Below are 52,300 nucleotides of genomic sequence, written 5' to 3'. Positions count from 1 at the left end.
CAGGGTGATCAGCGATTGATCGGCTTCGACGGTATCGCCTGCCTTGACCAGCACTTCGATGATCTTGGCCTTGCCCGACGAGCCAATGTCCGGCACGTGGATGTCCTGCACGCTGGCAGCAGCCGGGGCGGCAGCAGGCGCTGGCGCTGCTTGGGCAGCAGGCGCCGGTGCGGCCGCTTCAGCCTGTGCGGGCTTCTGCTCGGCGGCAGGTGCCTCAGGGGCCGCATCAGCAGCACCCTCGGCTTCCAGAACCAGGAGCTCGTCGCCTTCTTTCAGGCGATCGCCCAGCTTGNNCTTGACCTTCAGTTCCTTGACGATACCGGCCTTGGGCGCCGGAATCTCCATGGAGGCCTTGTCGGACTCCAGGGTCAGCAGGCTTTGATCAGCCTCGATACGATCACCGACCTTGACGAACAGCTCGATGATTTCACCTTCACCGCTGCCGATGTCAGGTACGCGAATGAGTTCGCTCACTTAAAAATACTCCTCAGCAGTCCAATGGGTTGCGCTTGTCCGGGTCGATGCCGAACTTGACGATGGCGTCAGCCACAACCTTGGGTTCGATCTCGCCACGGTCAGCCAGCGCTTCCAGGGCAGCCAGTACCACGAAGTGACGGTCTACTTCGAAGAAGTGACGCAGCTTCTTGCGGCTGTCGCTGCGACCGTAACCGTCGGTACCCAGGACCTTGAACTCTTTGCTCGGCACCCACTGGCGGATCTGCTCGGCGAACAGCTTCATGTAGTCGGTGGACGCGATGACCGGCCCCTTGCGGCCGCTCAGGCACTGCTCGACGTAGGTCTGCTGTGGCTTCTGGCCAGGCTTGAGACGGTTGGCACGTTCCACGGCCAGGCCGTCGCGACGCAGTTCGTTGAAGCTGGTGACGCTCCACACGTCGGCCCCGACGTTGAACTCTTCACGCAGAATCTTCGCCGCTTCGCGCACTTCGCGCAGGATGGTGCCCGAACCCATCAGCTGCACGTGGTGTGCGGCTTCGCGGGTGTCTTCTTCAAGCAGGTACATGCCCTTGATGATGCCTTCCTCGGCACCGGCCGGAATGGCAGGCTGCTGGTAGGACTCGTTCATCACGGTGATGTAGTAGAAGATGTCCTGTTGCTCTTCGGTCATCTTCTTCATGCCGTCCTGGATGATCACCGCCAGCTCGTAGCCGTAGGTTGGATCATAGGTGCGGCAGTTCGGGATGGTACCGGCCATCATGTGGCTGTGACCGTCCTCGTGCTGCAGGCCTTCGCCGTTGAGTGTGGTACGGCCGGCGGTGCCGCCGATCAGGAAGCCACGGGTGCGGCTGTCGCCAGCGGCCCAGGCCAGGTCGCCGATACGCTGGAAGCCGAACATCGAGTAGAAGATGTAGAACGGCAGCATCGGTTGGTTGTGGCAGCTGTAGGAAGTACCGGCAGCGATGAACGACGACATGGCGCCGGCTTCGTTGATGCCTTCCTCGAGGATCTGGCCTTTCTTGTCCTCGCGGTAGAACATCACCTGGTCCTTGTCGACCGGCTCGTAGAGCTGACCCACCGACGAGTAGATGCCCAACTGGCGGAACATGCCTTCCATGCCGAAGGTGCGGGCTTCGTCAGGGATGATGGGCACGATGCGCTGACCGATTTCCTTGTCCTTGACCAACTGCGCCAGGATGCGCACGAAGGCCATGGTGGTGGAAATTTCACGGTCGCCCGAGCCGTCCAGGATCGCCTTGAGGGTTTCCAGAGGCGGGGTCGGCACGCTGAAGCTCTTGGCGCGGCGCTGAGGCACGAAGCCGCCCAGGGCCGCACGACGCTCGGCCAGGTAACGGGCCTCGGCAGAACCTTCTTCGGGCTTGTAGAACGGCAGGTTCTCCAAGTCCGCATCCTTGACAGGGATATCGAAGCGGTCACGGAAGTGACGCAGGCTGTCGACATCGACCTTCTTGGTGTTGTGCGCGGTGTTCTTGGCTTCGCCGGCACCGGTACCGTAACCCTTGATGGTCTTGGCCAGGATGACGGTAGGCTGGTCCTTGTGGTTGACCGCCTGGTGGTAGGCTGCATAGACCTTGTACGGGTCGTGGCCGCCGCGGTTGAGCTTCCAGATCTCGTCGTCGGACAGGTCTTCGACCATGGCCTTGAGCTCTGGGGTGTTGAAGAAGTGCTCACGCACGTAGGCGCCGTCTTTGGCCTTGTAGTTCTGGTACTCGCCGTCGATGACTTCGTCCATGCGGCGTTGCAGGGCACCGTTGGTGTCCTTGGCCAGCAGCGGATCCCAGAAGCGACCCCAGACCACTTTGTTGACGTTCCAGCCACCGCCGCGGAACACGCCTTCGAGTTCCTGGATGATCTTGCCGTTGCCGCGAACCGGGCCGTCGAGGCGCTGCAGGTTGCAGTTGATGACGAAGATCAGGTTGTCCAGCTTCTCGCGGCCGGCCAGGGCGATCGCGCCCAGGGATTCTGGCTCGTCGCACTCGCCGTCGCCCATGAAGCACCAGACTTTCTGCTTGCCTGCCGGGATGAAGCCGCGCGCTTCCAGGTACTTCATGAAGCGTGCCTGGTAGATGGCCTGGATCGGGCCCAGGCCCATCGAAACGGTCGGGAACTGCCAGAAGTCAGGCATCAGCCAAGGGTGTGGGTACGAGGACAGACCGTTGCCATCGACTTCCTGGCGGAAGTTGTTCATCTGCTCTTCGCTGATGCGGCCTTCCATGAAGGCGCGGGCGTAGACGCCCGGCGAGGCGTGGCCCTGGTAGAAGACCAGGTCGCCACCGTGTTCTTCGGTCGGTGCCTGGAAGAAGTAGTTGAAACCGATATCGTACAGGGTGGCGCTGGAAGCGAAGCTGGAGATGTGTCCGCCCAAGTCCGAGTCTTTCAGGTTGGTGCGCACGACCATGGCCAGGGCGTTCCAACGCACCATCGAGCGAATGCGGCGTTCCATGAACAGGTCGCCAGGCATGCGTGCTTCGTGGGTGACAGGGATGGTGTTGCGGTATGGCGTGGTGATCGCATACGGCAGCTGGGAGCCACTGCGGGTGGCCAGCTCGCCCATACGGGTCATCAGGTAATGAGCGCGGTCTTCGCCTTCTTTGTCGAGGACCGACTCCAGGGCATCCAGCCATTCCTGGGTTTCGATTGGATCGAGGTCTTGCATGGCTTGCTCCAGGGCGGAAAGGCAACCAGAATCGATTGCCTGAGATTGCGACTGGCCTTATGGGCAGACGTCGTGAATTCTTGGATTACCGGGATCTTCGTCCGGCGCCGTGTAGTTTTACTACATTTGCTTTCGCATTTCATGCTTTTGCACGACAGGCACAGTAGTAAAACTACATTTGTGCGACGTTTGGTCGCATCCTGGCTTGTGAGGAAAAACGTTCATGTTGGTTGGCAATGTTCCACGAACGGGTAACTGTTGATGTTCCATGCCACGAATTCGAAGTTTTCAGCTATTTCCAACTTTTGTATGACAGTCCAACCGTGGTCCGGCTTTCCCTTGGCCGCCTTTCCTCATCCATTTCACGCCGATCAAGGATAGCCCATGCGCCTACCTTTGCCTCGCCAGTTGCCTGCCGTTCTTCAACCACTGACCCTGCGCAACCAACAGTTTCTGCACGAGGCGGTGGCCGCACACCCGGAACTGGACCTGGGCAGCTGGAGCGAGCAGCATGCTCGGCAGTTCGATCAGGTGGCGGCGGTCAGTGACTTCGTGCTCGCCCAGGTGCAACGTGACCCGGGGCTGCTGTTCGGCCTGATGGGCAGCGGCGAGCTGGAACGGGCCTACGGGCAGGGCGAGCTGCGCGGCCATGTGGCCAAGGTTGCCCAGGCGGCGCAAAGCGAGGACGAGCTTGCCCGTAACCTGCGTCGCGAACGCAACCGCCAGCAGGTACGCATCATCTGGCGTGACATCACCCGCCAGGCCGATCTCGGTGAGACCTGCCGCGACCTCTCCGACTTGGCCGACGCCGCCATCGATGAGGCCTACCAGTGGCTGTATCCACGCCACTGCCAGCAATTCGGCACGCCGATCGGCAACCGCAGCGGCCAGCCACAACACATGGTGGTGCTGGGCATGGGCAAGCTGGGTGCGGGGGAGCTGAACCTTTCCTCGGACATCGACTTGATCTTCGCATTCCCCGAAGGCGGCGAAACCGAAGGCGTGAAACGCTCGCTGGATAACCAGGAGTTCTTCACCCGCCTGGGGCAGCGCCTGATCAAGGCCCTGGACCCGGTCACGGTCGATGGCTTCGTGTTTCGCGTCGACATGCGCCTGCGCCCGTACGGGTCGTCCGGTGCGCTGGTGCTCAGCTTCAACGCGCTGGAGCAGTATTACCAGGACCAAGGCCGCGACTGGGAACGCTACGCCATGATCAAGGCCCGGGTAGTGGCAGGCGATCAGTCTGCCGGCGCCCAGCTGCAGGAAATGTTGCGCCCGTTCGTCTACCGACGGTACCTGGACTTCTCGGCCATCGAGGCCCTGCGCACCATGAAGCAGCTGATCCAGCAGGAAGTGCGGCGCAAGGGCATGGCGGACAACATCAAGCTGGGCGCAGGCGGCATTCGCGAAGTGGAGTTCATCGCCCAGGCCTTCCAGCTGATTCACGGCGGCCGCGACCTCAGCTTGCAGCAGCGGCCCTTGCTCAAGGTGCTGGCTACCCTGGAAGGCCAAGGCTACCTGCCCCCTGCCGTGGTCACCGAGCTGCGAGAGGGTTATGCATTCCTGCGCTACACCGAGCACGCCATCCAGGCTATCGCCGACCGCCAGACGCAAATGTTGCCGGAAAACGAAACCGATCAGGCCCGAGTCGCCTACATGCTGGGCTACGCCGACTGGCAAGCCTTCGAGGCTCAACTTGGTCAGTGGCGTGAGCGCATCGACTGGCACTTCCGGCAGGTCATCGCCGATCCCGATGAGGAGGAAAGCGAAGGCGAGTTGGTGGTCGGCGGTGAATGGTCGCCGTTGTGGGAGCAGGCCCAGGATGAAGAGGCTGCTGGCCGTCAGCTGGAGGAGGCCGGCTTCACGCTGCCAGGCGAGGCCTTGCGGCGCCTGGCGGCCCTGCGCGCCAGCCCGCAGTTACGTTCGATGCAGCGCCTTGGGCGCGAGCGGCTGGACGCCTTCATCCCGCGATTGCTGGCCCAGGCGGTCGAGCACGAGAACCCCGACCTGGTGCTCGAGCGGGTACTGCCGCTGGTCGAAGCCGTGGCCCGGCGCTCTGCCTACCTGGTCCTGCTCACCGAGAACCCCGGTGCCCTGCGCCGTCTGCTGACCCTGTGCGCCGCCAGCCCATGGATTGCCGAGCAGATCGCACGCTACCCCTTGTTGCTCGATGAGTTGCTCAATGAAGGCCGCCTGTTCAGCCCGCCACTGGCGCCGGAGTTGGCCAGCGAATTGCGCGAGCGCCTCACGCGCATTCCAGAGGATGATCTGGAGCAGCAAATGGAGGCGTTGCGTCACTTCAAGCTGGCGCACAGCTTGCGCGTGGCGGCCTCGGAAATCAGTGGCAACCTGCCGTTGATGAAAGTCAGCGACTACCTGACGTGGCTGGCCGAGGCCATCCTCGACCAAGTGCTTGCCTTGGCCTGGCGCCAGACCGTTGCCCGCCACGGTCAACCCATGGGCAGTGACGGCATCCCCTGCGACCCGGGATTCGTCATCATCGGCTATGGCAAGGTCGGTGGCCTTGAAACGGGCCATGGGTCGGACCTGGACCTGGTGTTCATCCACGATGGCGACCCTCAGGCCGAAACCGACGGTGCCAAGCCCATCGACAGTGCGCAGTTCTTCACGCGGCTAGGGCAACGCATCATTCACCTGCTGACCACCCAGACCAACTCGGGCCAGTTGTATGACGTGGACATGCGTCTGCGGCCCTCGGGTGCCGCGGGCTTGTTGGTCAGCTCGCTGGGCGCATTCGAGCGCTACCAGCAAAGCGAGGCCTGGACCTGGGAGCACCAGGCACTGGTCCGCGCGCGCGTGCTGGTGGGTTGCCCGCGGGTTGGCCAGGCGTTCGAGAAGGTGCGGGCGCAGGTGCTGGGGCAACCGCGCGACCTTGAGAAGCTGCGTATCGAAGTGAGTGAAATGCGCGCCAAGATGCGCGCCAGCCTGGGCACGAAGGCCACTGTGGCCGGCACCGCACCCAACGCCTTCGACCCGGGTATGCCCTTTGACATCAAGCAGGATGCGGGCGGTATCGTCGATATCGAATTTATGGTGCAATACGCCGCTTTGGCCTGGTCCCATGACCATACGGCCCTGGTTCGATGGACCGATAACATCCGCATTCTGGAAGAGCTGGAGCAAGTGGGGTTGATGCCTGCTGCCGACGCGGTGCTGCTGCGCGAGGTATACAAGGCGTTTCGCGCTGCCTCTCACCGCCAGGCGCTGCAGAAGCAGGCCGGGGTGATCGATGCAGCGCAGTTTGTCGATGAGCGCCGCCAGGTGCGGCGTATCTGGAGCGAGCTCGGCCTGAGCTGAACCCTGTGGCGGCGGCTCGTCAGGGTGACGATCCGCCGCGATTGGGGCGTGAAGCAGCCCCGGTGTTACACTGTCGGCCACATAGCCTGAATATAAAGAGGGGAGGCCAGGCTGAATCGCAGCCTGTCGCCTCCCCGAGCGTTTCTGGACCTAGCATGAGAATACTGATCATTGGCCCCAGCTGGGTCGGCGACATGGTGATGGCGCAGACCTTGTTCCAGTGCCTGAAACAGCAGCACCCCGACTGCGTGATCGATGTGCTGGCCCCCGAATGGAGCCGGCCAATCCTCGAGCGCATGCCCGAGGTGCGCCAGGCCTTGAGCTTCCCGCTCGGCCACGGTGCGCTGGAGCTGGCCACGCGGCGGCGCCTCGGCAAGTCGCTCAGTGGTCAGTACGACCAGGCCATCTTGTTGCCCAATTCGCTGAAATCGGCGCTGGTGCCGTTCTTTGCCGGTATCCCCAAACGCACCGGCTGGCGTGGCGAAATGCGTTTCGGTTTGCTCAACGATGTCCGCAAGCTGGACAAAGCGCGTTACCCGCTGATGATCGAGCGCTTCATGGCCCTGGCCTATGCCCCGGGCGCCGAGCTGCCAAAGCCCTACCCCCAGCCCAGCCTGCAGATCGAGCCACACAGCCGTGAGGCGGCCCTGGCCAAGTTCGGCCTGGAGCTGGACCGTCCGGTGCTGGCGCTGTGCCCAGGCGCTGAATTCGGCGAAGCCAAGCGCTGGCCGGCCGAGCACTACGCCGCCGTGGCCGATGCCATGATCCGCCAGGGGTGGCAGGTCTGGCTGTTCGGCTCGAAAAGTGATCACCCAGTGGGTGAGCAGATCCGCGAACGGCTGATCCCTGGCCTGCGCGAAGAGTCCGTGAACCTGGCCGGTGAAACCTCCCTGGCCGAGGCGATCGACCTGATGTCCTGCGCAGACGCCGTGGTCTCCAACGATTCCGGGTTGATGCATGTGGCGGCGGCGCTCAATCGCCCGCTGGTCGCCGTATACGGCTCGACATCGCCTGGCTTCACGCCGCCGCTGGCCAGCCAGGTCGAGGTGGTGCGCCTGGGCATCGAATGCAGCCCTTGTTTCGATCGCACCTGCCGCTTCGGTCACTACAACTGCCTGCGTCTGCTCGAACCCGGTCAGGTCATCGCCGCGCTGACCCGTCTGGGCGGTGCGAACATCATCGACGTGCTGACCGAGGTCGACTAAGTGCGGGTACTGATCATCAAGACGTCCTCGCTGGGCGATGTGATCCACACGCTGCCAGCGCTCACCGATGCAGCCCATGCCATACCCGGCATCCGGTTCGACTGGGTCGTCGAGGAAGGCTTTGCCGAGATACCCAGCTGGCATCCGGCGGTCGATCAGGTCATTCCGGTGGCCATCCGTCGCTGGCGCAAACACCTCTGGCAGACCGTTCGCAGCGGCGAGTGGAAGGCCTTCAAGCAGCGCCTGCGCGAACGCCAGTACGACTTGGTGATCGATGCCCAGGGCCTGGTCAAGTCGGCGTGGCTGACCCGCTACGTGAAGGCGCCGGTCGCAGGCCTGGACCGGTATTCGGCCCGTGAGGGCTGGGCCAGCCGCTTCTACGACCGACGCCTGTCGGTTGCGGTCGGCCAGCATGCCGTCGAGCGCGTGCGCCAGCTGTTCGCCATGGCGCTGGCCTATGACCTGCCCGAGGGCATCGGCCGTTACGGCCTGGACCTTGAGCGCTTGCAGTTGCCGCCGGCAGCGCCCTATGTGGTTTTCCTGCACGGGACCACCTGGACCACCAAGCACTGGCCCGAGGCCTACTGGCGCGAGCTGGCCGAGCGCATGGGCCGGCGCAGGCTGGAAGTGCGCCTGCCCTGGGGCAACCCGGCCGAGAAGGCCCGGGCCGAGCGCATCGCCCAAGGCTTGAACCATTGCCAGGTACTGCCCAAGTTGAACCTGGCCGGCGTCGCACGTGTGCTGGCCGCTGCAAAGGCCTGCGTCGCCGTCGATACCGGCCTGGGCCATTTGGCGGCAGCCCTCGATGTACCGACGCTTTCGCTGTTCGGCCCTACCAATCCGGGCCTGACCGGCGCCTATGGACGGACCCAGATCCACCAGGCCAGTGACTGGCCGTGCGCACCCTGCTTGCAGAAGAAGTGCACCTACAAACCGAGCGCCGAAGACCTGCGCCGGTACGATCTGAACCGCGAGTGGCCATTGTGTTTCACTCGCCTCAATCCCGAGCATGTAGCGAGCCGCCTGAGCGCGCTGCTGCTGGCTGAGGATGTCCGTTGATGCAACTGGCTTTCGTACTTTACAAATACTTCCCCTTTGGCGGTCTGCAGCGCGACTTCATGCGCATAGCCCTGGAGTGCCAGCAGCGCGGCCACCAGATCCGGGTCTACACACTGATCTGGGAGGGCGACATTCCGCCGGGTTTCGAAGTGCTGGTGGCGCCGGTCAAGGCGATCTTCAATCACCGGCGCAACGAGAAACTCACCGCCTGGATGCAGGCCGACCTGGCCAAGCGCCCGGTAGACCGGCTCATCGGTTTCAACAAGATGCCAGGGCTGGATGTGTACTACGCCGCCGACGGCTGCTTTGAGGACAAGGCGCAGAACCTGCGCAGCGACCTGTACCGCCGCTGGGGCCGCTATCGGCATTTCGCCGAATACGAGCGGGCGGTGTTCGCCAAGGATGCCGGCACCCAGATCCTGATGATTTCCGAGGTGCAGCAGCCGCTGTTCATCAAGCACTACGGCACCCCGGTCGAGCGTTTTCACCTGCTGCCACCGGGCATTTCCCAGGATCGTCGGGCGCCGCCCAACGCTGCTGAAATTCGCGCCGACCTGCGCAAGGAGTTCGACCTGGCCGAGGATGCGTTGCTGATCGTGCAGATCGGTTCCGGTTTCAAGACCAAGGGCGTGGACCGCAGCCTCAAGGCGTTGGCGGCATTGCCCGCGCCCTTGCGCAAGCGCACCCGGTTGCTGGTGATCGGCCAGGACGACCCTAAGGTCTTCCAGTTGCAGAGCGCGACGCTGGGCCTGGGCGACCAGGTGCAGTTTCTCAAGGGGCGCAGCGATATCCCACGCTTCCTGCTGGGCGCCGACCTGCTGATCCACCCGGCTTACAACGAGAACACAGGCACCGTGCTGCTTGAAGCCCTGGTCGCCGGGCTGCCGGTGCTGGTTTCGCACGTGTGCGGCTATGCCCACTACATCGCCGAGGCCGACTGCGGTTTGGTGCTGGACGAGCCGTTCGAGCAGGAGCAGCTTAACCGCTACCTGCAGCGTATGCTCGATGACCCCGCGGCGCGGGCCGATTGGTCGCGCAACGGCCTGGCATTTGCCGACACGGCCGACCTTTACAGCATGCCGCAGCATGCCGCCGATGTAATCCTAGGGCAGGAGGGGGCATGAAATTGATCGTGGCAGAGCCCTTCAAGCGGCTTTGGGCTGGGCGCGATGCCTTCGAGGCGGTAGAAGCGCTGCAGGGCGAAGTCTATCGGGAGCTCGAGGGGCGCCGCACCCTGCGTACGGAGGTCGCCGGCGAAGGCTTTTTCGTGAAGATCCACCGCGGCATTGGCTGGGGCGAGATCTTCAAGAACCTGCTCACGGCCAAGTTGCCGGTGTTGGGCGCCGGCCAGGAGTGGCAGGCCATCGAGCGCCTGCACCAGGTTGGCGTGCCAACCATGACGGCCGTGGCGTTCGGTGAGCGGGGCGGCAACCCGGCCACTCAGCATTCGTTCATCATCACCGAGGAACTGGCGCCGACCGTCAGCCTGGAAGACTTCAGCATCGACTGGATCAGGCAGCCGCCTGCGCCACGCCTCAAACGTGCCCTGATCACGCGCGTGGCCGAGATGACCGGTGGCATGCACCGTGCCGGCGTCAACCACCGGGACTGCTACATCTGTCACTTCCTGCTGCACACCGACCGGCCCGTGACGGCCGATGATTTCAAGTTGTCGGTGATCGACCTGCACCGCGCCCAGACCCGCCCTGCCATCAGCCGCCGCTGGCGCAACAAGGACCTGGCTGCCCTGTATTTCTCAGCCCTGGACATTGGCCTGACCCAACGCGACAAACTGCGTTTTCTGCGCAGCTACTTCCAGCGCCCGCTGCGTCAGGTCATGAAGGACGAAGCTGCACTGCTCGCCTGGCTTGAGCGCAAGGCGCAGAAACTCTACGACCGTAAACAACGCTATGGGGATGCACTCTGATGGCCAGTTGGACACTGGCGCCAGGTTACGCGCACCTGGCGAATGATTTCGGCAGCCTCGAGGCGGTATTCGCCCTTCAGGGCGAACGCCTGACCCGGGATCCGCTCAGCGAAGTGGTGCGTGTCGAGCGTGAAGGCGTCAACTATTACGTCAAGCGCTACACCGGTGCTGGCAAGCACATGCGCCGCTACCTGGGTCGCCCACGTATCAAGGCTGAATGGCAGAACCTCAAGCAGTTCGCCAAGTGGGGCATCCCCACGGCCGACGTGGTCGCCTGGGGGCTCGAACGCAATGGCCTGGCGTTCGGCCGTGGCGCAATGATCACCCGCGAGCTGCCCAACACCGAGGACCTCTCGGCACTGGCCGACCGCAACGATGCCCGCCTGGCCGATCGCGCCTGGGTGGACCACATCAGCCGCCAGCTGGCACGCCACACCCGGGTCATGCACGAGCATCGCTTCGCCCATAACGATTTGAAGTGGCGCAACCTGCTGGTCGATGACCAAGGGACGCTGTTCTTCATCGATTGCCCCACGGGTGACTTCTGGCGTGGGTTCATGTGGCGCCATCGCCTGATCAAGGACCTGGCCTGCCTGGACAAGGTCGCCAAGTACCACCTTTCGGCAACCCAGCGCCTGCGCTTTTACTTGCAGTACCGAGGCCGCGACCGGCTCAATGCCCGTGACAAGAAGCGCATTCGTCAGGTACTGGGCTTTTTCGAGGGAAGGGAATGACCGACTATATGGCCAGCGCAGACCGTGCGTTGCTCCAGCGCCATGGCCTGGACGACTTCGAGGCGCTGTGGGCGCTCGAACTCGACGCGGTGGACGAGCCCAATACCGGCCGCGGCGGATGGAGCAGCGTGTACCGCCTGGAACTCGAGGGCAAAGGGTATTACCTCAAGCGCCAGAGCGACTACCTTACCCGTAGCCTGCACAAGCCCTTTGGCGAGCCGACCTTCGCTCGCGAATTTCGCAATATCGTTCGCTATCAGAAGCTGCACATTCCTGCATTGGAGGCAGTGTTCTACGGTGAGCGCAAGCAAGGTGGCAAGCACCGGGCCCTGTTGATGACCCGCGCGCTGGACGACTGGCGCGACCTCGACAGCCAGTTGCTGCAATGGTCCGAACTCGATGCATCGGTACGCGATGGCATGCTCCAGGCCTGCGGCCAGTTGGCGCGCACGCTGCACGGTGCTGGGCAGGTACATGGTTGCTTCTACCCCAAGCACATCTTCCTGCGTAAGCGCAAAGAAGGCTGGGAGGCGCAGTTGATCGACCTGGAGAAGACCCGGCCCTTGCTCTTCGGCATGCGCGACCGCCTCAAGGACCTCGAGCCCTTGCTGCGCCGGGCACCGGTATGGAGCGACGGCGAGATACGCACATTGCTGGCAGCCTACCTCGCACAACCCATCGACAGCACGCTGGTCCAAACCTGGGTCAACCGCCTGGTACAACGCCGTCATCACAAGGAGGCTCGCTGATGCAGCTTTCCGAGCTGAAGGACACAGGGCGCAGCCCATCGCTGCCGCTTGCCATCAACCTCGCCGATGCCGCCGGTAGCGCCGAGCTGCAGTTGCTCAGTCTACTGCGCGTGCTGCCGGGCCAGCGTTATGTGGGGGCCGGGGTATGGCGTGGCAGGCCGGTACTGGCCAAATTGCTGGTGGGCAGCAATGCCGCGCGCCAGTTCCAGCGTGAGCTGCAAGGCGTGAAGCTGCTCGCCGCGCAGGGGCTGACTACGCCGGTGCTGCTCGCCGATGGCCTGGTGGAGGGTGAGGGCGGCTGGCTGTTGTTCGAGTACCTCGATGGCGCGCAAAGCCTGGCCGATGCCTGGGCGGCGGTCGAGCACCTGCCTGTGCTCGCCGACGAGCAGCAGCAGGTGCTGGGCGAGGCCCTGGCGGCTGTGGCGCAGATGCACAAGCAGGGGCTGTGGCAGGAGGACCTGCACTTGGACAACCTGCTGCGTCATGCAGGCAAGCTGTACCTGATCGATGGGGCCGGTATCAAGGCTGAAACGCCAGGCCAGCAGCTTTCTCGCCCTCGCGTGCTGGAAAACCTTGGTGTTTTCTTCGCGCAGCTACCCAAGCGCCTGGAACCGTACACCGAGGAGCTGCTGGTGCATTACCTGTTGGCCAATGCCGAGCATGCATTGCCGATGGAGGCGTTGCAGAAGCACATAGACAAGATCCGCGTCTGGCGCCAACGCGACTTCCTGAACAAGGCCGGCCGCGATTGCAGCCTGTTCAGTGTGGAGCGCAGCCTGACGAGCCTGCGGGCTGTGGTCCGTAGCGAGGCCCAGGCACTGTTGCCGGTGCTTGAGCAGGCGGATGAGCTGATCGACCGTGGGCACCTGTACAAGACTGGCGGCGCAGCCAGCGTGGCACGGGTCGAGGTGGATGGCCGCAAGCGGGTCATCAAACGCTACAACATCAAGAACACCCTCCACTGGCTCAAGCGCTTCTGGCGACCGAGCAGGGCCTGGCACTCGTGGATCGAAGGGCATCGCCTGTCGTTTCTCGACATCGCTACCCCGCGCCCGCTGGCGGTGCTGGAGCAGCGAGTACTGGGTTTGCGCACGCGCGCCTACCTGGTGACCGACTACATCGACGGCCCCGACCTCATCGAATGCTTTGCCCCCTTCGTCGAGCAGGGCGATGCGCCGGCCGAACAGGTGGAGGCCTTGGTGCAGCTCATGCAACAGCTGATCCGCGAGCGCATCAGCCACGGTGACTTCAAGGGGCACAACCTGTTCTGGGATCGGGGCCGGTGGTCGCTGATCGACCTGGACGCCATGTGCCAGCACGGTAGCCAGGGCAGCTTCGCGCCGGCTTTCGCTCGGGACCGGGCGAGGCTACTTCGCAACTGGCCGGCTGAGAGTGCCTTGTACCAACGGCTGGATCAGGTGCTGCCTACAGTGACGGCATAAGCGGCAGGCAGTGCCAGCCAGTCGCTGCTTCGCCCCGGTTGGCGCACGCGTATACGCCATTGACCGTCGTGCCAGCGCAGGATTGCCCATGCGGTGGTGGTCGCAGCGGGCTGTCCGGGTATCAGCAGATGGTAGTGATCCGCCAGCAGGTGGGCACGCACGGGCAAGGCATGGCCACCGGCGAGCAAGTAAGGTTGGCCGTCGCTTTCGTACAGTTCCTTCGCCCCTTCCAGTGGGATCCCGTCTGGGGGCGCGGGAAGCTGACAGAGCTCCAGCAATGCGTTGAGGTCTGGCAGGCCGTCGTGCCACAGCACGGGTGAGTCGACGATCCATTCACCTTCAGCGTTCCGTCTGACAGCCACCTTGCTGTAGGCATCGGTTTTCCTGGGGTCTATGGCACGCCAGCGATAACCGTCGAACGCCACCTGATAGTACCGGCCTTGCTTGTCCTGGATGTAGTAGAGGGCCAGTCCCGCACGTTCGGATGGCTTTTCATACACGCCTTCGCTATGGATGCCGTCGATTCGGTAACGCAACTTGGCGGTGTCCGGACGTACCTGGAAGGTAGGCGGTAGCATCAAGGGTGGGTTGGGAGGCATGGCGCGAATGGCGCGCCTGATCACTGTCGTGCCGCCGATGCTGTTGACCCCGTCGCTCATGTGGGTAAAAGCCTCCACCATATGCTTGAGCACGCCTACCCGATCTTTCTTTTCCAGCGCTTCAAGGCTGTCCAGCACGCTCAGCACCGCGCGGGCGAATGCCAACGGCGCCAGGCCACGTACCGGAATCACGAAGCTGAGCAAGTCGAGTATTATCCACAACGCATGCAGGCTGGCCTCGCCCAGCAGCTCCAGTTTGGTGTTAGTGCTGGCATCGACCGTCGACATGAGCGCGCGGACCTCTGCCAGATAACAGGCGTGCAAAAAATTGCCGGAGATGACCGGGCGACTCAGACGCTGAGCGAGCCCGCCCTTGGTCAGCAAGCGCTCGATGGTTTTGCGCCGGGCCAAGGGTATGCGGTCCATCACGTAGGTGCGTAGATCCGGGTTGGCGCGGAGCGATCGGATCAGCGCACGCGCATTGGCGTATTCGCGCCAAGGCCTGCGATCCGGTGCATCTGGCGCATACACCAGAAAGCGCTGCATTTGCGGTGTTTCAGGCGTGATCAGCAGTACCCCCTGTACGGTGTGCCCGGCAATCAGCAACTGCCGTACACTCAGGCGGTTCTCTTGCACCAGGGGGCGCCAGTCGCTGTCGGGGTAGTTGAGCACGGTCCTGCTCCAGCGATAGCCCTGCTCAAGCGGGTCGGGCATGAAGTGGCCGGCATAGCGGGCTTTGGCGGCTTCAGCCCGCATGCGAGCACAGTTGATTCGCGCATGTGCATCCCGTCGCCACTGGCCTTGCTCCAGATCGATCAGGTGGCTGCGTAGAAAGCGTGAATAGCTGTCGCCGACATTGAGCTCACGGACCATCTGCCGAGCCTGCGCAGGGGACAAGCCTTGAATGTTTGTCTCGTCCTTATGGTGGACTCGAGCGGTCAGCCAGTAGTCCAGGTCCAGCAAGCCCACATTCACCAACGCCAACTGATCCAGACTGTAGGTTTGCCTGACCAACTCCACGGTGTCCCCTGTCTGCGGCCGGCTAGCGATGGGTATATAGCTGCTGGGCTGAGCTGGAGGCATCACCGGGCCGGTCTGACGGGCAATGGTGACGCTGATGAATATCTGTTCGGGTGCCAGATCGAGTTGGTGGTCCAGTCTCAATCGCTCGCTGAGGCGGGCGCGGGTCCACTGCAGCAGGCTGTTGCGTTCGGTGAACTGTTCAAGCGTAGGAATGCCCGACGCTGCGGCCTGATCGATGGCCACGATCAGCTCCTGCATCGTCTGCATGATATGCGTGAGCCCTTGGGTAGAGGTCTTCTTGAGCCAGGCAGGAGCGTGCTTTTCAAGCAGCAGGCCATAACGCGTCGGCAGCGCTGCCTTGCTGGTCACCCAAGGCAGCAGGTCTGCGGCCGTTGCCAGGCGTTCGGCGAACCCAGTTTGATCCCCGGGTTGGCTGCCCCATACCGCGTTCAATCGCGCCCGCTGGGCATCGATCAAGGCCTGAATCTGGACTTCCACTAGATCGTCGGGCAGCCAGTCGTAACGCAGTCGTTGTGCGTTATGGGCGCGGTCGGCATCACCAGGCGCCAGTAGCTTGAGCATCGGCTGACTTTGCAGGGGATCATCCAGCCGCTCGCACAGCTCAAGGTGCAGGCTCTGGACATCGGCGAACGCTTCGATGCCGTGGGAGAGGCTGCATAACAAGGCTGGGCCGCCGGCCGCATCGCCCGTCATCATCTGTCCCTCGATACTGCCTTGTACAAGCAGTATGGCGCCGGGCAAGTAGGCCCGCCAGTTGGGTCTTGAGCAATCGAGCAGCAGCCGATAGAGCTGTGGGCGCTTGGACGCTTCGATGCCCTGGCGAGTCCAGGACATGGGTTGGTCAAGGCACATCTGTAATAGCGATGCTGCCAGAGGCTCCAGTGTTGCGTCAGCGATGCGCAGGTCCATTTCGGCCTGAAGCTGTTGTCGCCGAAGCGCAATGAGCCGAGCACGGCGGTTGCTGCCTGCTTCGTCCGGCAGGTTCCAGTAGTCTGCCAGCGCGCCGAAGAATTGTTGCCGGCCCGCCAGCGGTGAAAGCTGCAGGTCTGGTAAGGGCAGGGGAGCCAGTAGGGCAGTGATTTCAGCGTCGAATGACTCGAAATGTTGCAAGGGTGAGACGGATGACATGGTGCGAACTCCTTTAGAGAGATCGCGAGCCTGGGCGATATGGCAGGGGCATGCGTGCTAGCCCGCTACCGCCATCACGTAGTAAGGGCCGGCTGCCTGACCCGTTGCCTATAGGCCGTGGCGCTGGGCCATCCGACGTCGCCAGTTCTGCAGGCATTGCTCAAGTTGCGCCGGGCTCTGGATGTGCTGGCGGCGCGCCTGGCTCAAGAGAATCAACGCCAGCTCTGCGGTCACCTGTGCGTCGGCGCTGGCGTGATGACGCGCTTGTACCTGCAGCTCGAAACGCGCTACCCAGTCATCGAGACCGGCTTCTCGCAACACCGTGTCGGGATTGAGCATGGGTGCCAGCTCGGCCACATCGAGGAAGGGTATTTGCAGACGATGACCCAGGCTCTGCCGGAGGGCCCGTGCCAGCATGCGCTCATCGAACGGCGCATGGAAAGCCAGCACCGGGCTGGTGCCAATGAACTCGAGCAGGTCAAGCAGTGCGTGCCCTGGGTCGCAGCCCGCTGCCAGGGCGCTTGGGCCCAGGCCGTGTATCAGGACGCTGGGGTTGGTCTTCTGCTCAGGTCGGTACAGGGTCCGCTCGAACTGCTGCGAGAAGTCCACTGCCCCGTCCTCGATGGCCACTGCGCCTATGGACAGGACTTGATCGCGGTTGGTGTTCAGGCCACTGGTTTCCAGGTCAAGTACCACCCAGCGCTGCTCGCGCAGGGTGCAGGTGCCAAGCGCGGTGGGTAGGGGCAAGGCCGCCAGGCGTTCGCGCTGCGAAAGCGCCAGTTGCGGAGCTTGGGGGCGCAGCCATGCGAAGAAGCTCACAGCTGGTACCTCATGGCCAGGCTGCTTTGCAACCGCTGAGCCTGGCGCAACGACTCGCGCAGGATGCGCCGGTCCAAGTGGTTGAGGCTGTCTGGGTCCAGGCGGTTGGAGTAGGCCAGGTTGTCGCGTGCCTGGCGTTGATGTTGCTGCATGCGGGTCTGCTGGATGAAATGGTACGCCTCTTCGTAGGCGGCGCCGTCCAGGGGATCGATCACACCCTTGACCACCAGTTGGCGGATGCGCTCCAGGGTATTGCAAGCACCGATCCCATGGGCCAGCGCCAGCACACGTGCGCCATCGACGAAGGGCGTCAGGCCCTGAACCTTGAGGTCCAGGGTGCCAGCCTTGTCAGTGCCCTGGCGTGTCAGCACGAAGTCGCGCAGACGCCCCACAGGCGGGCGTTGGCGCAGGGCGTTGTCAGCCAGCATGCGTTGGAAGATACGGTTGTCGGCTATCTGCGTCAGCAATGTGCTGCGCAACGCCTCGCACGTGTGTTCGTCGCCCCAGACTACTCGCAGGTCGAAGTAGATGCTCGAGCCGAGTAGGTTCTCCGGGCTTGCGTCACGCACGAAGCCGGCAAAGCGCCGTGACCACTCGCTGTGCGACAGGCACAGCGCAGGGTTGCCGGCCATGACATTGCCCTTGCACAGGGTAAAACCGCACTGCGCCAGGCATTGGTTGATGTACTGCGCCAACGGTAGCAGCCGCGCCCGGATGGCCTGCGCTTCGGTGTCATCGGCTGCGTCGAAGAGGATACCGTTATCCTGGTCGGTGTGCAGGGTCTGCTCGCGCCGCCCTTCACTGCCAAAACAGAGCCAACTGAACGGCACCCCCGGATCGCCACGTTCTGCCAGCGCCAGTTCGATGACCCGGCATACCGTGTGGTCGTTGAGCAAGGTGATGATCTGGGTGATCTGCGTAGAGGAGGCACCGTGGGCGAGCATGCGCTCGACCAACTGACTGATTTCGCCTCGCAGGGAAACAAGCGTGTCCAGGCGCGGCGCATGACGAATGGTACGCGCCAGGTGCACAAGGTCCACCCGCTGCAGGGAAAACAGATCGCGCTCGGACACCACCCCACACAACCGCCCGCTCTCCACCAGGCACACGTGCGCGATATGCCGCTCGGTCATCGCCATGGCCGCATCGAAGGCACTCGCCTGGGGGCTCAGGTAGAACGGTGCGGCGGTCATGTGCCGTGCAATGGGTGCACCCAGATCGGCATCGGCTGCGGCAACCACCTGGCGCAGATCGCGCAAGGTGAAAATGCCCGTCGGCTGGCGCTGCCCATCGACGATCACGATCGAGCCAACCTGCTGCTCATGCATCAGCCGCACGGCTTCGCGCAGCGGTGTCTCGGGGGCGCAGGCCACGGGGTGACGCATGGCCAGTTCGCCTAGCGGTGTATTGAGGGAATACTGGGTGCCCAGGGTTTGCACCGCCTGTTGACGGACCTGTTGGTTGACCTGATCCAGAAGACTGCTGACCCCTCGCAAGGCGAAATCGCGGAACACCTCGGAAAGGGAAAAGACGCGGATGAATGCCGCCTTGTTCAGTTGCAGGCAGAAAGTGTCGTCACCGGCCAGGTGCTCCGTACGCGTGGCTCGCTCGCCGAGCAAGGCTGCCAGTGGAAAACACTCGCCGTGGGTAATCTCGAACGTGGTTTCGACGCCGGGTTTGACCAGGTGCTGCCGCTCACCAACCACGCGGCCCTGCTTGACGATGTAGAAGTGCTCGACCGGCCCGTCGCTTGGCTTGATGATGCTTTCGCCGCTGGCGTAGAAGCGCAGCTGGCACTGCTCGACCAAGTAGGCCAGATGGCTCTGCTCCATCTGGTTGAAGGGCGCAAAGCGCTGCAGGAATTGCAGGGTGCCCTGGATGTTTTGCAGCACTGCCGTTCTACCCGCTTGCTGGTAGGCGTCTTTTTTGCTCATCGACCTGACCGTATCGCTACGCCGAACTATATATATCTATCTATAGGGTCGGCTTTGTTGTTTTCGGCATTCATGGTCGGCCTGCAGAGGGCGTGGTGCCCATTGGACGTAAGTCTAGGGCACGAACACGTCAATAATCCGACGAAAGGTAAATTGTGTGTCGGAGAATCTGCGGTCTTACCAGTAGAGCGAATGGATACGAGACGACCATGTCCGAGCACACCGACATCTTGAGCGACGCAGAGCGTGCGGCACTCGCTGCTGTGAGTGCGCCGCCGCCTGCCCGGCCGGTAGTGCTCGTGGTCGACGATAATCCGGTCAACAGCGAAGCCTTGATGTTGTATCTCAAAAGCAAGGGTATCGACGGCATGACGGCCGATGGCGCCCAGGAGGCGCTGTTCAAGCTCCATTGGGAGCCTCGCATCGCGCTGATGATCACCGACCTGCGGATGCAGCCCGAGGATGGGCTGTACCTTATCCACAAGGTGCGCGAGATGCAGGAAGCGGACCGGGCTGCGCTTTCGATCATCGTGGTATCAGGCGATACCGATGTGAAAGAGGCCGTTGATGTCATGCACCTGGGGGTTGTGGACTTTCTGTTGAAGCCCGTCGACCTGGCGAAACTGCTCGAACTGGTGAAGCGCGAATTGAAGCTGGCCTGATGTGCAAGCGGGGCCCGAAGGCCCCGCCGATCAACGCTGCAAGCAGCTCACGCTATACGCCGGTCGTTCAGATCCCGTTGCGTGCCTTGAACTCACGGCGACGGCGATGCAGCACAGGCTCGGTGTAGCCGTTAGGCTGCTTGGCACCTTCGAGCACCAGCTCGACTGCCGCCTGGAAGGCAACGTTGTCGTCGAAGTTGCCCGCCATCGGGCGATACAGCGGGTCGTTGGCGTTCTGCTTGTCGACCACTGCCGCCATGCGCTTGAGGCTTTCGAGCACCTGCTCCTGGCTGACTACACCATGTCGCAGCCAGTTGGCCAGCAACTGGGCGGAAATGCGCAAGGTGGCGCGGTCTTCCATCAGCCCCACGTTGTTGATGTCGGGCACTTTGGAGCAACCCACACCCTGATCGATCCAGCGCACCACGTAGCCCAGGATGCCTTGGGCATTGTTGTCCAGCTCGTTGCGGATTTCCTCGTCCGACCAGTTGGGGTTGGTCGCCAGCGGAATGGCCAGGATGTCATCGACCGAAGCCGGTGTGCGCGAAGCCAGCTCGCGCTGGCGCGCCTGCACATCCACCTTGTGGTAGTGCAGGGCGTGCAGGGTGGCTGCCGTCGGCGAAGGCACCCACGCGGTATTGGCACCGGCCAGCGGGTGAGCGATCTTCTGCTCCAGCATGGCGGCCATCAGGTCGGGCATGGCCCACATGCCCTTGCCGATCTGCGCACGCCCTTGCAGGCCGGTGGCAAGGCCTACATCGACGTTGTTGTTCTCATAGGCGCCGATCCACTTCTCGTTCTTCATGGCGCCTTTGCGCACGACCGGGCCTGCCTCCATGGAGGTATGGATTTCGTCGCCCGTGCGATCGAGGAAGCCCGTATTGATGAACACCACGCGCTCGGCAGCGGCCTTGATGCAGGACTTGAGGTTGACCGTTGTGCGGCGCTCTTCGTCCATGATGCCGACCTTGACGGTATTGCGCTGCATACCCAGCAGGTCTTCGACCCGGCTGAATATCTCGGCGGCGAACGCCACTTCCTCCGGGCCATGCATCTTCGGCTTGACGATGTACACACTGCCGGTACGGGTATTGCGGCGGCTGGTGGTGCCGTTGAGGTTGTGCAGCGCCATGAGGTTGGTGAACAGACCGTCCTGGATACCTTCCGGGACTTCGTTACCCTGCGCGTCGAGGATGGCCGGGTTGGTCATCAGGTGACCCACGTTGCGTACGAACAGCAGCGAGCGACCATGCAGCGTGACGCTGCCCCCGTTGGGCGCTGCGTACTCGCGATCGGGGTTCATGGTGCGGGTGAACGTCTTGCCGCCCTTGCTGACGCTTTCGGCCAGGTCACCTTTCATCAGCCCCAGCCAATTGCGATACACGATCACTTTGTCGTCGGCGTCGACTGCCGCCACGGAGTCTTCGCAGTCCATGATGGTGGTCAGTGCCGATTCCATCAGGATGTCCTTGACGCCTGCGGCATCGGTGCTGCCCACCGGGGTACTGGCATCGATCTGGATTTCGAAGTGCAGGCCATTGTGCTTGAGCAACACGGCAGTGGGGGCGTTGCTGTCGCCGTGGAACCCGACCAGTTGGGCGTCGTCACGCAGGCCCGTGTTGCTGCCGCCTTTGAGGGTGACGACCAACTGGCCGGCCTCGATGCGATAGGCCGTGGAGTCGACGTGCGAGCCAGCAGCCAGTGGTGCCGCTTCGTCGAGGAAGGCACGGGCGAAGGCGATCACTTTGTCGCCACGTACCTTGTTGTAGCCTTGCCCCTTTTCGGCGCCGCCTTCCTCGCTGATGGCGTCGGTGCCGTAGAGCGCGTCGTACAGCGAGCCCCAGCGGGCATTCGCGGCGTTCAGGGCAAAGCGTGCATTCATGACCGGTACCACCAACTGCGGACCGGCCATGTGGGCGATTTCTTCGTCCACGTTTTGCGTAGTGGCCTGGAAATCGTCGGCTTGTGGCAGCAGGTAACCGATTTCCTGAAGGAAAGCCTTGTAGGCCGGGGCGTCGTGGGCCTGGCCTTTGCGGGCCTGGTGCCAGGCGTCGATCTGGGCTTGCAGCTCGTCGCGCTTGGCGAGGAGGGCTTTGTTCTTTGGAGCGAGGTCGTTGATGATCTTTTCAGCACCTGCCCAGAACTGCTCGGCGATGATGCCGGTTCCGGGGATGGCTTCGTTGTTCACGAAGTCGTACAGGACTTTGGCGACCTGAAGGCCACCGACTTGAACGTATCCAGTCATTGCTTGCCTCACTCTGCTCAGCTATTTCGCTCTTTTGTATTGAGCCTGTAGCGCTTCTCCTCGCACGGCACCAGTGCATGCCTCCGGTACAAGCCCGGACGCGGCTGGGTGCGGTTTGCCTGCCTGACAGCAAGCAACGTGCATTCTTCACAGGCGCCTCGACAGACCTTCAAACGACGTTGTGTAGTCCGCGCCCACGGATACTACATGAAGCAGCCGGCTGGGCACTATCAGACTAAAAGCGCCGTCAGGCGACCTGTTGGTCGCACAGGATCCTGCAAGGAAGCGCCATGTTCGCAAAAAACGGAGTGATTGTTCCAGATAAATCTAAAAACAGTACACGATTTATAAGGAGGATTGCCCTGCGGCAGGTTGACGCGCCTTGCCTATACTGTGGCGACACCTTGGCGCTGTATAGCCTGAACCCCACTCGAGGAACATTCCGTGGAACATCTTGTGCTTACCGTGATCGCCCCGGACAAGGCCGGCCAAGTCGAGCGGATCGCCCAGTGCATCGCCGACTTCGAGGGTAACTGGCTGGAAAGCAGCATGTCGCGCATGGCTGGGCAATTTGCCGGCATCCTGCGGGTGGCAGTGCCGGCGGATCGGTATGACGCGTTGGTGGACGCGCTCGGGGCATTGTCCGCACACGGCATTCGCGTGCAACTGGCCGAAAGTGGCAGCGAGCCTGCCCATGCATCCAAACCCTTTGGCATGGAGCTGGTAGGTAACGACCGACCAGGGATCGTGCGGGATATCACCCGTGTGCTGGCCGAGCTGAATGTGAACGTCGAACGGATTGCCACAGAGGTACGCCCGGCACCGATGAGCAACGAACCCCTGTTTCATGCCGAGGCCCTTCTGGCATTACCCGCGTCCCTGCCGCTGGAGCAGCTGCAGCAACGTCTGGAAGCGCTGGCCGATGACTTGATGGTGGAGTTGCGGTTGCGCGCGGATGAGTGAATGCGGCTCGCCACTGCCGCAGACTCTGGCAGAGGTTATCCCGATTTAGAGAGGACGGCCTTGTGGATAAGCTGGGGCTATCGGGCCCCAGCGCCCGGCTTGCAAGGACTGCAGAGATTTGATCGAAAATTGATCAATGTAGAGGGGTTGTGCACAAACGGCGGGGACGAGGGTGTGGATAAGCTCTGGAGATGTCTCTGCAGGCCATGTATATCAAGGCGTACAGAGACATGATCGTTTTTTGATCAGCGACTTTTACGCAAACTCCACCACGCATCGACGCTGTACAACGCCAGCCCTGCCCAGATGAACATGAATGCCGTAAGCGTGCTTGGGGATAGATGCTCGTCGAACAGCCAGATGGCCTGGAGCAAGACCAGCGTTGGCGCCAGGTATTGCAGAAAGCCCAGCGTGGTGTAGGGCAGATGCCGTGCGGCAGCGTTGAAACACACCAGCGGCACCAGTGTCACGGGGCCTGCAGCCATCAGCCACAAGGCCTCGCTTGTGGTGTAGAACTCACCTTGCGCGCTCATCGCGCCGGGGTGCAGCAGCAACCACCCAAGCGCCAGCGGTACCAGCATCCAGGTCTCGACAACCAGACCGGGCAGGGCCGCCACGGGGGCTTGCTTGCGAATAAGCCCGTAGAACCCGAAGGTCAGCGCCAGTGCCAAGGATACCCAGGGCAGGCTGCCCACCTGCCAGACCTGTTGCATGACGCCGAGCGCGGCCAGGCCGACCGCCAGCCACTGCAAACGGCGCAAGCGCTCGCCGAGAATCAGCATGCCGAGCAGCACGTTGATCAGCGGGTTGATGTAGTAGCCAAGGCTGGCCTCGAGCATGCGTCCGTTGTTCACCGACCAGACATACGTCAGCCAATTGGCTGCGATCAATGTGCCGCTCAATGCCAGGATGGCCAAGCGCCGCGGGTTGTCGCGCAGGTCGCGCCACCAGCCAGGGTGTTTCCAGAAGGCGAGCAGTATCGAGCCGAACAGCGCTGACCACAGCACACGGTGGACGATGATCTCCACGGCGGGGACGCTTTGGATGGCTTTGAAGTACAGGGGGAACAGGCCCCAGATGATGTAGGCACTCAGGCCCAGTAGATACCCGCGACGCGGGTTTGCAGCGTGCATGCAGAGTCCTTGCTTAAGATGCTGATTAACGGCAGCTATTGTAGACAGCGCCGACGGTCGATCTAGAACAACTTGAGTGGGGCTTCATCGAGGGCGGCCATTTGCTCACGCAGCGCCAGAATCTGATCACCCCAGTACCTAGGCTGACCGAACCACGGGAAGCTGGGCGGAAATGCCGGATCGTCCCAGCGACGCGCCAGCCAGGCACTGTAGTGGAGTTGACGCAGGGCACGCAGCGGCTCGATCAACGCCAGCTCACGCGGGTCGAAGTCGTGAAATTCGTTGTAGCCCTCGACCAGCTCGGCCAACTGGCCCTGACGCTCATCCCGATTGCCTGCCAGCATCATCCACAGGTCCTGTACCGCAGGGCCCATGCGGCAGTCGTCCAGGTCAACCACATGGTAGATCTCGTCGCGGTGCATCAGGTTGCCCGGGTGCAAGTCACCGTGCAGGCGGATGACCTGGTGCGGGGTGCGGGCATAGATGGCTTCCACTCGAGCCAGTACATCGCGCGCGACCGATTCGAAGGCGGGCAACAGTTCCCGGGGCACGAACCCGCCTTTTAGCAGTGTGTCCAGTGAGGCGTGCCCGAAGTTATCCACAGCCAACGCTTCCCGGTGTTCGAACGGCCGGCTGGCAGCCACGGCATGCAGGCGTCCGATCAACTGGCCCAAGCGGTACAACTGATCGAGGTTGCCGGGTTCAGGGGCATGCCCACCACGGCGCGGGAACAGCGTAAAGCGAAAGCCGCCGTGTTCGAACAGCGTGTTGCCTTGATGCTGCAGGGGCGCTACCACCGGCACTTCGCAGCCGGCCAATTCGGCCGTGAAGCGGTGTTCTTCGACGATGGCTGCATCGCTCCAGCGACCGGGTCGATAGAACTTGGCGATCAAGGGCTGCTCGCCCTCGATGCCCACTTGGTAGACGCGGTTTTCATAGCTGTTGAGTGCCAATACCCGCGCATCGCTGAGAAACCCCAATGATTCCACGGCGTCGAGCACCAAGTCGGGGGTGAGTGTGGCGAACGGGTGGGACATGATGACTCCGGCGGTAGGCAGCGTGGCCCCCATGTTACCGCGTTGGCCACCGAGGCGCCGCAGGGCACTCGGCCATGTGCCAAACGCCGTTACAGGTCAGGCCGGGATACCAATCACCACATCGGCGGCCGAGAACTGCGCACGCAGGGCGCTGCCAACGGTCACCTGGTGCTCTGCCAGCCAGGCCGGTTCGGCGAAGGCGCACAGGGTCTGACCATTGCCAAGCGCAAGGCGCACCTCGTGGGGGCCATCGGTGCCCGTCAGAATCGAGTCCACGGTCACCTGCAGGCAATTGTGCTGTTGATCCGCCTCGTCGCTGTGGCCCAGCAGGCGCACCCAACCTGCCTTGAGCAAGGCCACCACCGTCGTGCCCAAGGTCAGCCCAAGGCGCTCGGTGCTGTCATGAGTGATCAAGGCTTCGATCTGCAGCCCCCCACTCAGTGCAAGGCCGACCCGGTCATGCCACCCCACGCGATGAAGGGCGCTGACCTGGCCTTGCAGCTGATTCCGGGCGCTGGTGCGCAGCATCAGGCGACCGAGCAGGTCAAGGTCGCTCACATCATCGGTGGCTTCGAGCAACTGAGCTTGCAAGGCTTGCAGGCGCTGATACAGCCGCAGCACCCGTTCGCCTTCGGCAGACAGGCGTGCACCGCCGCCGCCGCGCCCGCCAGTGCTGCGCTCTACCAAGGGGCTGCTGGCCAGGTTGTTGAGTTCATCGATCGCATCCCAGGCAGCTTTGTAGCTCATGCCGGCAGCCTTGGCGGCGCGGGTGATGGAGCCCTGCTCGGCAATGTGCTGCAAGAGGGCCACGCGCTGTGGGCGGCGGGTAATGTGATGGGTCAGTGGGGCAGGTAAGGGCATGGGCATCCGACCGGTTCGGTGATGGGCCAGTGTACGGGGTGGGCGTAGCGTACCACTGCGTCGCCGCCACTGGCCTGCACGCTCATGCATAGCCGGGCTTGGGTGTGCGTGCCAGGCAGTAGACGTCTACACGTGCGGCACCTGCCTTGCGCAGGACCTGTGCAACAGCCTGCGCCGTCGCGCCGGTGGTCAGTACATCATCGACGAGCGCGACATGCTGGCCGTGCAGGCCACCGCATACGGCGAACGCCTGACGCAGGTTGCGCCATCGAGCCTTGGCGCTCAGATGCTGCTGGGCCGTGGTGTGGCGGGTGCGTACCAGCAGGTGTTCGACGAAGGGCACTGCCAGTTGCCTTGACCACCAACGCGCCAGCATCGCAGCCTGGTTGAACCCCCGTTCACGCAGTCGGCGCCGTGTCAGGGGTACAGCAAGCAGCACGTCGGGGCGGGGCAGGCCTTCGGCATAGTGATGGCTCAGCGCATGACCGGCAATCTCAGCCATCAGGCGTCCCAGCGGCCACTGACGGTTGTGCTTGAACCGACTGATCAGGGTGTCCACCGGAAATGTGAAATGCCAGGGTGCCAGAACCCGTTCGAATGCTGGCGGCCTGCGGTTGCACTGTCCGCATTCCATGCCTGCCATGGCCAGAGGCAGGGCGCACCGTGAGCATTGGTCATCAGCCAGCCAGGGCAGTTGTTGTTCACATGGCTCGCATAGCGCGTAGGGCTGGAGCGCAGTGGCACCGCATAGTGCGCATATTTGGTTAACTAGTGACCAGTTGTAGACCAGCCTCTTAAGCTTAAGTTGACAGTTCATGGGCCTTCCCTGACTATTTCGGCTATCCGTGAAGCGCGGGCGTTCTCCTTGCCCGGCGCCTGCTAGAGCCTAAACAAGGAAACGCCGATGAGCGCCAGTACAACTGCAACAACACGTCACGACTGGTCCCTGGCCGAGGTCAAGGCGCTGTTCCAACAGCCGTTCAACGACCTGATCTTCAACGCCCAGGCTGTACACCGTGCGCATTTCGACCCCAACCGGGTGCAAGTCTCCACCCTGCTGTCGATCAAGACCGGTGCCTGCCCCGAAGACTGTAAGTACTGCCCGCAGTCCGGGCACTACAACACCGGCCTGGAAAAGCAGAAGCTGATGGAGGTGCAGAAGGTGCTCGAGGAGGCCGCGCGCGCCAAGGCCATTGGTTCCACGCGCTTTTGCATGGGCGCTGCGTGGAAGCACCCTTCGGCCAAGGACATGCCCTATGTGCTGGAGATGGTCAAAGGGGTCAAGGCCATGGGCCTGGAAACCTGCATGACCCTCGGCAAGCTCGACCAGGAGCAGACCCAGGCGCTGGCCCAGGCGGGCCTGGACTATTACAACCACAACCTCGATACCTCCCCCGAGTTCTACGGCAGCATCATCACTACGCGCACCTACGCCGAGCGCTTGCAGACCCTGGCCTATGTGCGCGATGCCGGCATGAAGATCTGCTCTGGCGGCATCCTCGGCATGGGCGAGACGCTCGATGACCGCGCAGGCCTGCTGATTCAACTGGCCAACCTGCCTGAGCATCCGGAGTCCGTGCCGATCAACATGCTGGTCAAGGTGGCCGGTACGCCGCTGGCCGACGAGGCCGACGTCGATCCGTTCGACTTCATCCGCATGCTGGCAGTGGCCCGTATTCTCATGCCCAAGTCGCACGTGCGCCTTTCGGCAGGCCGTGAGCAGATGAACGAGCAAATGCAGGCCTTGGCATTCCTGGCCGGTGCCAACTCGATCTTCTACGGTGAAAAGTTGCTGACAACGGCCAACCCGCAGGCCGACAAGGACATGCAGCTGTTCGCACGCCTGGGAATCAAGCCTGAAGCCGGTGAAGAGCACGCCGATGAAGTCCACCAGGCTGCGATCGAGCAGGCGCTGGTCGAGCAGCGCAACGATGCGTTGTTCTACGATGCAGCTTCGGCCTGACATGGCCTTCGACTTGGCCGCGCGGCTGGCCGACCGGCGCGCGGCGGACCTCTACCGACAGCGCCCCTTGCTGGAAAGCCCACAAGGGCCGCTGGTAGTGGTCGATGGCCAGCCGCTGCTGGCTTTCTGCAGCAACGATTACCTGGGCCTGGCAAGTCATCCTGACGTGCTCGCGGCCTGGCAGGCAGGTGCTGATCGCTGGGGTGTGGGTGGGGGGGCTTCGCATCTGGTCATAGGCCATACCACGGCACACCATCAACTTGAGCAAGCATTGGCCGAACTCACCGGGCGGCCGCGAGCGCTGCTGTTCTCCACCGGCTACATGGCCAACCTGGGGGTAATCACCGCCTTGGTGGGCAAGGGCGATACGGTGTTGCAGGATCGCCTGAACCACGCCTCGCTGCTCGACGGTGGCCTGCTCAGCGGCGCGCGTTTCAGCCGTTACCTGCACAATGATGTCGGCAGCCTGAGCGACCGTCTGGCCAAGGCCACGGGCAATACATTGGTCGTGACCGATGGCGTGTTCAGCATGGACGGTGATGTGGCCGATTTGCCGGCGCTGGCCCAGGCGACGCGTGCGCGCGATGCCTGGCTGATGGTGGACGATGCCCATGGCCTGGGCACCCTGGGTGTGGGCGGCGGAGGAGTCGTCGAGCACTATGGCCTGGGCGTGGACGATGTCCCGGTACTGGTCGGTACGCTGGGCAAGGCCTGCGGTACGGCGGGTGCGTTCGTGGCTGGCAGTGAAGCGCTGATCGAAGCGCTGATCCAGTTCGCCCGGCCTTACATCTACACCACCAGCCAACCGCCCGCCTTGGCCTGCGCCACCCTCAAGAGCCTTGAGCTGGTGCGGACACAGCCTTGGCGACGCGAGCACCTGGCGGCACTGATCCAGCAATTTCGCGAAGGCGCAGAACAACTGGGCTTGCGCCTGATGGAGAGCCAGACGCCGATCCAGCCGATTGTCATCGGTGACAGCGCGCAAGCGCTTCGTCTGTCGCAGCTACTGCGCGAGCGCGGTCTGTTGGTGACCGCTATCCGGCCACCTACGGTGGCGGTCGGTAGTGCGCGATTGCGCGTTACCTTGAGCGCTGCCCACACAGCAGCTCAGGTGCAGCTATTGTTGAATGCATTGGCAGAGTGTTATCCACAGCTGGAGCGCGCCGATGCGTAACCGACTCGTACTGCTACCAGGCTGGGGCCTGGGCACCGCTTCTCTTGAGCCGCTTGCAGCCAGCCTGCGCGCCCAGGACCCTGGGCTTCAGGTGACGCTGATGCCCATGCCGGAGCTGGATCACTGTGACGTCCAGGGTTGGGTCGAGCACCTGGATCGCAAGGTACCCAACGATGTGTGGCTGGGGGGGTGGTCGCTGGGCGGTATGCTGGCCAGTGCCCTGGCCGACAAGCGCGGCGACCACTGTTGCGGCTTGCTCACCCTCGCCAGTAACCCTAGTTTCGTGGCCCGTGCCGATTGGCCTCACGGGATGGCCGAAGACACCTTCGGGACGTTCCTGGATGGTTGCCGCAGCCATCCGTCGGTCACGCTCAAGCGCTTTCGCACGTTGTGCAGCGAAGGGGCCATGCAACCGCGCACCTTGCTTCGCCAGCTGGGCGTAGGCGTTCCAGACACCGATCCGCTGTACCTGGCTACGGCGCTACAGGTACTGGCCCAGCTCGATACCCGAGCAGCGCTGGAGGCATTCGCCGGCCCGCAGCTTCATCTTTTTGCCGGCGCAGATGCCCTGGTGCCAGCCGAAGCTGCGCAGGCGTTGAGCGAGCTGTTGCCCGACGTGGAAGTGGGCCTTGTCGAAGACAGTTCCCATGCGTTTGTGCTCGAGTACCCACAAGAACTGGCCAGCGGTATCAAAAGTTTCCTGCATGAGAGTGGCGATGACTGATCTTTCCCAGCCAGGCTTGCCTGGCGCCTTGCCCGACAAACGCCAGGTGGCCACGTCGTTTTCGCGTGCGGCAGCCAGCTATGACAGCGTGGCAGCCCTGCAGCGTTCGGTCGGTATGAACCTGCTGACGATGCTGCCATCTGACCTCGAACCGACTCGCTGGCTTGATCTGGGCAGTGGCACGGGCCATTTCAGCCGGGTGCTTGCCGAGCGTTACGGGCCTGCAAGCGGTGTTGCCGTGGACATCGCCGAAGGCATGCTGCGTCATGCTCGCGATCGAGCCGATGGCGCCCAAAGCTACATCGTCGGCGATGCCGAGCGCTTGCCGCTGGGGGAGGGGTGCGTCGATCTCGTCTTTTCCAGCCTGGCCGTCCAGTGGTGCAGCCATTTTGCCCAAGTGCTGGAAGAAGCTTCGCGTATTCTGCGACCAGGCGGCGTCCTGGCTTTCAGCAGCCTGTGCGTGGGTACGCTTGATGAATTGCGCGGCAGTTGGCAGGCCGTGGATGGCCAGGTCCACGTCAACCGCTTCAGGCGCTTCGACGAATACCAACGTTCATGTGCAGCCAGTGCCCTCGAAACGCAGGTACTGCAACAGTTGCCGCATGTATTGCATTATGCACACGTGCGCACATTGACCCATGAACTCAAGGCGCTGGGGGCGCACAACCTCAACCCGGGTCGTCCTGCCGGGCTCACCGGGCGCGCCCGCATACAGGGTATGCTCCAGGCGTACGAGGCCTACCGCCAGCCCCAAGGGCTGCCTGCCACTTATCAAGTGGTCTACGGCGTGCTGCGCAAGCCTGTGGCATAGGAGTACTTCATGAGTCAGGCGTATTTCATTGCCGGAACTGACACCGATGTCGGCAAGACCACCATTGCAGCCGGTCTTCTACACGCAGCGAAGTTGCAGGGGTTGAGCACCCTGGGGGCCAAGCCGGTGGCATCTGGCTGCAGCATGACGGCCAAGGGCTTGCGCAACAGCGACGCCCTGGCGCTGATCGACGAGAGCACCATCAAGCTCGCCTACGAGCAGGTCAACCCATTCGCCTTCGAGCCAGCCATCGCCCCCCATGTCGCCGCGCGGGAAGCCGGTGTGACGCTGGCGGTGGCGCAGCTGCTGGCGGATATGCGCACGGTGTTGCAGCACCAGGCCGATTTCACCTTGATCGAAGGCGCAGGCGGCTGGCGGGTGCCGCTTTCGGGCCTGGCGAACCTGTCGGACCTGGCCGTTGCATTGCAGCTGCCGGTCATCCTGGTGGTCGGGGTAAGGCTGGGCTGCATCAGCCACGCGCTGCTCAGTGCCGAAGCCATCGAACGGGACGGACTGCAGCTCGCCGGGTGGGTGGCGAACATCATCGAGCCAAAAACGTCGCGGCTCGAAGAGAATCTGGCCAGCCTGGCCGAACGGCTGCCGGCGCCTTGTCTGGGCCGAGTGCCCAAGCTCAAGCAAGCCACGGCGGACAAGGTGGCCGAGCATTTGCAACTGGACTTGCTGGATTAACCAGCGCGTGTCTGCGGTAGCGGCGGGGCCAAGCGTGTGCAAGGTTAACTGACGCTGGTATGGTCAAGGCCTATCAAGTGGCACTGAGCCATTAGCGATTTAAACGGGCTTTTTGGTAGCTGGCCTGCTTTAATGAGGCCTCACCGTCATCCAGTGTCGATGGAGTCCTGACATGGAAATCACCGGTAGCTCCGCCTTCTACGCAGGCCTTGGTGCCATTCACAATGGTCAGAATCGCGTTGACCAGGCCGCCAGCCAGGTCGCCAACACCACCGCCGAACGTTCCGCCACCAGTCAGTCGAGTGATTTTCAGGCCGAGCGGCTGCGTGCCGTGGATAGAAGTCAGCAAATGGACCTGGCCACCAGCACCGTGCAAATGGCACTGGGCAGAACCGAAGTCGAGCTTGGCGCCAAAGTCGTCAAGGCATCCGACGAAATGCTGGGTCGTATCATCGACACCTACGCCTAACGGTCGATAGCGCGTTCCCGCCCGCCACACACCGCCCAGAGGCTTGCACTGCCTCGTTTTCTTTTCTTCGCCAGAAGCGTCCCCGTCCTCACGGGCGAAGTGGCGTGGGCGTTGATGGCGGATTCGCCATTTTTCGTGGCGTAAATGGCACCTCTGGCCCTTCTTGACATCCGCCAGCGGTAAACGTAAGTTTCAAACAACTGTTTGATAGACCCTGCCGCGTGCGCCGGTCCCCCACAGAACTCACCTAGAGGTTCATCGCGATGCCTGACTACAAAGCCCCCCTGCGTGATATTCGCTTCGTGCGTGATGAGCTACTCGGCTACGAGGCGCACTATCAGAGCCTGCCAGGTTGCCAGGACGCCACGCCCGACATGGTGGACGCGATTCTCGAGGAAGGTGCGAAGTTCTGTGAGCAGGTACTGTCGCCGCTCAACCGCGTAGGCGATCAGGAAGGCTGCACCTGGAGCGAGGCGGGCGTGAAGACGCCGACCGGTTTCAAGGAAGCCTACCAGCAGTTCGTCGAAGGCGGCTGGCCGAGCCTGGCGCACGATGTGGAGCACGGTGGTCAGGGGTTGCCCGAGTCGCTGGGCCTGGCCCTGAGCGAAATGGTGGGCGGTGCCAACTGGTCGTGGGGCATGTACCCAGGCTTGTCCCACGGCGCAATGAATACCATCTCGGCCCACGGCACTGCCGAACAGCAGCACACCTACCTGACCAAGCTGGTTTCGGGTGAATGGACCGGCACCATGTGCCTGACCGAACCGCATTGCGGCACCGACCTGGGCATGCTGCGCACCAAGGCCGAACCCCAGGCCGATGGCAGCTACAAGGTCAGCGGTACCAAGATCTTCATTTCGGCCGGTGAGCACGACATGGCCGAGAACATCGTGCACATCGTGCTGGCACGCCTGCCCGATGCACCGGCTGGCACCAAGGGTATTTCCCTGTTCATCGTGCCGAAGTTCCTGCCCAACGCCGAAGGCGCAGCGGGTGAGCGCAATGGTGTGAGCTGCGGCTCCATCGAGCACAAGATGGGTATCCATGGCAATGCCACCTGCGTGATGAACTTCGACGCAGCCACCGGTTACCTGATCGGCCCGGCCAACAAAGGCCTGAACTGCATGTTCACCTTCATGAACACGGCACGCCTGGGGACTGCGCTGCAAGGCCTGGCCCATGCCGAAGTGGCCTTCCAGGGTGGCTTGAAGTATGCCCGCGAGCGCCTGCAGATGCGCTCGCTGACCGGGCCCAAGGCGCCTGAGAAGGCCGCCGACCCGATCATCGTCCACCCGGATGTACGTCGCATGCTCCTGACCATGAAGGCCTTCGCCGAGGGCACCCGTGCGATGGTCTACTTCACGGCCAAGCAGGTGGACATCGTCAAGTACAGTCAGGATGAGGAAGAGCGCAAGAAGGCCGATGCCCTGCTGGCGTTCCTGACCCCAATCGCCAAGGCCTTCATGACCGAAGTCGGCTTCGAGGCGGCCAACCATGGGGTTCAGGTCTACGGTGGGCATGGCTTCATCGCCGAGTGGGGCATGGAGCAGAACGTTCGTGACAGCCGTATTTCCATGCTGTACGAGGGCACCACGGGCATCCAGGCCCTGGACCTGCTGGGCCGCAAGGTGCTGATGACCCAAGGCGAGGCCCTCAAGGGCTTCACCAAGATCGTGCACAAGTTCTGCCAGTCGCAGGAAGGCAACGAGGCGGTCAACGAGTTCGTTCAGCCCCTGGCTGCGTTGAACAAGGAATGGGGCGAGCTGACCATGAAGGTGGGCATGGCTGCCATGAAGGACCGTGAGGAAGTGGGTGCGGCATCGGTGGACTACCTCATGTACTCCGGCTACGCCTGCCTGGCTTACTTCTGGGCCGACATTGCCCGCTTGGCTGCCGAAAAGCTGGCAGCAGGTACCAGTGAAGCGGCGTTCTACACCGCCAAGCTGCAAACGGCACGCTTCTACTTCCAGCGCATCCTGCCGCGTACCCGCACGCATGTGGCTGCCATGCTGTCCGGTGCTGACAACCTGATGGCCATGGACGAAGAACACTTCGGCCTGGCTTACTGAGTCACCTCAGGTCGTATGCGAACCGTCTGCTCCGGCAGGCGGTTTTTTTATGTCTGGCGCAAGGCAACGGTAAAGGCGCTCAAGTGTCCAGGTGAATGGCCGATCAACTAAGGGCACAATGCCACTATTGGTCTGCCAGGTTGGAATTGCCCTTGCTTCGCCTTAACGCTGTCCGCCCAAGCCATTTCGTACCCTCTCTCGTCTTGCTGGGGGCAGGCTTGGCTGCGGCTTACGTCAAGGACCTCAGCGTTTTCTTCACATCGCTTTTCAATGTGCTGCCAACCCTCGTGCTGTTGATGGGCGGCGCCTATTGCGCGGTGTACAGGCGCCAGCGGGAGCTGTTTCTGATGCTCACGGTCTACATCGCCTATTTCCTGCTCGATACCCAGACTGACTTCTATCGAGACAACGGCCGCGTTCGTGAAGATGCTGCCGTGATCTTCCACCTCGTGTGCCTGCTGTTACCGGCGTTGTATGGCCTTTATGGCATCTGGCAGGAGCGCACGCACCTGCTCCAGGACCTGGTCGCCAGGTGTGCGGTGCTGTTGGCCACGGCCGCAGTGGCGGCCGGCTTCGAGCAAAGCTTTCCCGAGGCACTGCTGGCCAGCCTGGCGGAAATCCGCTGGCCGATCTTGCACGGTCAGTGGATGAGCCTGATTCAGCTGGCCTACCCGGTGTTCATGGGCATGCTGGCCTTACTCGTCGTACAGTACCTGCGTGCGCCCAGGCCCCTGCATGGCGCCTTGATCGTGGGCCTGGTCGGTATTTTCTGGATGCTGCCCAAGACGTTCGTGTTGCCTTTCACGCTGAACATCATGTGCAGCCAGGTCATGCTGATGATTGCCACGGCAGTCGCTCACGAAGCGTACCAGATGGCGTTCCGTGACGAGCTCACCGGGTTGCCGGGCCGTCGCGCGCTCAATGAGCGCCTGCAGCGACTAGGGCGCTCCTATGTGATCGCCATGGCCGACGTGGACCATTTCAAGCGCTTCAACGACACCCATGGCCATGATGTGGGCGACCAGGTATTGCGGCTGGTGGCCAGCCGGCTTGGCAAGGTCAAGGGGGGAGGCCGCGCCTACCGCTATGGCGGCGAAGAATTCGCCGTGGTGTTCGCGGGCAAGACGGCTGACCAGTGCGTGCCGCATCTGGAAGCGGTTCGAGAAGCGATTGCCGGCTATGCCATGCACTTGCGTGACCAGAGTGTTCGTCCGCTGGATGACAACGCCGGCCGCCAGCGCCGCACAGGCAGCAGTGGCGACACGGTTACCGTGACCATCAGCGTAGGTGTGGCCGAACGGCAGGGCGATAACCGCAGCGTTGAAGAGGTGCTCAAGGCTGCCGATCAGGCGCTGTACGCTGCCAAGGCCGCGGGGCGTAATTGCTTGATGGTGCACGGCCTGAGAAATCGTCGGGGAGCAGTGCGGGAAGCGTGACCATAACTGACTACTTAGTCTCTTGATGACCCTATGTGTCGTAAAAGTTGTTCGGTTACACTGGTTCCACTACCCGTGCTGCGATGCTCATCGCCGCCCGTCCTGACCAGCGAGAGGTTGTCATGGCTGAATATAAAGCGCCCCTGCGCGACATGCGCTTCGTACTGAATGAAGTCTTCAACGTGGGCCAGCAGTGGGCGCAGCTGCCGGGCTTGGCTGAGTTGGTCGATGCCGAAACGGCCATGGCGGTGCTTGAGGAGGCAGGCAAGGTCACTGCACGCAGCATTGCACCGCTCAGCCGCGCTGCCGACGAGGAAGGCTGCCGCTGGGACAACGGCGCGGTGCATACGCCTGCCGGGTTCATCGAAGCCTACGACACCTATGCTCAAGGCGGCTGGGTAGGCGTGGGTGGCGACCCTGCCTTCGGCGGCATGGGCATGCCCAAGGCGGTATCGGCCCAGGTCGAGGAGATGGTCAACGCAGCCAGCCTGTCGTTTGGCTTGTACCCCATGCTCACCGCAGGTGCCTGCCTGTCGATCAACGCGCACGCCGACGAGGCGCTCAAGCACACGTACCTGCCGAACATGTATTCAGGTGTGTGGGCAGGCTCCATGTGCCTGACCGAACCCCATGCAGGTACTGACCTTGGCATGATCCGCACCAAGGCCGAGCCCCAGGCTGACGGCAGCTACCGTGTGACCGGCACCAAGATCTTCATCACCGGCGGCGAGCACGACCTGACCGAGAACATCATTCACCTGGTCCTGGCCAAGCTGCCGGACGCACCGGCAGGCCCCAAAGGGATCTCCCTGTTTCTGGTCCCCAAGTTCCTGGTCAACGAAGACGGCAGCCTGGGTGCTCGCAATCCGGCGACCTGCGGGTCCATCGAGCACAAGATGGGTATCCAGGCCTCGGCCACCTGCGTAATGAATTTCGACGAGGCGGTCGGTTACATTGTGGGGGAGCCCAACAAGGGGCTGGCCGCGATGTTCACCATGATGAACTACGAGCGGCTCGGGGTTGGCATCCAAGGGCTCGCTTCGGCCGAGCGCTCTTATCAGAACGCTGTCGAATACGCCCGGGATCGCCTGCAAAGCCGTGCACCGACCGGGCCCCAAGCCAAGGAAAAGCCTGCTGACCCGATCATCGTGCACCCGGATGTGCGGCGCATGTTGCTGACCATGAAGGCGCTGACCGAGGGCGGACGGGCGTTTTCCAGCTACGTGGCCATGCAACTGGACAGCGCCAAATACGCGCAAGACAGTGCCGTGCGCAAGCGCAGCGAGGAGCTGGTCGCGCTGTTGACCCCGGTGGCCAAGGCGTTTCTGACCGACCTGGGCCTTGAGTGCACCTTGCACGGTCAACAAGTGTTCGGTGGGCACGGGTATATCCGCGAATGGGGTCAGGAGCAGCTGGTGCGCGATGTGCGTATTACCCAGATCTACGAAGGCACCAACGGTATCCAGGCGCTGGACTTGATGGGCCGCAAGGTGGTGGCCAGTGGTGGCGCGTACTACCAGCTGTTCTCGAACGAAGTGCGTGAGTTCATTGCCGGTGCCGGTGCTGGCATGGCTGCGTTTACCAGCCCCTTGGAAGCGGCGCTCGACCAGCTCGATGGCGTGACCGACTGGGTGCTGCAACAAGCCAAGGGCAATCCGAACGAAATCGGGGCGGCGTCGGTTGAATACCTGCATGCCTTTGGCTATGTCGCCTATGGCTACATGTGGGCATTGATGGCCCAGGCTGCACTGGCAGGCGAGGGTGATGAAGCGTTCTACCAAGGCAAGCTTGGCACGGCACGCTTCTATTTCGCTCGCTTGCTGCCCCGCGTCGATTCGCTCATCGCCTCGGTCAAGGCGGGTAGCGAATCGCTGTACCTGCTGAATGCGGAGCAGTTCTAGGACTGGCGCAGGCGATGAAGACGACTGTAGCGCAAGGGCTCGGCGCCAGGGTGGTCGCCATGACAAAGGGTGGTGATAGGAATGATTACCCTTTGTAAGCCTTTTCCTACAACACGTGGTGACTTTTCACCACTGTTCTCAGATTGGATCCAGGGTTATCTTTCTTCCATGGACGTTGCGCAGGAAGCGCATAGGACAGATCAAGGAAGACGACGAAGGATTTCCTGCCAGGATGGTGGGGCGATACGGATGTCACAGGGAAACAGTCTGAAGAACCCCGCCTCGGCGGGGTTTTTCTTGTGCGTCACGTTCAGCTCAGTGCATCCAGTGGCGAAGCCACCGGTCCGCGCAGGTTGGTTTCTTCTTCGAGCAGGCCACGCAGAAGCTCGATAGAGGCCTGTTGACGCTGAGCGTCACGAAACACCAGCCCTACCTTCAAGGGCACCCTGGGTTCACTCAATGGTTTCCACAGCAGCCCTTGCTGCGCCTGTTCGGCTTCCTTGGCACGGCCCGGCAGGATGGTCGCCAATGAGGTGTGTGACAGGCTGTCGAGAATGCCTGCCATGTTATTCATTTCTGCCTGAACCTGCGGGCGACGACCTTGGCTGGCCAGCTGGGCCTGCCAGATCTGGCGCATCTGGAACTCCTCGCCCAGCATCAGCATGGGCAATTCCGCCGCCTGGTGGATCGACACCTTCTTGAAGTCCTTGAGCGGGTGGGTCGCTGGGATGACCAACTGCAATTCGTCCTCGTACAACAACACGCCATGCAGCCCAGGTTGGCGCGCGGGCAAATAGCTGATGCCGATATCCAGCGTGCCACTGATCAGGCGCTTCTCGATTTCCAGACCCGACAACTCATAGATCTGCACCACCAGGTGCGGCTGGGCCTTGCGCAGTCGTTCCAGAAGCTGCGGTACCAGGCTTGGCCGAACCGTTTGCAAAACGCCGATCGCCAAGGTGCGCAGTGCCTGGCCTTTGAAGTTTCGCATCGCTTCGTGGGCCCTTTGCAGGCCGTCGAGCAGGGGCAGGGCATGATTGTACAAGGTGTGCGCCGCCAGTGTAGGCAGCAGGCGCTTGTTACTGCGCTCGAAGAGGCTCAGGTCCAGGCCATGCTCGAGTTGGCGAATCTGCTGGGACAGGGCCGGTTGAGATAATGACAGACGCTCGGCGGCGCGCCCGACATGGCCTTCTTCATAGACCGCGACGAAATAACGCAGTTGACGAAAATCCATAAGTTCTACTTATTGAAAATACTGCTAAATCGAAATGTCGGAATCGGCATCCGGCGCCTAGTCTATCGCTGTATAACAACGGGTTACAGGCTTTGTGCGGACCCCACCGTTACCGCAGCCTGACTTCGTATCCATAGGTACGGCATTCAGTTGAATCAAGGCCGTTCCAGCCCTGCCCATCATCCTAGCGTGCAGAACTTCGATGAATCTGTTCAACCTTCGCCGTCCAGCGCGTGCTGTCGGGATTGAAACATTGCATGAGCCAGCACGTGCTCGGCCTCGTCTCGATACAGCGGCGATGGGCTCACCTGTTTTCGTCAGAGGGCAAGGCGCCTGGCTTTGGGACGACCAAGGCCGCGCGTGCCTGGACTTCAATCAAGGCGACGGGGTCAACACGCTGGGGCACAGCCCAGAGCCCGTGGTGAAGGCGGTGGCGAGCCAGGCTCAAGCCTTGATCAACCCGGGCGTGGGGCGCTCGCACGAGGGCGTTCTGGCGTTGCGCGACCAGCTCTGCCAAGCAACCGGGAGTGACCGTGCCCTGCTTTTCGACAGCACGGCTCAGGCACATGAAGGTGCTGTGCGCCTGGCTCGCCAGTGGGGTGAGCGCCATCGCCACGGTGCTGGCCATATCATCGTTGCCCGCCAGGGCGGCGAAGCCGCGTATGGTGCGCCTGTGGCCAGCCGTGCAAGCCATTGCACACCCGAACACGCCCCTCTCAGCCATGTGCCGTTCAATGACCTGGCCGCACTGCACGCGGCCGTGGAGTCGCGCACGGTAGCCGTCGTGCTGGAACCCTTGCAAAGCCAGGGTGCAATCGTTGCTGCAACCGAGGAATACCTCAAGGGCGCTGAGGCCCTTTGCCGCGAGCTGGGCATTCTGCTGATCCTTGATGAAGCGCACACCGGCATGGGCCGCTGCGGTGCGTTGCTGGCCGAAAACCTGTACGGCGTGCATGCCGACATGGTGGTGCTAGGTGGCGGCCTGGGTGGAGGCGTTCCACTGGCCGCCTTGCTGGTACGCAGCAGCGCTGGCTGCACGCCGATGGCAGGCCTGCCGGATGCCTGGTACAGCAATGCGTTGACGGCCGCAGCAGGCCTGGCAGTCCTGAAAACGGTGCTGAGTGCAGGCTTCATCGAGCACGTGCAGGACACTGGCCGCCATCTACGCGAGGGACTTAGCCGCTTGGCGGGCCGCTTTGGCCAGGGCCAGGTCTGCGGGAGCGGGCTGCTGTGGACATTGCAGCTCAACGAGCCCCTGGCACGGGCGCTTGAGCGTGCGGCGTTGCAAGAGTGCCTGCTGGTCGGTGCGCCCCAGGCCGATGTACTGCGGCTCTCGCCGTCGCTTACCGTGACCCGCGGCAACGTCGACGAAATGCTGTTGCGCCTATCGCGCGCGTTCGCGCGACTGCACGCGGCCCAGGTCTCGGGGCGCAAGATGCCCGCCTAGTCCACCCACGTACAACCGAACCGTCTGGCGTTTCTGCGCACCGCCCTGGGTCTGTCACATTCGATCCAGGGCGTTTTTTTTGCCTGTGGAACCTCTGCAAGCGGCGGCGAGTCTGTGATGTAACCCCTTACGGAGAGACTCGCATGGACATTATTCGGATCATCATCGCAATCATTCTGCCGCCCTTGGGCGTGTTTCTGCAGGTGGGGTTTGGCGGAGCCTTCTGGCTGAACATCCTGCTGACCTTGCTTGGCTATATCCCAGGCATCGTGCACGCGGTGTACATCATCGCCAAGCGTTGAATTCCCTGCGGCTCACGGGTAGCCGTGAGCCGCAGGTTCAATGCTGCTCAAGCACCTTGCAGTAGAATCGCCATTCCTGTTCGAGCGCATGCTCAAGGTTACGGGCCTTGCGAAACCCGTGCCGCTCCCCCGCGTAGAAATGTGCCTGGGCCTCGATGCCATTGGCGTTGAGCGCTGCGAGCATGGCGCGGGTCTGCTCCGGCACCACGACCGCATCCAGTTCCCCTTGAAAGAACACCACCGGCACCTTGATTCGCTCGGCATGCAGGAGCGGCGTGCGCTGCCGGTAGCGCTCGGCATCCTGTTCCGGATCACCGATCAGCCAGTCCAGGTAGTCACCCTCGAACTTGTGCGTGGCACGCGCCAATGCAACCGGGTCGCTGACGCCATACAGGCTCGCGCCTGCCCGGAATACCTCCCTGAACGCCAGTGCGCAGAGGGCGGTGTAGCCGCCGGCACTGCCGCCACGGATGAACACTTTGGTCTTGTCGATCAGGCCATCGGCCGCCAGGCGCTCGACGGCTGAGCAAGCATCTTCCACATCGCTTTGCCCCCAACGCAAGTGCAACGCATGGCGGTACGTGCGGCCATAGCCGCTACTGCCGCGGTAGTTGAGGTCCGCAACGGCAAAACCTCGTTGGGTCCAGAACTGGATCCTCGGGTCGAGCACCGGATAGCAGGCCGAGGTCGGGCCACCATGAATGAAGACGATCAGCGGCGATGGCGTAGTGCTGCCTGCCGCCGGATAGAAAAAGCCATGGGCCAGCGCACTCCCGGTTCCGCAATGGAATGATTGGGGCATGCTGACCCGATGCGCCGGCAGTACCTCGGCGCCCCCAGCCAGTATGCTCACTTCGTGAGTGTCACGCGCAATCGCAATGACCGCCGCCGGGCTGATGGGCGAGGCGGCGATGGCATACACGCAGGTGGCGTCCATGGCCAGGTGCCGAAAGCGGGTGTAGGCGCTGGCGAACCGCTCAGTGCGACCATCGGGCGTGCGCAGACCCAGTTGTCCGAAACCTGCTTCGAACCAAGTGGCCAGGTAATGCTGTGGCCCGAGTGCCAGCCAGGTACTGGCGCCCAGTTGCCACGGCGCTGCGGCATGGTCGGCAGGCTCGCTTGCCAGCGCTTGCCAGCCGTCGTCACGCTCGCCCCACGGCTGCCAGAAACCATCGCGATCGGACAGGCAGTACAGGCGGTTGGCCTCATCGAATCGGGGCTGCTGCAGCGATTCATCGCCCGCTGCCACCGTTTGCGCTGGCCCCCATTGGCCGCTGGTCTCGCGACGGCAGGTCATGAGTCGCGTTACCGTCCACGGCTGCGCCGGGCGATCCCATTCGATCCAGGCCAGGCGCTGCCCGTCCGGGCTGACCGTGGGCGAAGCGTAGAAATCGGCGCCTTCGACCAGCACCTGACGTGTGCCCTCGGCCAAGGCCACCAGACGGTGCTCCACGGTTTCGCCATGGCGCTCCTCCACGGCCAGGGCCTGCCCGCCATGCCATTGCACATCGCCATAACGGCAGGCGGGGTCATGGGTAAGGGCGCGCGGCGGCGTGTTGTCCAAAGGTTGGGTGTAAACCTGCTGGTCCTTTTCGTTGACGAACACCAGTCCGTCCCCGCCCAGGCAGAAACTGCCCCCGCCATATTCGTAGACACGGCTGCGTACACTGAAGCCGTCGGGGGTCAGGCAGCGTGCCTGGTGATGATGCCAGTGCCAAATGCGGCAAGCGTCGTCGGCAGGCCGAAACTCGACCCAGAACAGGCCGGCGTCACCGACCTTGAGTTCGGCGAAATCGGTGCCGGCGGCGACAGCCTGGGCGGCGGTGAACTCAGCCTCGGGCGATGACACGGGAGTTTCGTTCATTTCGGAAAGTCATCTGTTCTATGGCGAGGTCGGCGCTTTGCGCCTGCTCGCGGGCCTTCAGGATCAAGTCATGGTCGGGCGACTTGGCGCATACCGGGTCGGCATTGCTGGCATCACCGGTGAGCATGAAGGCCTGGCAGCGGCAGCCGCCAAAGTCCTTCTCCTTCTCATCGCAGGAGCGGCAGGGTTCCGGCATCCATTGGTAGCCACGGAAGCGGTTGAAACCGAACGACTCATACCAGATGTGTCGCAGGTCATGGTCGCGCACGTTGGGGAACTGCACCGGCAACTGACGGGCGCCATGGCACGGCAGCGCGGTGCCGTCGGGAGTGATGGTCAGGAACAGATTGCCCCAACCGTTCATGCAGGCCTTGGGCCGCTCCTCGTAGTAGTCCGGCGTGACGAAGATCAGCTTGCACGGGTTGCCTTCGGCTTTGAGCTTGTCGCGGTACTCATTGGTGATCCGCTCGGCCCGCTCCAGCTGATCACGGGTGGGCAGCAGCCCGACCCGGTTCAGGTGCGCCCATCCGTAGAACTGGCACGTGGCCAGTTCTACGAAATCCGCATCCAGGGCGATGCACAGCTCGATGATGCGGTCGATCTTGTCGATGTTGTGCCGATGGGTAACGAAGTTGAGCACCATGGGGTAACCGTGGGCCTTCACGGCGCGGGCCATTTCCAACTTTTGTGCGAACGCCTTTCGGGAGCCGGCCAGCAGGTTGTTCACTTGCTCGTCGCTGGCCTGGAAGCTGATCTGGATATGGTCCAGGCCGGCCTGCTTGAAGGCGGCGATGCGCGCCTCGGTCAAGCCGATACCGGAGGTGATCAGGTTGGTGTAGTACCCCAGCCGGCGGGCCTCGGCGATCAGCTCGGCGAGGTCCTGGCGAACCAGGGGTTCGCCCCCGGAGAACCCAATCTGCGCGGCGCCCATCTCGCGGGCCTGGGCCATGACCTTGAACCACTGCGCAGTGCTCAACTCCTGGCCCTGGGCTGCGAAATCCAGAGGGTTGGAGCAATAGGGGCATTGCAGCGGGCAACGATAGGTCAGCTCGGCCAGCAGCCACAGCGGCAGGCCGACTTCGGGCGTGGGCGGCAGATCAGGCAAGCTCGATCCAGTGTTCGGCACGGGCCACCTCCATGAACTGCTCGATATCGTCGGCCACTTCCGGCACATCGGGGAATTGCTGCTGGAGTGCGTCGATGATGGCTGCCACATCGCGCTGACCGTCGATCAGCCCTCCGATCAGGCTGGCGCTTTCGTTGAGCTTGATCATGCCTTCAGGGTAGAGCAGCACATGGCCTTTCTGGGCAGGCTCGTACTGGAAGCGGTAACCCTGGCGCCACCTGGGCACTTGCTGACGATCGAAATTCATAGGGTGATCCCTTTATGCCATACCCGTTCCTGGGTAACGGAGTGATAAGGCGGCCGGTTCAGCTCGTAGGCCATGCTCATGGCATCGAGCATGCTCCACAGGATGTCCAGCTTGAACTGGAGGATTTCCAGCATACGCTGCTGCCCAGCCCAGGTGGTGTAGTGCTGCAACGTAATGGCCAGGCCATGCTCAACGTCGCGGCGAGCCTGGCCAAGGCGCGTGCGGAAATACGCGTAGCCTGCCGGGTCGATCCAAGGGTAGTGCTGTGGCCAGCTGTCCAGGCGCGATTGGTGGATCTGCGGGGCGAAAAGCTCGGTCAGCGAGCTGCTGGCCGCTTCCTGCCAGCTGGCGCGACGGGCGAAATTGACGTAGGCGTCCACGGCAAAGCGCACCCCCGGCAATACCAGCTCCTGTGAGCGCAACTGCTCGGGGTCAAGACCAACCGCCTGGCCCAGTCGCAGCCAGGCTTCGATGCCGCCATCCTCACCAGGTGCGCCATCGTGGTCGAGCAAGCGCTGTATCCACTCCCGGCGCACCTCGCGATCCGGGCAGTTGGCCAGGATGGCGGCGTCCTTCATCGGGATGTTGACCTGGTAATAGAAGCGGTTGGCTACCCAACCCTGGATCTGTTCGCGGGTAGCACGGCCTTCATACATGGCCACGTGGTAGGGGTGGTGAATGTGGTAGTAGGCGCCCTTGGCGCGCAGGGCCTGCTCGAACTCGGCAGGGGACATCGGCAGTGCATCGCTCATTCGGCTGGCTCCTGGAAGACTTGAGGTGGCGGGCAGGCCCGTTACAACTCGATGCTCATGCCGTCGAAGGCCACTTCCACACCGCGGCGCAGCACTTCGGCACGCTCGGGGGAGTCTTCGTCGAGAATCGGGTTGGTGTTGTTGATGTGGATAAGCACTTTGCGCTGGCGTGCAAAGCCGTCGAGCACCTCGAGCATGCCGCCGGCGCCGTTCTGGGCCAGGTGGCCCATTTCACGGCCGGTGCGCGTGCCCACACCGCGGCGCTGCATTTCGTCGTCTTCCCACAAGGTGCCATCGACCAGCAGACAGTCGGCGCCTTGCATCATCTCCAGCAGTTGCTCGTCCACCTGGCCAAGGCCGGGCGCATAGAACAGCTTGCCACCGGTGCGGGTGTCCTCGACCAGCAGGCCGAGGTTATCGCCTGGGTGCGGGTCGAAACGGTGTGGCGAATAAGGCGGCGCCGCACTGCGCAGCGGGAAAGGGGTGAACCGCAGGTTGGGGCAGGCCTGGATGACGAAACTGCCCTCAAGCTCGATACGGTTCCATTGCAGGCCGCCGTTCCAGTGGCTGAGCATGGTGAACAGCGGAAAGCCGGTGGTCAGGTCCTGATGGACCATGTCGGTGCACCACACCGGGTGCGGGCAACCTTCGCGCAGGCTGAGCAGGCCAGTGGTGTGGTCGATCTGGCTGTCCAGCAGGATGATGGCGTCTATGCCGGTGTCGCGCAGACCCCGGGCAGGCTGCATGGGCGCGAAGGCCTGAAGCTGTGCGCGAATGTCTGGCGAAGCGTTGCACAACACCCAATGCACACCGTCGTCGGACAGGGCGATGGATGACTGGGTGCGGGCAGTGGCCCGCAGGGTACCGTCCCTGAAGCCCTTGCAATTGACGCAGTTGCAGTTCCACTGCGGAAATCCGCCACCGGCGGCCGAGCCGAGAACCTGGATATACATGGGTGCTCTCTATGCTGTGCGGAAAGTCATGCCTGAAAAACGAAAACGCCCCGGCAGGCCGAGGCGTCGTACCCTAAGCCGTGCTTAGCGGTTGGCGAAGTACATGGTGACTTCGAAGCCGATACGCAGGTCAGTGTATGCAGGTTTGGTCCACATGGGATTACTCCTTCCGAATGGGTTTGAGGAACGCTTGACTACTACTTGGGTACCGCCATAGGCAGGAGGTTCCCTGAATCAGGGTTGCGCTATCTTACAAGAAAACCGTTCATCCGAAGACTGTGTATCAGGAAAGTAGCGTTGCACCAGGTGCAATAATCTCGCGCTGCTTGGCCTGAAAGTCAGGTGGCGCGGCAGCGGTGGCCAGACAGGTCCAGGGCGCCTGCCCATCGAGCAATGCGTCCTGCAGCCTGTCCAGATCATGCTGCCGCACATTGAGGATAGCCCTGCGTACGCCATCCAGCGTCCAGGGTTGTGTAGCCAGGTGTGTCTGCCAGGCCCACTCCACGACCTCGGCGTTGCTCATCACCGCTTCATCGAACTGATCGGCCAGCAGTTGCTGCGAGGAAAGATCGAGCGTGACGCGCTCGCGCAACAAGGTGACCACCTGTTCCAGGATCATGGCCGGGCTGGCGTGGGGCGATTGCACGCCGATCATCAGCCCGTGCACGCCCTCCACCTGGCGCATGGCGCTGAACACCGCATAGCCCAGTTGCAGTTCGACCCGCAAACGTTGATAGACAGGGCCTTGAAGCAGGTGAGCCAGCAGCCTGCCCGCTGCCTCCATGCCCGCTGGCAGAGGGTAGAACAACAGCAGGGCATGCTCGCTGCCGTACCCGTCCACCGTGTGCCAACGACGGGCGGGCGGTGGGACGGGAACAGGCGCGCGGCCATGGCCAGGCAGGCCTTGCAGGACGGCTGCCAGTGCCCGCTGTGTATCTGTATCGAAACCCACAGCCAACCCATGCCAGGTGGCCTGTTGCCAGAGCCTGTCGAGTTGGGCCTGGCTTTGCCGTGACACGGTCTCCGCCTGCACGTCGAGGCCTACCACGGCGTTTGGCAACTGCTCGAGCAGTGCCCTGATGGGCATGGGCTCATTGGGTGGTACCGCGCGGTCAGCCCAGCAGTCGGCCGGCGGGGCCTTCAACAATGGCAGGGCAATCCCCATGGCGGTGACCACGGCCGAAGCTACGCCTGCGCAGCGCAGCGCCCATCCCTGGCCGGCCCTGGCGAAACTCAGCTGTACCGAAGCGCGTTCGCAGCGCGCTTTGAGTGGGGCCAGGGCTTGATCCAGAACGGCATGCAGTGATTCCTTCAAAGCAAGGGGTACCTGCCAACGCACAAGCAGGGCTGCGTGCTGACGCGTGGCAGGCAAGGCGCCGCTGATGCTCAGTCCACCGGGTAAGGACCACTCACCGGTCTCAGGCAACGGTGTGTGCAGCAACGGCTCGCTCACAGGGAGCTGCCAGCGACCCTGGTCCGAATGGGGCAGGCTCGCCAGAAGCGCAGCAAAAGCGCGCTGGCCCTGTGTGTCGAGCGCGGTAAAGGGAAGCCCTGCGCTGTCCCTGCGGGCCAGCTCCATGGCGCTGGCGCTGTGCTCACGACGCCTTTGCAAGCGCCCGAATTCTCGATTGAGCTGCGCCAAGTCCGCGTTCTGCATGTATCCGAACCAGCCGTGAAGCAGGGCCATGGCCTGCCCAACAGCCACACCGGTGCCTGGCGTCAGATCGATGTGCCAGAGCAATTGCCCGGCGAAGGCGTAGAGCGTTTCAACCTTGATGGCCTGCAACCCGCAGTGCTGGCGCGCGGCAGCGAGCCACATACCGGGCCGGCTGTCGTTCAGGCAACTGATCAGCAGCGCTAGGGCATGCTCTGCGCCGGCCGGCATCTGGTCATGAGCGAACAGTTGCGGGTTGCAGCGTGTGCCCAATGGGGGTGGAGGGCGCTGCAGCTCGCGCGTGCCGCTGGCGAACAGTTGTGCGGGGGGCACGGCCAACTGTTCCAGTTCATCCAGGGACTGAGGGCCGCTCACCGCCAGCACCATTTGGCCACCCTGGTAATAGCGTCGGTGAAAGTCCCTCAGTGCTTGCTGGAAGGCGGGGTCTTGCAGCGGTAAGGTGTAACGGTTACCGGCCTGGAAGGCGCGCAACGGATGACCCGGCGCGACGGATTGCAGCAAGGCATGATGCGCCTGGGCCTGACGACTGCGCGACCAGGCGATGAATTCGGCGTGGATCACTTCGCGCTCGTCGCGTTGGCGGGCGATGGCCAGGTCCGGCTCGGCCAGCATCTGGCACAGCCGCATCAAACCGCCCGCCAAGGCTGTGGGCGGGGTTTCGAAGAAGAAGTCCGTCGTCCGCTCGCGGGTGCTTGCATTGACCTGGCCGCCGAGCGCCTGCACGTAGCGCATCAGGCCATTTTCGAGGGGATAACGCGTTGTACCCAGAAAGAACAGGTGCTCGAGAAAATGCGCCAGCCCAGGCCACTTGGCAGGGGCGTCGTGGCCGCCCGCGTGCACCCTGAGCGCCGCCGCGGCGCGCTTGAGACGAGGGGCGTGGCGCAGGGTGAGCTGCAGGCCGTTGGCAAGGGTGAGCTGGCGGATGGTGTCAGGCATGGGGGCTCCGTGTGGTCCGACCATGCTAGCCTGCAAGCGCTGCGCTGTCAGTGATCCTGCCCAGGCGTTCGTCCGTGCAAGGCCTGACGCAGGTCGGTGAGGTAGGGGAATGCTCGACGGCCCTGCACCACGGCTTGCTGTTCCAGCTCGGCCAGCAGCAGGCATTCTTCATGGCCTGCCATGTCCAATATGCCGCCATCCGGGCCGACGATGCTGCTTTGTCCGCAATAGTCGATGGCGCCTTCCGTGCCGCAGTAGTTGGCATACACCAGGTAACACTGGTTTTCCTGGGCCCGGGCCCGCACCGTCACCTGGCAAACGAAGTCGTAAGGCTTCATGTTGGCCGTCGGGACCAGGATGAGCTCGGCGCCGGCCAAGGCCAGCCGACGGGCATTTTCCGGGAACTCGATGTCGTAGCAGATCAGCAGGCCGACTTTCCAGCCGTCCAGCTCGACGACCGGAAAATGATCCGGCCCCTGCGTGAACATCGTGCCATCAAGCTCACCGAACAGATGCGTCTTGCGGTAGTTGCCCAGGGTGCGGCCATCGGCAGCGATCAGTTGCGCGCTGTTGAAAACGGCACCGTTTGGGTCGCGTTCCGGGTAACCGTAGGCGATGGCGATACCATAGGTCTGCGCTGTCTGCATGATGTGCTGCGCTGACGGGCCATCGCAGGCTTCGGCCAGTTGCTGCACCTGGGCCGAGCCGATGTTGTAGCCGGTCAGAAACATTTCCGGGCAAACCAACAGTGACGCGCCCTGGCCGGCCGCCAACTGCGCCTGGTCGCGCAGCCGCTGCAGGTTGCCGGGCACATCCAGCGGGCCAGGCGGCGCTTGGAACAAGGCTATGCGCATGACAGCTCCTGGGTCAGTCGGCCAGCGCGATCGGGCCGATCTCGTCGAACACATCGCCTGGCCCCGGATTCTCGGGGTGGGTATGCCCGCCGAAGTGATTGATGATACCCCACACCGCATTGAGCGACGTCTGCACGGCGCCCTCCACCCAGGCAGGCGTCCAGGACACGTCGTCGCCGGCAATGAAGATGCCGCGCTGCTCGGCGGGCATGTCCTTTTGCATGAAGTGGGCATACATGCGTTGGTTGTAGCGGTAATGACCGGGCAGAGCGCCTTTGAAGGCGCCGAGGAAATACGGGTCCGCTTCCCACGACACCGTGATCGGATCGCCAATGATGTGGCCGGCGATGTCGGTCTTCGGATAGATCTTCTTCAGCGCGTCCAAGGCCAGCTGCACGCGTTTCTCGACCGGGTGTGGCAGCATTTTCAAGGCATCGCTCATCCAGGCATAGGACAGGCAGATGACCCCCGGCTTGTCGTCGCCGTTATCGAACAGGTACGTGCCGCGGGTCAGGCGGTCGGTCAGGGTCATGCTCAGCAGGTCGCGGCCGGTTTCCGGGTCCTTGTCCTTCCAGAACGGCCTGTCGACCATGACGAAGGTTTTCGACGACTGCATGTAGCGGGTGCGGTCCAGTGCCATCCACATTTTCTGGGAGAACAGCGATTCTTCGCAGTCGATCTGGGTGGTCAGCAACCACGTCTGGCAGGTGGCGAGCACGGCGCCGTACTGGCGGGTATCACCCCAGTTGTCGGTGACGGCCAGGCGGCCATCGGCAGCGCGCTGGATCCGCTTGACCCCGGTGCGGGGTGCGCCGCCATGCAGGGACCGCAAGCTGGTGCCCTCGGGCCAATGGGCGCAGCGCTCGGGCCGATGACGCCAGATACCTTGCGGTACCTGCTCCACGCCGCCCACGATCAGATGCTGATGATCATCGCAGTTGGTCATGACCACCCGGAAGATTTCCAGCATCGAGTTGGGGAAGTCAGAGTCCCAACCGCCTGTGCCGAAGCCTACCTGGCCGAACACTTCGCGGTGCAGGAAGCTGAGCTTGGCGAACGAGCGCGAGGTGGCGACGAAGTCGTAGAACGTGCGGTCGTCCCACAGCGGTACGAGTTTGTTCCACAGCGCCTTGAGGCGTGGTACATCGCGATCACGGATCGCTTGCTGGATATCGGCGAATTGCGCACCGCTTTCCAGCGCGTCAGCCCAGGCGTCGGCCACTTCATGAAACAACTGGGGAAGATCGGCAGGGGTTTCGGCGTAGTAGGTCTGGCCTTCGAGGTCGATCACCGTGCTGCTGGAGGCCGAGCTCAACGGGTTAGGGAAGGGCTTGGTCTGCAACCCTAGCTTGTCCACGTAGTGATAGAACGCCGTGGACGAGACCGGAAAGCGCATGCCACCCAACTCGGCGACGATGCCATCGGTGCCATTGAAGGCTTGCGAGCGCAGCCGGCCACCCAGTTTCGAGGCTTCGTACACCACTGGCTTGAGCCCCAGTTTCATGAGCTCGTAGGCGGCCACCAAGCCGGCGATTCCGGCGCCGATGATCGCGACTTCCTCGCCGTGACGTTGCGCCGGAATCGTGCCCAGGCCTGCCGGATGCTCCAGCCAGTCATCGAAGGCGAATGGAAAATCCGGGCCGAAAATGGTGATGGGTTTCTTGCCGTCGTCAGGGTGCCGGTTGTTCTTGTTCATTGAAGGACCTTGCCAGAGCGGCTGCGCGATGTGCTGAGCCTGAGTATAGGAGACGTCTGGCGGTCATTTTAGAGAGGGGGCGTTTCGTTATTAAGAAGCAGAATGAGGTCGAAATGTCTCAGGGTTGGTCATAGTGACGTGTCAGGTGAGCACTTTGACGATTTCGGCTTCATGAGCATGGGTTTCAAAGCGCCTGACCGCGATCCACCTTGCTGCTGAGGATGATCGACGTGGTGGTTTTTTCGACGCCCTCGACGTTGCCGATCCGGTCCAGCAACTGGTCCAGTTGCTCCGGTGACTCCGTGTGCAGCCAGGCCACGTAGTCGAACTCGCCGCTCACTGCGCACAACTGCCGCACAGCGGCCATCGTGCTTAGTCGTTTGACGACCTCTTTGCCCGAGCGTGGCTGCACCTTGATGCCCACATACGCTTGTAGCCCACCGCCCATCACCTGCTGCCCCAAGCGCACGCCATAACCGGAAATCACCTTGTTCTTCTCCAACCGCTCGAGCCGTGAGTTGACCGTGGTGCGAGCGATGCCCAACTGGCGCGCGAGCATGGCTACGCTTTCGCGGGCATTGATCTGCAACAGGGCGATCAGCTGTCGGTCGATTTCATCCAGGGCGAACGGGCGAGGGTCTGGCATGGCGTGGCTCGGCGAGCGAAAGGGGGGAGGTAGCCTAGCTAGGCTGGGTGGGTGGGGGCAAGGAGGATTGCCCCGCTGCGCTCAGACGTTCATTGAGGCTCACTGGGCTATTTGGTAACGCGTACTGCGGCCGCCACCGGGCAGGCGTTCGATGCAGCCTTTTTCCAGAAGATCACTGAGGTGGCGAGTAGCAGTGGCTTTGGAAACTTTCGCTACGGCTTGGTACTGCGCTGCGCTGATACCTTGCTCGAAGCCGCGCTCGCCACCGTCGAGCAGACGGTTGAGTACTTTTACCTGCTCTGCGGATAACCCCTGGCCGCGGTGCGCCTGCCAGAATCGCGCCTTTGCCAGTACTCGATCAATACGTACGAGAGCCTTTTCCAGGCTGTTGAGCAAGGTGGTCAGAAACCAATACAGCCAACGGGTGATGTCCAGTCCACTTTTCTGACTGGCTTCCAGGATGCGGTAATAACCGGCGCGGTCGTCGAGAATGCTCGCGGACATCGCATAGAAACGGATGGCTTGTCGTTCACCTTGCGCCAACGCCAAGTCGGTGAGGGCGCGGGTAAGGCGGCCGTTACCGTCATCGAACGGGTGCAGGGTAACGAACCAAAGATGCGCGATACCCGCACGCAAGAAAGGGTTCAGGCTGGCATCGCGGCGACTGCGCTCGAACCAGACGAGAAAATCCGCCACTTGTGTTTCCAGGCCAGTTCGCGCAGGTGCTTCGAAGTGGACCGTCGGGCGGTCGAGCCGACCGGAAACCACCTGCATGGGCTCATGGCCGCGCAATGTGCCGATATGCAGAGGTCTTGACATCAGCGGGTCATCGCTTGGAAACAACCAGCGGTGCCAAATGAAGAGCCGTTCTGTGTCTAGCGTTTGTTCATACCCCTGAGTGGCATCGAGCAGCAATGCTGCCAGGCCTTCTGATCGCGGTGTGGCTGATTGGCTTTCCTCGTTCAACCCTAAGCGCTGCGCCAGCGATGAGCGCACGGAACCAACATTCAGTTGCTCGCCCTCGATGGCGGAAGAGGTGATTATGTTCTGCAGCATGGCATCCAGGCTGCTCTGCACTTCAGTGTCGTGCCCTGCGGCATCGAGCATCCCCAACAGACGGCCCTGCGCCTGACTGCAGGCGTGCAGCAGTGGGGCGAGTGTTTCAGTTTGCCAAGTAAACCCTGGCCAACCGGGCTGCTGCCAGATCCATTGCGGGTCATTCATAGGTTACGTTCACGTGAGCCGATTAGGGAGCCTATTCGGCTCATTAAATGAGCCGATAATGCCGCCTATTCGGCTCACTGTCCAATGCATAGCGGGGAACATAGTGGCCTCAAGG

At 62.6% G+C, this 52,300-nt stretch carries 43 protein-coding genes; 21 read left to right on the top strand and 22 right to left on the bottom strand.

What is annotated here, in order from left to right; genetic code table 11:
• Together B2S33_RS06630 and aceE are read right to left on the bottom strand one after the other, a co-directional pair.
• On the bottom strand, window positions 1-474 hold a 474-nt coding region (locus tag B2S33_RS06630), incomplete at its 3' end, for a biotin/lipoyl-containing protein (RefSeq protein ID WP_288650080.1).
• 13 nt (window positions 475-487) lie between these two features.
• Window positions 488-3,133, bottom strand: a complete 2,646-nt coding sequence (gene aceE / locus B2S33_RS06625; protein WP_027913579.1) for a pyruvate dehydrogenase (acetyl-transferring), homodimeric type — start codon at window positions 3,131-3,133, stop codon at window positions 488-490.
• A gap of 384 nt (window positions 3,134-3,517) precedes the next feature.
• Between aceE and glnE the strand changes: the two genes are divergently transcribed.
• From glnE to B2S33_RS06585, 8 genes are all read left to right on the top strand, one after another.
• Window positions 3,518-6,451, top strand: a complete 2,934-nt coding sequence (gene glnE / locus B2S33_RS06620) for a bifunctional [glutamate--ammonia ligase]-adenylyl-L-tyrosine phosphorylase/[glutamate--ammonia-ligase] adenylyltransferase (RefSeq protein WP_280076493.1) — start codon at window positions 3,518-3,520, stop codon at window positions 6,449-6,451.
• Between the two features lie 155 nt (window positions 6,452-6,606).
• A complete protein-coding gene (waaF, locus tag B2S33_RS06615) occupies window positions 6,607-7,656 on the top strand; it encodes a lipopolysaccharide heptosyltransferase II (RefSeq protein ID WP_027913581.1) in 1,050 nt (349 codons plus the stop codon).
• Window positions 7,657-8,715, top strand: coding sequence for a lipopolysaccharide heptosyltransferase I (waaC, locus tag B2S33_RS06610; protein ID WP_028686647.1), 1,059 nt, complete (start codon window positions 7,657-7,659; stop codon window positions 8,713-8,715).
• A complete protein-coding gene (locus B2S33_RS06605; RefSeq protein WP_028686646.1) occupies window positions 8,715-9,839 on the top strand; it encodes a glycosyltransferase family 4 protein in 1,125 nt (374 codons plus the stop codon). The genes waaC and B2S33_RS06605 overlap by 1 nt, the downstream gene beginning before the upstream one ends.
• The gene (gene rfaP, locus B2S33_RS06600) at window positions 9,836-10,642 is read left to right on the top strand and encodes a lipopolysaccharide core heptose(I) kinase RfaP (protein WP_027913584.1); all 807 of its coding nucleotides are present in this window, start codon (window positions 9,836-9,838) and stop codon (window positions 10,640-10,642) included. Before B2S33_RS06605 ends, rfaP begins: the two co-directional genes overlap by 4 nt.
• Window positions 10,642-11,376 carry a lipopolysaccharide kinase InaA family protein gene (locus tag B2S33_RS06595; RefSeq protein ID WP_027913585.1) on the top strand — a complete coding sequence of 245 codons (735 nt, stop codon included), beginning with the start codon at window positions 10,642-10,644 and terminating at the stop codon, window positions 11,374-11,376. The genes rfaP and B2S33_RS06595 overlap by 1 nt, the downstream gene beginning before the upstream one ends.
• Window positions 11,373-12,125, top strand: a complete 753-nt coding sequence (locus B2S33_RS06590) for a lipopolysaccharide kinase InaA family protein (RefSeq protein ID WP_027913586.1) — start codon at window positions 11,373-11,375, stop codon at window positions 12,123-12,125. The genes B2S33_RS06595 and B2S33_RS06590 overlap by 4 nt, the downstream gene beginning before the upstream one ends.
• Entirely contained in the window at window positions 12,125-13,567 is a 1,443-nt protein-coding gene (locus B2S33_RS06585; RefSeq protein WP_254286448.1) for a lipopolysaccharide kinase InaA family protein, read from the top strand. Before B2S33_RS06590 ends, B2S33_RS06585 begins: the two co-directional genes overlap by 1 nt.
• Here B2S33_RS06585 and B2S33_RS06580 read toward each other — a convergent pair.
• The 3 genes from B2S33_RS06580 to B2S33_RS06570 all read right to left on the bottom strand — a co-directional run bounded on the left by B2S33_RS06580 (window position 13,540) and on the right by B2S33_RS06570 (window position 19,091).
• A complete protein-coding gene (locus B2S33_RS06580; protein ID WP_288650077.1) occupies window positions 13,540-16,338 on the bottom strand; it encodes a dermonecrotic toxin domain-containing protein in 2,799 nt (932 codons plus the stop codon). The genes B2S33_RS06585 and B2S33_RS06580 overlap by 28 nt on opposite strands.
• Window positions 16,339-16,446: 108 nt before the next feature.
• On the bottom strand, window positions 16,447-17,157 hold the full coding sequence (locus B2S33_RS06575) for a 3'-5' exonuclease (protein WP_027913589.1): 711 nt from the start codon (window positions 17,155-17,157) through the stop codon (window positions 16,447-16,449).
• Window positions 17,154-19,091, bottom strand: coding sequence for a DUF294 nucleotidyltransferase-like domain-containing protein (locus B2S33_RS06570; RefSeq protein ID WP_027913590.1), 1,938 nt, complete (start codon window positions 19,089-19,091; stop codon window positions 17,154-17,156). The genes B2S33_RS06575 and B2S33_RS06570 overlap by 4 nt, the downstream gene beginning before the upstream one ends.
• A gap of 209 nt (window positions 19,092-19,300) precedes the next feature.
• On the opposite strand from B2S33_RS06570, the gene B2S33_RS06565 reads away from it, so the two are divergent.
• Window positions 19,301-19,753 carry a response regulator gene (locus tag B2S33_RS06565; protein WP_027913591.1) on the top strand — a complete coding sequence of 151 codons (453 nt, stop codon included), beginning with the start codon at window positions 19,301-19,303 and terminating at the stop codon, window positions 19,751-19,753.
• A gap of 67 nt (window positions 19,754-19,820) precedes the next feature.
• Here the strand turns inward: B2S33_RS06565 and B2S33_RS06560 are convergent, their stop codons facing one another.
• Complete coding sequence (locus B2S33_RS06560) at window positions 19,821-21,998, bottom strand: malate synthase G (RefSeq protein WP_027913592.1); 2,178 nt, start codon at window positions 21,996-21,998, stop codon at window positions 19,821-19,823.
• Between the two features lie 444 nt (window positions 21,999-22,442).
• Here B2S33_RS06560 and B2S33_RS06555 point away from each other — a divergent pair, with 444 nt between their 5' ends.
• Window positions 22,443-22,961 carry a glycine cleavage system protein R gene (locus B2S33_RS06555; RefSeq protein ID WP_027913593.1) on the top strand — a complete coding sequence of 173 codons (519 nt, stop codon included), beginning with the start codon at window positions 22,443-22,445 and terminating at the stop codon, window positions 22,959-22,961.
• A gap of 245 nt (window positions 22,962-23,206) precedes the next feature.
• Here B2S33_RS06555 and rarD read toward each other — a convergent pair whose 3' ends face one another.
• From rarD to B2S33_RS06535, 4 genes are all read right to left on the bottom strand, one after another.
• Window positions 23,207-24,094, bottom strand: coding sequence for an EamA family transporter RarD (rarD, locus tag B2S33_RS06550; RefSeq protein WP_049695338.1), 888 nt, complete (start codon window positions 24,092-24,094; stop codon window positions 23,207-23,209).
• A 62-nt stretch (window positions 24,095-24,156) separates the two neighbouring features.
• A complete protein-coding gene (locus B2S33_RS06545) occupies window positions 24,157-25,131 on the bottom strand; it encodes a serine/threonine protein kinase (RefSeq protein ID WP_028686641.1) in 975 nt (324 codons plus the stop codon).
• Between the two features lie 96 nt (window positions 25,132-25,227).
• A complete protein-coding gene (locus B2S33_RS06540; protein ID WP_027913596.1) occupies window positions 25,228-25,992 on the bottom strand; it encodes a TOBE domain-containing protein in 765 nt (254 codons plus the stop codon).
• Window positions 25,993-26,074: 82 nt separating this feature from the next.
• Window positions 26,075-26,809, bottom strand: coding sequence for a ComF family protein (locus tag B2S33_RS06535; RefSeq protein WP_286928542.1), 735 nt, complete (start codon window positions 26,807-26,809; stop codon window positions 26,075-26,077).
• Window positions 26,810-26,896: 87 nt separating this feature from the next.
• Between B2S33_RS06535 and bioB the strand changes: the two genes are divergently transcribed.
• The 9 genes from bioB (at window position 26,897) to B2S33_RS06490 (ending at window position 37,229) form a co-directional block, all read left to right on the top strand.
• Complete coding sequence (gene bioB, locus B2S33_RS06530) at window positions 26,897-27,955, top strand: biotin synthase BioB (protein ID WP_104926581.1); 1,059 nt, start codon at window positions 26,897-26,899, stop codon at window positions 27,953-27,955.
• A gap of 1 nt (window position 27,956) precedes the next feature.
• Window positions 27,957-29,129, top strand: coding sequence for an 8-amino-7-oxononanoate synthase (gene bioF / locus B2S33_RS06525; protein ID WP_088522858.1), 1,173 nt, complete (start codon window positions 27,957-27,959; stop codon window positions 29,127-29,129).
• Entirely contained in the window at window positions 29,122-29,853 is a 732-nt protein-coding gene (locus tag B2S33_RS06520; RefSeq protein WP_088522859.1) for an alpha/beta fold hydrolase, read from the top strand. The genes bioF and B2S33_RS06520 overlap by 8 nt, the downstream gene beginning before the upstream one ends.
• Window positions 29,846-30,664, top strand: a complete 819-nt coding sequence (gene bioC / locus B2S33_RS06515; RefSeq protein ID WP_059183576.1) for a malonyl-ACP O-methyltransferase BioC — start codon at window positions 29,846-29,848, stop codon at window positions 30,662-30,664. The genes B2S33_RS06520 and bioC overlap by 8 nt, the downstream gene beginning before the upstream one ends.
• 9 nt (window positions 30,665-30,673) lie before the next feature.
• Window positions 30,674-31,354, top strand: a complete 681-nt coding sequence (gene bioD, locus B2S33_RS06510; protein WP_027913601.1) for a dethiobiotin synthase — start codon at window positions 30,674-30,676, stop codon at window positions 31,352-31,354.
• Window positions 31,355-31,526: 172 nt separating this feature from the next.
• The gene (locus tag B2S33_RS06505) at window positions 31,527-31,823 is read left to right on the top strand and encodes a hypothetical protein (RefSeq protein WP_027913602.1); all 297 of its coding nucleotides are present in this window, start codon (window positions 31,527-31,529) and stop codon (window positions 31,821-31,823) included.
• A 263-nt stretch (window positions 31,824-32,086) separates the two neighbouring features.
• A complete protein-coding gene (locus tag B2S33_RS06500) occupies window positions 32,087-33,892 on the top strand; it encodes a phenylacyl-CoA dehydrogenase (RefSeq protein WP_027913603.1) in 1,806 nt (601 codons plus the stop codon).
• Window positions 33,893-34,044: 152 nt separating this feature from the next.
• Entirely contained in the window at window positions 34,045-35,328 is a 1,284-nt protein-coding gene (locus B2S33_RS06495; protein ID WP_288650076.1) for a GGDEF domain-containing protein, read from the top strand.
• 122 nt (window positions 35,329-35,450) lie between these two features.
• A complete protein-coding gene (locus tag B2S33_RS06490) occupies window positions 35,451-37,229 on the top strand; it encodes an acyl-CoA dehydrogenase C-terminal domain-containing protein (protein ID WP_280077599.1) in 1,779 nt (592 codons plus the stop codon).
• 310 nt (window positions 37,230-37,539) lie between these two features.
• On the opposite strand, the gene B2S33_RS06485 is transcribed toward B2S33_RS06490, so the two are convergent.
• Window positions 37,540-38,463 (bottom strand): LysR family transcriptional regulator, encoded by a 924-nt coding sequence (locus tag B2S33_RS06485; protein ID WP_028686632.1) that lies wholly within the window; start codon window positions 38,461-38,463, stop codon window positions 37,540-37,542.
• A gap of 202 nt (window positions 38,464-38,665) precedes the next feature.
• Here B2S33_RS06485 and B2S33_RS06480 point away from each other — a divergent pair, with 202 nt between their 5' ends.
• Both B2S33_RS06480 and B2S33_RS06475 read left to right on the top strand, forming a co-directional pair.
• Window positions 38,666-39,910, top strand: a complete 1,245-nt coding sequence (locus B2S33_RS06480; RefSeq protein WP_288650075.1) for an aminotransferase class III-fold pyridoxal phosphate-dependent enzyme — start codon at window positions 38,666-38,668, stop codon at window positions 39,908-39,910.
• Between the two features lie 143 nt (window positions 39,911-40,053).
• Complete coding sequence (locus B2S33_RS06475; protein ID WP_012316587.1) at window positions 40,054-40,212, top strand: YqaE/Pmp3 family membrane protein; 159 nt, start codon at window positions 40,054-40,056, stop codon at window positions 40,210-40,212.
• A gap of 37 nt (window positions 40,213-40,249) precedes the next feature.
• Here B2S33_RS06475 and B2S33_RS06470 read toward each other — a convergent pair whose 3' ends face one another.
• The 11 genes from B2S33_RS06470 to B2S33_RS06420 all read right to left on the bottom strand — a co-directional run bounded on the left by B2S33_RS06470 (window position 40,250) and on the right by B2S33_RS06420 (window position 52,185).
• Window positions 40,250-42,076: a S9 family peptidase gene (locus B2S33_RS06470; protein WP_288650074.1), complete on the bottom strand. Its 1,827-nt coding sequence runs from the start codon at window positions 42,074-42,076 to the stop codon at window positions 40,250-40,252.
• Window positions 42,042-43,202: a pyrroloquinoline quinone biosynthesis protein PqqE gene (pqqE, locus tag B2S33_RS06465; RefSeq protein ID WP_027913609.1), complete on the bottom strand. Its 1,161-nt coding sequence runs from the start codon at window positions 43,200-43,202 to the stop codon at window positions 42,042-42,044. The genes B2S33_RS06470 and pqqE overlap by 35 nt, the downstream gene beginning before the upstream one ends.
• On the bottom strand, window positions 43,174-43,449 hold the full coding sequence (gene pqqD, locus B2S33_RS06460) for a pyrroloquinoline quinone biosynthesis peptide chaperone PqqD (RefSeq protein ID WP_023532357.1): 276 nt from the start codon (window positions 43,447-43,449) through the stop codon (window positions 43,174-43,176). Before pqqD ends, pqqE begins: the two co-directional genes overlap by 29 nt.
• Window positions 43,446-44,201: a pyrroloquinoline-quinone synthase PqqC gene (gene pqqC / locus B2S33_RS06455; protein WP_023532576.1), complete on the bottom strand. Its 756-nt coding sequence runs from the start codon at window positions 44,199-44,201 to the stop codon at window positions 43,446-43,448. Before pqqC ends, pqqD begins: the two co-directional genes overlap by 4 nt.
• Window positions 44,202-44,242: 41 nt before the next feature.
• The gene (pqqB, locus tag B2S33_RS06450; RefSeq protein ID WP_027913610.1) at window positions 44,243-45,154 is read right to left on the bottom strand and encodes a pyrroloquinoline quinone biosynthesis protein PqqB; all 912 of its coding nucleotides are present in this window, start codon (window positions 45,152-45,154) and stop codon (window positions 44,243-44,245) included.
• 84 nt (window positions 45,155-45,238) lie between these two features.
• Window positions 45,239-45,310, bottom strand: a complete 72-nt coding sequence (gene pqqA / locus B2S33_RS06445) for a pyrroloquinoline quinone precursor peptide PqqA (protein ID WP_003243383.1) — start codon at window positions 45,308-45,310, stop codon at window positions 45,239-45,241.
• A gap of 127 nt (window positions 45,311-45,437) precedes the next feature.
• A complete protein-coding gene (gene pqqF / locus B2S33_RS06440) occupies window positions 45,438-47,765 on the bottom strand; it encodes a pyrroloquinoline quinone biosynthesis protein PqqF (protein ID WP_288650073.1) in 2,328 nt (775 codons plus the stop codon).
• 47 nt (window positions 47,766-47,812) lie between these two features.
• Window positions 47,813-48,619, bottom strand: coding sequence for a carbon-nitrogen hydrolase family protein (locus B2S33_RS06435; protein ID WP_288650071.1), 807 nt, complete (start codon window positions 48,617-48,619; stop codon window positions 47,813-47,815).
• A 13-nt stretch (window positions 48,620-48,632) separates the two neighbouring features.
• Window positions 48,633-50,315 (bottom strand): flavin monoamine oxidase family protein, encoded by a 1,683-nt coding sequence (locus B2S33_RS06430; protein WP_027913612.1) that lies wholly within the window; start codon window positions 50,313-50,315, stop codon window positions 48,633-48,635.
• Between the two features lie 184 nt (window positions 50,316-50,499).
• Complete coding sequence (locus B2S33_RS06425; protein WP_028686628.1) at window positions 50,500-50,961, bottom strand: Lrp/AsnC family transcriptional regulator; 462 nt, start codon at window positions 50,959-50,961, stop codon at window positions 50,500-50,502.
• 99 nt (window positions 50,962-51,060) lie between these two features.
• Entirely contained in the window at window positions 51,061-52,185 is a 1,125-nt protein-coding gene (locus B2S33_RS06420; protein ID WP_145278959.1) for a Fic family protein, read from the bottom strand.
• Window positions 52,186-52,300: the final 115 nt, after the last annotated feature.

Source organism: Pseudomonas sp. UBA5568 (assembly GCF_002425525.1).
Lineage (GTDB): Bacteria > Pseudomonadota > Gammaproteobacteria > Pseudomonadales > Pseudomonadaceae > Aquipseudomonas > Aquipseudomonas fulva.
Note: the sequence above shows the minus strand (reverse complement) of the source record. Positions and strands in the feature narration are given on the sequence as shown.

Excerpts from the sequence above, each read along its gene's own strand:
- B2S33_RS06480 (WP_288650075.1), top strand. The coding sequence starts at position 38,666 with ATGAATCTGTTCAACCTTCGCCGTCCAGCGCGTGCTGTCGGGATTGAA.
- B2S33_RS06605 (WP_028686646.1), top strand. The coding sequence starts at position 8,715 with ATGCAACTGGCTTTCGTACTTTACAAATACTTCCCCTTTGGCGGTCTG.
- pqqD (WP_023532357.1), bottom strand. The coding sequence starts at position 43,449 with ATGAATTTCGATCGTCAGCAAGTGCCCAGGTGGCGCCAGGGTTACCGC.
- B2S33_RS06490 (WP_280077599.1), top strand. The coding sequence starts at position 35,451 with ATGGCTGAATATAAAGCGCCCCTGCGCGACATGCGCTTCGTACTGAAT.
- B2S33_RS06585 (WP_254286448.1), top strand. The coding sequence starts at position 12,125 with ATGCAGCTTTCCGAGCTGAAGGACACAGGGCGCAGCCCATCGCTGCCG.
- waaF (WP_027913581.1), top strand. The coding sequence starts at position 6,607 with ATGAGAATACTGATCATTGGCCCCAGCTGGGTCGGCGACATGGTGATG.
- B2S33_RS06570 (WP_027913590.1), bottom strand. The coding sequence starts at position 19,091 with ATGAGCAAAAAAGACGCCTACCAGCAAGCGGGTAGAACGGCAGTGCTG.
- B2S33_RS06565 (WP_027913591.1), top strand. The coding sequence starts at position 19,301 with ATGTCCGAGCACACCGACATCTTGAGCGACGCAGAGCGTGCGGCACTC.
- pqqF (WP_288650073.1), bottom strand. The coding sequence starts at position 47,765 with ATGCCTGACACCATCCGCCAGCTCACCCTTGCCAACGGCCTGCAGCTC.
- B2S33_RS06535 (WP_286928542.1), bottom strand. The coding sequence starts at position 26,809 with ATGAACTGTCAACTTAAGCTTAAGAGGCTGGTCTACAACTGGTCACTA.
- bioB (WP_104926581.1), top strand. The coding sequence starts at position 26,897 with ATGAGCGCCAGTACAACTGCAACAACACGTCACGACTGGTCCCTGGCC.
- B2S33_RS06470 (WP_288650074.1), bottom strand. The coding sequence starts at position 42,076 with ATGAACGAAACTCCCGTGTCATCGCCCGAGGCTGAGTTCACCGCCGCC.
- B2S33_RS06435 (WP_288650071.1), bottom strand. The coding sequence starts at position 48,619 with ATGCGCATAGCCTTGTTCCAAGCGCCGCCTGGCCCGCTGGATGTGCCC.
- glnE (WP_280076493.1), top strand. The coding sequence starts at position 3,518 with ATGCGCCTACCTTTGCCTCGCCAGTTGCCTGCCGTTCTTCAACCACTG.
- B2S33_RS06580 (WP_288650077.1), bottom strand. The coding sequence starts at position 16,338 with ATGTCATCCGTCTCACCCTTGCAACATTTCGAGTCATTCGACGCTGAA.
- B2S33_RS06595 (WP_027913585.1), top strand. The coding sequence starts at position 10,642 with ATGGCCAGTTGGACACTGGCGCCAGGTTACGCGCACCTGGCGAATGAT.
- pqqB (WP_027913610.1), bottom strand. The coding sequence starts at position 45,154 with ATGTATATCCAGGTTCTCGGCTCGGCCGCCGGTGGCGGATTTCCGCAG.
- B2S33_RS06475 (WP_012316587.1), top strand. The coding sequence starts at position 40,054 with ATGGACATTATTCGGATCATCATCGCAATCATTCTGCCGCCCTTGGGC.
- B2S33_RS06425 (WP_028686628.1), bottom strand. The coding sequence starts at position 50,961 with ATGCCAGACCCTCGCCCGTTCGCCCTGGATGAAATCGACCGACAGCTG.
- B2S33_RS06590 (WP_027913586.1), top strand. The coding sequence starts at position 11,373 with ATGACCGACTATATGGCCAGCGCAGACCGTGCGTTGCTCCAGCGCCAT.
- B2S33_RS06540 (WP_027913596.1), bottom strand. The coding sequence starts at position 25,992 with ATGCCCTTACCTGCCCCACTGACCCATCACATTACCCGCCGCCCACAG.
- B2S33_RS06560 (WP_027913592.1), bottom strand. The coding sequence starts at position 21,998 with ATGACTGGATACGTTCAAGTCGGTGGCCTTCAGGTCGCCAAAGTCCTG.
- B2S33_RS06420 (WP_145278959.1), bottom strand. The coding sequence starts at position 52,185 with ATGAATGACCCGCAATGGATCTGGCAGCAGCCCGGTTGGCCAGGGTTT.
- pqqC (WP_023532576.1), bottom strand. The coding sequence starts at position 44,201 with ATGAGCGATGCACTGCCGATGTCCCCTGCCGAGTTCGAGCAGGCCCTG.
- bioC (WP_059183576.1), top strand. The coding sequence starts at position 29,846 with ATGACTGATCTTTCCCAGCCAGGCTTGCCTGGCGCCTTGCCCGACAAA.
- bioF (WP_088522858.1), top strand. The coding sequence starts at position 27,957 with ATGGCCTTCGACTTGGCCGCGCGGCTGGCCGACCGGCGCGCGGCGGAC.
- B2S33_RS06430 (WP_027913612.1), bottom strand. The coding sequence starts at position 50,315 with ATGAACAAGAACAACCGGCACCCTGACGACGGCAAGAAACCCATCACC.
- aceE (WP_027913579.1), bottom strand. The coding sequence starts at position 3,133 with ATGCAAGACCTCGATCCAATCGAAACCCAGGAATGGCTGGATGCCCTG.
- rarD (WP_049695338.1), bottom strand. The coding sequence starts at position 24,094 with ATGCACGCTGCAAACCCGCGTCGCGGGTATCTACTGGGCCTGAGTGCC.
- B2S33_RS06520 (WP_088522859.1), top strand. The coding sequence starts at position 29,122 with ATGCGTAACCGACTCGTACTGCTACCAGGCTGGGGCCTGGGCACCGCT.
- B2S33_RS06485 (WP_028686632.1), bottom strand. The coding sequence starts at position 38,463 with ATGGATTTTCGTCAACTGCGTTATTTCGTCGCGGTCTATGAAGAAGGC.
- B2S33_RS06505 (WP_027913602.1), top strand. The coding sequence starts at position 31,527 with ATGGAAATCACCGGTAGCTCCGCCTTCTACGCAGGCCTTGGTGCCATT.
- B2S33_RS06500 (WP_027913603.1), top strand. The coding sequence starts at position 32,087 with ATGCCTGACTACAAAGCCCCCCTGCGTGATATTCGCTTCGTGCGTGAT.
- rfaP (WP_027913584.1), top strand. The coding sequence starts at position 9,836 with ATGAAATTGATCGTGGCAGAGCCCTTCAAGCGGCTTTGGGCTGGGCGC.
- B2S33_RS06545 (WP_028686641.1), bottom strand. The coding sequence starts at position 25,131 with ATGTCCCACCCGTTCGCCACACTCACCCCCGACTTGGTGCTCGACGCC.
- bioD (WP_027913601.1), top strand. The coding sequence starts at position 30,674 with ATGAGTCAGGCGTATTTCATTGCCGGAACTGACACCGATGTCGGCAAG.